The organism is Streptomyces sp. NPDC020875 (assembly GCF_040641415.1).
Classification (GTDB): Bacteria; Actinomycetota; Actinomycetes; order Streptomycetales; family Streptomycetaceae; genus Streptomyces.
This window is the reverse complement of the sequence record NZ_JBFADP010000006.1, coordinates 115,343-173,013: the sequence shown is the minus strand read 5'-3', so window position 1 is coordinate 173,013 and position 57,671 is coordinate 115,343. Positions and strand designations below refer to the sequence as shown.

39 protein-coding genes and 2 pseudogenes (2 of these 41 running past the window's edge) are annotated in these 57,671 nt (G+C 72.8%); 20 read left to right on the top strand and 21 right to left on the bottom strand.

Features of this window, described 5'->3' with window-relative positions:
* Window positions 1-868, bottom strand: the 5' portion of a protein-coding gene (locus tag AB0G74_RS05620; protein ID WP_361141049.1) for a hypothetical protein. 113 nt of this gene lie to the left of the window's left edge; the window shows 868 of its 981 coding nt (coding positions 1-868); its start codon is at window positions 866-868; the stop codon falls past the left edge of the window.
* Window positions 869-1,041: 173 nt separating this feature from the next.
* On the opposite strand from AB0G74_RS05620, the gene AB0G74_RS05615 reads away from it, so the two are divergent.
* On the top strand, window positions 1,042-1,293 hold the full coding sequence (locus tag AB0G74_RS05615) for a hypothetical protein (protein ID WP_361141048.1): 252 nt from the start codon (window positions 1,042-1,044) through the stop codon (window positions 1,291-1,293).
* Window positions 1,294-1,326: 33 nt separating this feature from the next.
* Here the strand turns inward: AB0G74_RS05615 and AB0G74_RS05610 are convergent, their stop codons facing one another.
* The 6 genes and pseudogenes from AB0G74_RS05610 to AB0G74_RS05585 all read right to left on the bottom strand — a co-directional run bounded on the left by AB0G74_RS05610 (window position 1,327) and on the right by AB0G74_RS05585 (window position 4,420).
* Window positions 1,327-2,196, bottom strand: a complete 870-nt coding sequence (locus AB0G74_RS05610; RefSeq protein WP_361141046.1) for a hypothetical protein — start codon at window positions 2,194-2,196, stop codon at window positions 1,327-1,329.
* Complete coding sequence (locus AB0G74_RS05605) at window positions 2,193-2,498, bottom strand: hypothetical protein (protein ID WP_361141045.1); 306 nt, start codon at window positions 2,496-2,498, stop codon at window positions 2,193-2,195. The genes AB0G74_RS05610 and AB0G74_RS05605 overlap by 4 nt, the downstream gene beginning before the upstream one ends.
* Window positions 2,495-2,938 carry an ATP-binding cassette domain-containing protein gene (locus tag AB0G74_RS05600; protein ID WP_361141043.1) on the bottom strand — a complete coding sequence of 148 codons (444 nt, stop codon included), beginning with the start codon at window positions 2,936-2,938 and terminating at the stop codon, window positions 2,495-2,497. The genes AB0G74_RS05605 and AB0G74_RS05600 overlap by 4 nt, the downstream gene beginning before the upstream one ends.
* A gap of 88 nt (window positions 2,939-3,026) precedes the next feature.
* A pseudogene (locus AB0G74_RS05595) lies at window positions 3,027-3,257 on the bottom strand (ATP-binding cassette domain-containing protein); the annotation flags it as partial.
* The gene (locus tag AB0G74_RS05590) at window positions 3,250-3,513 is read right to left on the bottom strand and encodes a hypothetical protein (RefSeq protein ID WP_361141041.1); all 264 of its coding nucleotides are present in this window, start codon (window positions 3,511-3,513) and stop codon (window positions 3,250-3,252) included. The pseudogene AB0G74_RS05595 and the gene AB0G74_RS05590, both read right to left, overlap by 8 nt.
* Window positions 3,514-3,799: 286 nt before the next feature.
* Window positions 3,800-4,420, bottom strand: coding sequence for a TetR/AcrR family transcriptional regulator (locus AB0G74_RS05585; RefSeq protein ID WP_361141039.1), 621 nt, complete (start codon window positions 4,418-4,420; stop codon window positions 3,800-3,802).
* 135 nt (window positions 4,421-4,555) lie between these two features.
* Between AB0G74_RS05585 and AB0G74_RS05580 the strand changes: the two genes are divergently transcribed.
* From AB0G74_RS05580 to AB0G74_RS05555, 6 genes are all read left to right on the top strand, one after another.
* A complete protein-coding gene (locus AB0G74_RS05580) occupies window positions 4,556-5,209 on the top strand; it encodes an NAD(P)H-dependent oxidoreductase (protein WP_361141037.1) in 654 nt (217 codons plus the stop codon).
* Window position 5,210: 1 nt separating this feature from the next.
* Complete coding sequence (locus AB0G74_RS05575) at window positions 5,211-5,531, top strand: SMR family transporter (RefSeq protein ID WP_361141035.1); 321 nt, start codon at window positions 5,211-5,213, stop codon at window positions 5,529-5,531.
* 239 nt (window positions 5,532-5,770) lie between these two features.
* Window positions 5,771-6,385: a hypothetical protein gene (locus AB0G74_RS05570; protein WP_361141033.1), complete on the top strand. Its 615-nt coding sequence runs from the start codon at window positions 5,771-5,773 to the stop codon at window positions 6,383-6,385.
* A gap of 117 nt (window positions 6,386-6,502) precedes the next feature.
* On the top strand, window positions 6,503-8,218 hold the full coding sequence (locus AB0G74_RS05565) for a BCCT family transporter (RefSeq protein ID WP_361141031.1): 1,716 nt from the start codon (window positions 6,503-6,505) through the stop codon (window positions 8,216-8,218).
* Between the two features lie 298 nt (window positions 8,219-8,516).
* Window positions 8,517-10,061 carry a hypothetical protein gene (locus AB0G74_RS05560; RefSeq protein ID WP_361141029.1) on the top strand — a complete coding sequence of 515 codons (1,545 nt, stop codon included), beginning with the start codon at window positions 8,517-8,519 and terminating at the stop codon, window positions 10,059-10,061.
* A complete protein-coding gene (locus AB0G74_RS05555; protein WP_361141027.1) occupies window positions 10,058-14,695 on the top strand; it encodes an FtsK/SpoIIIE domain-containing protein in 4,638 nt (1,545 codons plus the stop codon). The genes AB0G74_RS05560 and AB0G74_RS05555 overlap by 4 nt, the downstream gene beginning before the upstream one ends.
* Window positions 14,696-14,775: 80 nt before the next feature.
* On the opposite strand, the gene AB0G74_RS05550 is transcribed toward AB0G74_RS05555, so the two are convergent.
* Together AB0G74_RS05550 and AB0G74_RS05545 are read right to left on the bottom strand one after the other, a co-directional pair.
* On the bottom strand, window positions 14,776-15,081 hold the full coding sequence (locus AB0G74_RS05550; RefSeq protein WP_361141025.1) for a hypothetical protein: 306 nt from the start codon (window positions 15,079-15,081) through the stop codon (window positions 14,776-14,778).
* 109 nt (window positions 15,082-15,190) lie between these two features.
* Window positions 15,191-16,174, bottom strand: coding sequence for a hypothetical protein (locus AB0G74_RS05545; protein WP_361141023.1), 984 nt, complete (start codon window positions 16,172-16,174; stop codon window positions 15,191-15,193).
* Window positions 16,175-16,379: 205 nt separating this feature from the next.
* Here AB0G74_RS05545 and AB0G74_RS05540 point away from each other — a divergent pair, with 205 nt between their 5' ends.
* A complete protein-coding gene (locus AB0G74_RS05540) occupies window positions 16,380-23,876 on the top strand; it encodes a putative T7SS-secreted protein (protein WP_361141022.1) in 7,497 nt (2,498 codons plus the stop codon).
* A 64-nt stretch (window positions 23,877-23,940) separates the two neighbouring features.
* Window positions 23,941-26,655: a right-handed parallel beta-helix repeat-containing protein gene (locus tag AB0G74_RS05535; protein WP_361141020.1), complete on the top strand. Its 2,715-nt coding sequence runs from the start codon at window positions 23,941-23,943 to the stop codon at window positions 26,653-26,655.
* 51 nt (window positions 26,656-26,706) lie between these two features.
* Here AB0G74_RS05535 and AB0G74_RS05530 read toward each other — a convergent pair whose 3' ends face one another.
* A complete protein-coding gene (locus AB0G74_RS05530; protein WP_361141018.1) occupies window positions 26,707-27,840 on the bottom strand; it encodes an RICIN domain-containing protein in 1,134 nt (377 codons plus the stop codon).
* Between the two features lie 318 nt (window positions 27,841-28,158).
* Between AB0G74_RS05530 and AB0G74_RS05525 the strand changes: the two genes are divergently transcribed.
* Window positions 28,159-29,067 (top strand): aminoglycoside phosphotransferase family protein, encoded by a 909-nt coding sequence (locus AB0G74_RS05525; RefSeq protein ID WP_361141093.1) that lies wholly within the window; start codon window positions 28,159-28,161, stop codon window positions 29,065-29,067.
* A gap of 54 nt (window positions 29,068-29,121) precedes the next feature.
* Here the strand turns inward: AB0G74_RS05525 and AB0G74_RS05520 are convergent, their stop codons facing one another.
* The gene (locus tag AB0G74_RS05520) at window positions 29,122-30,117 is read right to left on the bottom strand and encodes an endonuclease/exonuclease/phosphatase family protein (RefSeq protein WP_361141016.1); all 996 of its coding nucleotides are present in this window, start codon (window positions 30,115-30,117) and stop codon (window positions 29,122-29,124) included.
* Window positions 30,118-30,419: 302 nt separating this feature from the next.
* Here AB0G74_RS05520 and AB0G74_RS05515 point away from each other — a divergent pair, with 302 nt between their 5' ends.
* Window positions 30,420-31,205 (top strand): HEAT repeat domain-containing protein, encoded by a 786-nt coding sequence (locus AB0G74_RS05515; protein WP_361141014.1) that lies wholly within the window; start codon window positions 30,420-30,422, stop codon window positions 31,203-31,205.
* Window positions 31,206-31,278: 73 nt separating this feature from the next.
* On the opposite strand, the gene AB0G74_RS05510 is transcribed toward AB0G74_RS05515, so the two are convergent.
* The gene (locus AB0G74_RS05510) at window positions 31,279-32,097 is read right to left on the bottom strand and encodes a hypothetical protein (RefSeq protein WP_361141012.1); all 819 of its coding nucleotides are present in this window, start codon (window positions 32,095-32,097) and stop codon (window positions 31,279-31,281) included.
* Window positions 32,098-32,300: 203 nt separating this feature from the next.
* Between AB0G74_RS05510 and AB0G74_RS05505 the strand changes: the two genes are divergently transcribed.
* The 7 genes and pseudogenes from AB0G74_RS05505 (at window position 32,301) to AB0G74_RS05475 (ending at window position 41,257) form a co-directional block, all read left to right on the top strand.
* Window positions 32,301-33,467, top strand: a complete 1,167-nt coding sequence (locus tag AB0G74_RS05505; RefSeq protein ID WP_361141091.1) for a CapA family protein — start codon at window positions 32,301-32,303, stop codon at window positions 33,465-33,467.
* 203 nt (window positions 33,468-33,670) lie between these two features.
* Window positions 33,671-36,016 carry a HAMP domain-containing protein gene (locus tag AB0G74_RS05500; RefSeq protein WP_361141089.1) on the top strand — a complete coding sequence of 782 codons (2,346 nt, stop codon included), beginning with the start codon at window positions 33,671-33,673 and terminating at the stop codon, window positions 36,014-36,016.
* 6 nt (window positions 36,017-36,022) lie between these two features.
* Window positions 36,023-37,210, top strand: a pseudogene (pgsB, locus tag AB0G74_RS05495) (poly-gamma-glutamate synthase PgsB); the annotation flags it as partial.
* 191 nt (window positions 37,211-37,401) lie between these two features.
* On the top strand, window positions 37,402-37,884 hold the full coding sequence (locus tag AB0G74_RS05490; RefSeq protein WP_361141010.1) for a poly-gamma-glutamate biosynthesis protein PgsC/CapC: 483 nt from the start codon (window positions 37,402-37,404) through the stop codon (window positions 37,882-37,884).
* Window positions 37,885-37,900: 16 nt separating this feature from the next.
* Complete coding sequence (locus AB0G74_RS05485) at window positions 37,901-38,983, top strand: NlpC/P60 family protein (protein ID WP_361141008.1); 1,083 nt, start codon at window positions 37,901-37,903, stop codon at window positions 38,981-38,983.
* Window positions 38,984-39,302: 319 nt separating this feature from the next.
* Window positions 39,303-40,544, top strand: coding sequence for a cytochrome P450 (locus tag AB0G74_RS05480; RefSeq protein ID WP_361141007.1), 1,242 nt, complete (start codon window positions 39,303-39,305; stop codon window positions 40,542-40,544).
* A gap of 236 nt (window positions 40,545-40,780) precedes the next feature.
* Entirely contained in the window at window positions 40,781-41,257 is a 477-nt protein-coding gene (locus tag AB0G74_RS05475; RefSeq protein ID WP_361141005.1) for a ricin-type beta-trefoil lectin domain protein, read from the top strand.
* Between the two features lie 170 nt (window positions 41,258-41,427).
* Here the strand turns inward: AB0G74_RS05475 and AB0G74_RS05470 are convergent, their stop codons facing one another.
* The 3 genes from AB0G74_RS05470 to AB0G74_RS05460 all read right to left on the bottom strand — a co-directional run bounded on the left by AB0G74_RS05470 (window position 41,428) and on the right by AB0G74_RS05460 (window position 45,731).
* Window positions 41,428-42,183 (bottom strand): hypothetical protein, encoded by a 756-nt coding sequence (locus tag AB0G74_RS05470; RefSeq protein WP_361141003.1) that lies wholly within the window; start codon window positions 42,181-42,183, stop codon window positions 41,428-41,430.
* A gap of 94 nt (window positions 42,184-42,277) precedes the next feature.
* Window positions 42,278-43,624, bottom strand: coding sequence for a TRAM domain-containing protein (locus AB0G74_RS05465; protein WP_361141001.1), 1,347 nt, complete (start codon window positions 43,622-43,624; stop codon window positions 42,278-42,280).
* 73 nt (window positions 43,625-43,697) lie between these two features.
* Window positions 43,698-45,731, bottom strand: a complete 2,034-nt coding sequence (locus AB0G74_RS05460; protein WP_361140999.1) for an APC family permease — start codon at window positions 45,729-45,731, stop codon at window positions 43,698-43,700.
* Between the two features lie 318 nt (window positions 45,732-46,049).
* Here AB0G74_RS05460 and AB0G74_RS05455 point away from each other — a divergent pair, with 318 nt between their 5' ends.
* Both AB0G74_RS05455 and AB0G74_RS05450 read left to right on the top strand, forming a co-directional pair.
* Window positions 46,050-46,721, top strand: a complete 672-nt coding sequence (locus AB0G74_RS05455) for a TrkA family potassium uptake protein (RefSeq protein WP_358824191.1) — start codon at window positions 46,050-46,052, stop codon at window positions 46,719-46,721.
* Window positions 46,721-47,389 (top strand): TrkA family potassium uptake protein, encoded by a 669-nt coding sequence (locus tag AB0G74_RS05450; protein WP_361140997.1) that lies wholly within the window; start codon window positions 46,721-46,723, stop codon window positions 47,387-47,389. Before AB0G74_RS05455 ends, AB0G74_RS05450 begins: the two co-directional genes overlap by 1 nt.
* Window positions 47,390-47,671: 282 nt before the next feature.
* On the opposite strand, the gene AB0G74_RS05445 is transcribed toward AB0G74_RS05450, so the two are convergent.
* From AB0G74_RS05445 to AB0G74_RS05420, 6 genes are all read right to left on the bottom strand, one after another.
* Window positions 47,672-48,694, bottom strand: coding sequence for an ABC transporter ATP-binding protein (locus tag AB0G74_RS05445; protein ID WP_361140995.1), 1,023 nt, complete (start codon window positions 48,692-48,694; stop codon window positions 47,672-47,674).
* Window positions 48,691-51,483 (bottom strand): FtsX-like permease family protein, encoded by a 2,793-nt coding sequence (locus AB0G74_RS05440; protein WP_361140993.1) that lies wholly within the window; start codon window positions 51,481-51,483, stop codon window positions 48,691-48,693. The genes AB0G74_RS05445 and AB0G74_RS05440 overlap by 4 nt, the downstream gene beginning before the upstream one ends.
* Before the next feature lie 697 nt (window positions 51,484-52,180).
* Window positions 52,181-55,591, bottom strand: coding sequence for an FtsX-like permease family protein (locus AB0G74_RS05435; RefSeq protein ID WP_361140991.1), 3,411 nt, complete (start codon window positions 55,589-55,591; stop codon window positions 52,181-52,183).
* A 301-nt stretch (window positions 55,592-55,892) separates the two neighbouring features.
* Window positions 55,893-56,756, bottom strand: coding sequence for a DUF3159 domain-containing protein (locus AB0G74_RS05430; RefSeq protein ID WP_361140989.1), 864 nt, complete (start codon window positions 56,754-56,756; stop codon window positions 55,893-55,895).
* A gap of 3 nt (window positions 56,757-56,759) precedes the next feature.
* The gene (locus tag AB0G74_RS05425) at window positions 56,760-57,110 is read right to left on the bottom strand and encodes an OB-fold nucleic acid binding domain-containing protein (protein WP_361141087.1); all 351 of its coding nucleotides are present in this window, start codon (window positions 57,108-57,110) and stop codon (window positions 56,760-56,762) included.
* A 197-nt stretch (window positions 57,111-57,307) separates the two neighbouring features.
* A protein-coding gene (locus AB0G74_RS05420) for a response regulator (protein WP_361140987.1) crosses the window boundary here: on the bottom strand, window positions 57,308-57,671 show its 3' portion. It continues 323 nt past the right edge of the window; 364 of the gene's 687 nt are visible here — the last part of the coding sequence; its start codon lies beyond the right edge, outside the window — the gene reads right to left on this strand; its stop codon occupies window positions 57,308-57,310.

The following is a 57,671-nucleotide window of genomic DNA, read 5'->3' as shown; positions in this document are numbered from 1 at the left end:
GCACGGCCCGGCCGGTGTGCGCGTCGAGCGGCACTCGACCGCCCACCGGCCGGGCCAACTCCACCGACACCTCCCGCAGCAGCAGTTGCTTCGTACAGGCACCGTCGTGCTCCGCGCCCGCGACCCCGGCCGTCAGCACCACACTGTCCGGGGTTTCCAGCACTCCGACGACCGGACCGTCGTCGCACGCCCCGTGCGGGGCGACCACGGTCAGCACCCGCCCGTCGGCCGAGATCTCCGCCAGTCCGCGGAGCGCGCGTACCGGCGCCCCGGGAGTCGGCGCGACGGGCGCCGGAGGGAGTGCCGACGGTGAGACGGCGACTCGCGGCACGGGAGCGGCATACCCCTTGAGGGTGAACAGCCACGCCGGAACCGTCGCGGGGCCCCGGCTGGTGGCGACGGCCATCCGGCCCGGCCGCGCACCGGTCACCACCAGCGGCCGATCGGCTCCCGCCCCGGCGGAGAGCGCCCGGAACGTCTCCTCCGCGCCCGCCACCGGCCGCGGCAGCGACGCGCCCCCGGCCCACTCCACCCGGCCGTCCCGGGGCACGGCGTCCGGCAGCGTGCCCCGCAGGACGAAGTTCCCGCTCCGGAAGGCGCGTTCGTCGTCCGGGCTCAGGAAGCCGCCGTCCGGCGGCCGGACCAGGACGTCCAGGAGATGGAACCCGGTACGCCACGCCTCGGCGGCGGCCGAACCGTCCCAGGCCGCCGCGGTCCGCCGGGCCCGCTCCAGCTCCTCGGCCACCGGTTCCTGATCGGAACCGGGACCGGGACCGGAACCGGAATCCGGCCCGGCCGCCGGACCGCTGACGACCAGCAGGACCAGACCCAGCAGGGCGACTACGGGCGGTGCACTTCCCCCGCGCATACGGCCTCCGATGTCGGTACGGCGATCCGGCCCGCCGGTGGGACGCGGCCGGGCCCGACAGGGTTCCCCCACCGGCCGGGCGGGCGGCGCGGGGGAGCGGACGCGACCGTACGCCGGAGATCCGCGCCGCGGCCGTCGTGCGTCGGGGGCGGATGCCCGTACGATCCACTGCCATGACGATCCGTCGCAGGACCCTCGGCTCCGGACCCGTACCGCGACAGCACCAGGAGGGCCCGGGCCGGGACCGGGAGCCCGGCCCCGGGCGGCCGCCCGCCCCCGCCGAGGCCCCGGAATCCGACGAAGGGCCGTTCTACCGGCCCGAGATCCCGCTCGACGACCTCCGGGCCCGGGGCGTACTCGGTGCCGCGCCCGCCCCCGGCGGAGAACCCCTCAGGCCGCTCCGGGCCGTCCGCCCCCGGGACTGACACCACGTCACCCCGTGGGGCGCGGGCGGGAGATCAGCCGCCGTCACGCGCCCGATACGCCCGCAGACCCGCATACGCCGTCACGGCGGTGAAGGCGAGGAGGACGGCGGCCCCCGCGGCGGGGGAGAGGTCGCTGCCGACCAGGGCGTCGGTCATGGCCCGGCCGTCCTCGGACTGGTGATGCGAGCCCGCCGCCAGGGCGGCCCGGCCCGCCGCGAAGGGGAGCCAGTCGGTGGCGCCGCCCAGGCCGGGGACCAGCCGGAGCAGCAGCCCCGCGAGCCGTTCGCCGATCAGCGGCCAGAGCACCAGCAGCAGCGCCGTCGCCACCCGGTTGCGGACCAGAACGGCGGTGGCCGTGGCGATCACCGGCCAGCAGGCCATGAAGAGGACGTAGCCGAGGACGCCCGGAACGACCCGGCCCCAGTCGGGCTGGCCGTACCCGCCGACGGCCAGAGCGACCATGCCGGTCAGCCCGGTCAGCAGCGCGCCGCCGAGTGCGGTGACGGCCCCGATCGCCGCGCCCAGCAGGAGTTTCGCCTGATAGGCGGTGCGCCGGTCGGCCAGGGTCAGCCAGGTCGTCCTGGCCGCGCCGCGGCCGAACTCGGTCGCCACCGGGCCCGTCGCCAGCGGCAGCAGAAGCAGCGCGGATAGCGGGAGCTGGAGGGCTACCGCGTCCAGCTGAATACCCGTCACCACCGCCCAGACGTCCGGCGCCTCGCCGTCCCCGACTTCCAGGGGCGTGCCCGCGCCCGCCAGCAGGCCGAAGGCGGCGACGACACCCAGCAGGATCCAGGTGGAGCGCAGGGCGGCCAGATGGCACCAGTGGTAGCGGACCGCCCGGCGCAACGCGGTGGCCCGGGAGACCGGCGTACCGGCGGCCGGGCCGAAAGCGACGGCGTTCATGGGATCGGGAACTCCTCCTCGGCCACCGACAGATAGAAGTCCTCCAGGGACGGCGGCCGTTCGTCGAGCCAGTGGACGGGGATACCCCGGTCGGCCGCCAGATCGCCGACCAGGAAGCGGGAGACGCCCCGGATCCGGACCCGCCCGTCCGTACCGGGCGTGAACGTGCCGTCGAGCCGCCGTACGGGCTCCGCCAGCTCGGCCGCCCGCGGGCTCTGGAAGACGATCTCACCGCCGAACCGGGCCAGATCCTCCACCGAGGTCCTGGCCACCACCCGCCCCCGGCTGGGCCGTGTCGTCAAAATTGCGCCTGGCCCGCGACGCCCGGCACGCGCATTCGCCGCGTTGTCGGGATTTCCCAAGTACGTCCAGTACGAGGGAAACCCTCCGCCTTGCGACTGCACGCACCGGACGCCGCGGGCCCCGCCCTACGGGCGGACGGCGCCATTCTGAAGACACGGCCCAGCACGACCACATGGTCCGCCATGTGCTGCATCTCGGCCAGGAGATGGCTGGAGACCAGGACCGCCTTCCCCTCGGCCGCCAGCCGCCGGACCGTGTCGCGCAGCCAGCGGATCGAATGCGGATCGAGCCCGTTGGCGGGCTCGTCCAGGATCAGTACCGGCGGATCGCCGAGCAGGGCCTGGGCGATCCCGGCGCGCTGCGCCATCCCGAGGGAGAGGTCGTCGAGTGCCGTGGCCGCGGTATCGGCCAGTCCGACCGACTCCAGGACCTCGGTCACCCGGCGGCCCGGCGCCCGCGGCGACCATCCGCAGATGCGCGGCGAGCGAATGCCGGGGATGTCCGGCGACCCCGCCCATGACGGCACCGACGACGCGGGCCGGATCCCGCCAGTGCTCCAGCGGCTGCCCGAAATAGGTCGTCCGGCCGCCCCCGGAGATCAGCCCCAGCATCAGCCGCAGGGTCGTCGTCTTTCCGGCGCCATTGGCCCCGAGGAATCCGGTCACCGCTCCGGCGGGCACGGTCATCCGGACATCGTCCACAATCGTCTTGCCCCGGGGTTTCCAGGTCAGTCCTTCGGCGTGAATCGCGTCAGCCATTATTCAGCCAGAACAGCAGACCGAAGGAGAGTAAGACGGTCAGGGCGAAGAGTCCGCCGATACCGGGATTCTCCTGACGGGCCGCGCACCAGACGAGCGCGATCAGCGGCGGCAGCCAGCCGGCCAGGTAGAGACCCCAGCCGAGCCGCCCGTGGTCCCGCTCGCGGTCCAGGATGAAGACGATTCCGGCCGCGTAGACGAACATCGCGGGCGAGGCCCAGAGATTGCGTACGACGGTTTGGCGTTGCGGAGCCACGGAATCACCTTCCACATCGGGCGGGGAGAAGCGCCCTCGGGGGAGGGCGAACCGGCACCTCGGTTCTCCTGCGGCCGGATCGGACCGTGCGCGGAGTCCCTTTGATTTCGGCCCCGACCGGAAGTCTCGAAGGCAATTCCGGGGCCGCTGTACCGATCGGGCGGCGCCACGGGGAAGTTATCCCGTAATTCAAGATCTGATCAATCGGCGGACCCGGTGAAGAACCTCACGGGCGGCGCGCGCCGGAAGGTTTTGCGCATTCCGCGGCCGATGCTCTATCGAAGATTCAAGTGGAAGATGAATTCCCTTTCCCGGTGGTCGGTTCGGGGGCCGGGCGCAGGCCCGTGAAGACCGCCTCCAGGACGCCGTCCACGAACCGGTCGTCGTAGGAGCCGGGTACCAGCAGGAACCGGTAGTACAACGGGCCGTAGAGCACGGCGACCACGACGTCCAGATCGGCGTCGGGGGAGAGCTGTCCCTGCTCCTGCGCCTCGCGGAGCCGGTTCTGGGTGCCCTTGGTCAGGGGCTGGAGCCAGCGTTCGTACAGGGCGGTGGCGATCGCCGGGTCGTGCTGCGCCTCGCCGACCAGGGCGGCGTACAGCGGGCCGTAGGCGTCGGGGCCGAGGAGCGTACGGGCCGCGGACATCTGGGTCCGCAGATCGGCGACGATGTCGCCGGTGTCGGGGTAGCTCAGATCGGTCCGGAGCGCCGACAGCAGCGCGTCCAGGAAGACCGCGCCCTTCGAGGGCCAGCGGCGGTAGATGGTGTGCTTGCCCACCCCCGCGCGGGCGGCGATGCGTTCGATGCTGAGCTTGGCGTAACCCTCCTCCTTGGCGAGTTCCAAGGTGGTTTCGAGGACCGTCGCGGTCCGGTCCGGCCTGCCGCGGGAGGGATCACTGGGTGACATCCGGCCATGCTAACGGCACGACACGTGCCGTTGACAGAAGAGCCGGGGCGGCGCGATCATCTCCCCGAACGGCACGGCACGTGCCGTTTCATTCTCTCGGGTCCTCGACCCGTCCGTTTCGACAGGGGGATCACCGTGCCCGCACTGCTCCATATCGACGCCAGCGCCCGCCGCCGTTCCGTGAGCCGGGAGGTGGGCGACGCCTTCGCCGCCGCCTGGCGGGAGGCGCATCCCGCCGCCGCCTACGTCCACCGCGATCTCGCCGCCGACCCGGTGCCGTTCATCGACGAGGCGTGGACCCAGCTCTGCGATCATGTACTGGAGGGCTCGGAGGACGGCGTCACCCGGATCGTCGATCTGCCGTCGGCCGCCCGTACGCCCGCACAGAGACGGGCCTGGGGGATCGTCGAACCGCTGCTGACCGAACTGGCCGCCGCCGATGTGGTGCTGATCGCCACACCGATGTACAACTACTCGATCCCCGCGCAGCTCAAGGCGTGGCTCGACCAGGTGACCTTCCCCCGGATGTCGCTGAAGGCGCGGTTCGTGGTCGCCACCGCGCGCGGCGGCGCCTACTCGCCCGGCGCGCCCAAGGAGCGGTTCGACTACCAGGAGCGCTATCTGCGGGACTTCTTCGCCGGGCACTTCGCCGTCGAGGACACCGTCTTCGTCAACGCCGAACTGGTCAACTCGCGGATCGACCCCGGGCTCGCCCATCTGCGCGAGCGGCACGAGGAGTCGTACGCGGCGGCGCTGAGCACCGCCCGCCGGCTGGGCGGGGAGTACTGAGGTGGCCTGGCTGCTGCTCGGGCTGGCCGGGCTGGTCGAGATCGTCTGGGCCCAGACGATCAAGCCCACCCAGAACTTCACCCGGCCGCTGCCGACCCTGCTCTGCCTGACGCTGATGGCCGTCGCGGTCTATCTGCTCTCCCGCTCGATGCAGACGCTGCCGGTGGGCACGGCGTACGCGGTCTTCACCGGGATCGGCGCGCTCGGCGCGATCGCCCTGGGCGTGATCGTGCACAAGGACCCGCTGACGGTGGGGCGTACGGTCGCCCTCGGGCTCATTCTGGCCGGGGTGGTGATGGCGCGCGTCACCAACCCCGAGTAGTCCGGCGGCCCCCGGGGGCGGGGTGCCGTAGGGGCGGCGGGGGCCGAGGGGCCGGGCCGGTCCGACCGGCTTCCGCCGCCCCGCCGGGCGCCCGGTCCCTCCGCCGATCGGCCGAGGCCGCGCCTGTCGGAGCCGGATCTCGTACGGAGGTCTCTCCCGATCGGCGGATGGTCCGGCCGGGCGCGCCGGACGAGGCTGGGGGCACCACCAAGACACCCCCTCCGAGCAGGAGTTACGCCATGACCGCGACCCGGACCCGCGAGATCCCCGCCCCCGCAGCCCCGGCCCTCGCCGCCGCGCCGACCGGCCGCCGGACCGTCCCCTCGGCGGGCGTCGTTCCCCCGGCGGGCCGCGCGATGCGGGCGGTCGCTGCCGCGGCGGCGCTGACGGTACTGCCCTCGGGGCTCTGGCGGATCGCCATCGCCCTCGGCTGGGACTCGGGCTTCGGCGAGGGCGCGCTGCACCCCTCGGAGTTCCCGGGAGCCACCTCGTTCTATCTGATCGCCCTGAGCGTCTTCGCGGAACTGCTCGGTCTGCTGGCGCTGGGCCTCGTCCGGCCCTGGGGCGAGGTGGTGCCGCACTGGGTGCCCCTGCTCGGCGGACGCCGGATCCCCACGGCGATGGCGGTGATCCCCGCGTCGCTCGGCGCGCTCGCCGTCACCCTCATCACCGTCCAGGGGGCCTTCAGCTGGAACGCCCCCGACAACATGGGCGCACCGGCCGCCCCCGACGGCGACAAGTACTGGATCATGACCGCCACCTATGTCCCGCTGCTCCTCTGGGGCCCGCTGCTGGCCGTCGTCACGGTCTCCTACTACCTCCGACGCAGGCGGGCCGCCACCGTGGGCCGCTGACCCCGGGAGGTGCTCCGGGCCCGTTGCCGGACGGGCGAAAGGGTGGGAAGGCTCACAAACGCAGGCGACCGGCGTGCCACACCCATATCAACCCCGAACCTCACCATAGTGACCTCGATGAGTACTGAATCGATCGAAGAGCCAGGGTCACCCGAGGGACCGGAGGTATCCGGCGACCCCGCCGGGCAGGACCCCTCACCCGACTTCGTGGTCGTGGGAGTCGGCGTCGTGGTCGTCCTCGCCGTCGTCGCGTGGGCGGCCATCGGCAAGGACTCCTTCGACCGCGCGTCGGGTTCCGCCCTGGACTGGGTGCTGGAGAACTTCGCCTGGCTCTTCGTGATCGCGGCGGACGCCTTCCTCGTCCTCTGCGTCCTGCTCGCCTTCTCCCGCTTCGGCCGGGTCAAGCTCGGCCGGGACGACAGCGAGCCGGAGTTCACCAACCTCGCCTGGATCGCCATGATGTTCAGTGCCGGTATGGGCATCGGGCTGATGTTCTACGGGGTCGGCGAACCCCTCGCGCACTATCTGTCACCGCCCCCGGACAGCGGAGTGGAGCCCCGTACCGGCGCGGCGGCGGGAACCGGTCTGGCGTACTCCTTCTTCCACTGGACCCTCACTCCCTGGGCCATTTACGGCATCGCCGGCCTCGCACTCGCCTACGCGGTCTTCCGCAAGGGCCGCGGCAACCGGCTCAGCTCCGTGTTCGTACCCCTGATCGGGGAAGACAGGGCGAACGGCCGGACCGGTCGGCTGATCGACCTGCTGGCGGTCTTCGCGACCGTGTTCGGGACCGCCACCAGCCTGGGAGTGGGCACCCTCCAGGTCGCGAAGGGGCTCGAACTCACGGCGGGCGTCGACGACTCGACGACCACCCGGATGCTCATCGTCGTCTGCCTGTCCGCGGCCTTCGTCATCTCCGCCTTCACGGGACTCCACAAGGGCGTGAAGTGGCTGAGCACCTCGAACATCGTGTTCGCGGCCGGTCTGACGCTCTTCGTGTTCGTGCTCGGGCCGACCGTCTACATCCTGGACGCGATCCCGGCGAGCGTCGGCGGCTACCTCAGCGACCTGGTCACCATGGCGACCCGGACCGGTGCCTTCACGGACAGCGCGTGGCTGGGCTCCTGGACCATCTTCTACTGGGCGTGGTGGCTGTCCTGGGCGCCCTTCGTGGGCACGTTCATCGCCCGGATCTCCCGGGGCCGTACCATCCGCGAGTTCCTGATCGGGGTACTGCTCGTGCCGAGCGGGGCCACCGTCGTCTGGTTCTGTGTGATGGGCGGTACCGGCATCCGGCTGGACGCCACCGGCCGGGTCGACATGGCGGCCGCGCTGAAGGAGGGCGAGGAGGCGTCCCTGTTCGCGATGCTCGACGCGCTGCCCCTGGGAACGCTCACCTCCTGGCTGGCGATGCTGATGGTGATGACGTACTTCATCACCAGCGCCGACTCCGCGTCCCTGGTGATGGGATCCCTGACCAGCCGGGGCGCCCTGCATCCCCGGACCTGGCTGGTCGTCGTCTGGGGCGTACTGATGGCGGCGGTGGCGGCGGTCCTGCTGGTGGCGGGCGGACTGGAATCCCTCCAGACGGCGACCATCCTGGTGGCGCTGCCGTTCGTCGTCGTCATGCTGCTGCTGTGCTGGGCGCTGCTGAAGGAACTCCGCGCCGACCCCGGGGCCGGACCCGCGCGCGGCCACGCGCTGCACGGCGTACGGGACGCGGTACGGGCGATGGTCGGCGAGGCGATCTCCGAGTCCGGCCCGGGGCGGCACCACCGGCTGCGCCGGATCGCCAAGTCCCGCGGCCAGTCGGGTTCCGAGCGGGACGACTGAGTCCCGGGCGGTGGCGGTACGGGCCGGGGCCGGCCCCGGCCCGTACCGCCGATCAGTACGAACGACGGACGAACAGGCAACCGGAAGACGGAATTTCCGCTCTACGCCAACGGCGTCGCCATCACCGGGCCGTACGGCCGAGGCCATGTGCCGCGGACGATCCGCACCCGGAATGCCCGGCGCTCTCCCCTTCCTGTTCCCGTCCGCCGCTCACCGAGGTCGCCGTGTCCGTCCCCACCCACCCGTCCGGCTATTCCGATCCCCCCGGCGGGATCGCCCGCGCGGCCCGGAGCCGCGGATGAACTCCGTGACCGCCGCCGGAGCGACCGTCGTCGCGCTGCCCCTGCCCGACCAGCGGTCCTCGTTCGTCCTCGCGGGCCTGACCATCGCCCTGGTGGCGCTGATCTGGCTGCTGATCCGGGCCATCCGCCGCCAGGGGGGCTTCCGGCCCGCCTGCCGGCGTCTCGCCTGGGAGACCCGGATGACCCGCCGGGCCTTCACCGAGCCGTTCCGCGCCCGGTCCGCGCACCGCCGCCGGATCCGCACCCTGACCTCCTTCCTCGCCGATCCCGCCGTACCCGCCCGGGTCGACCGGGTCGTCGACGGCGCGCGGGAGGCGGCGGGTGAGGGGTGTTCGGTACCGGTGGTGCTGGTCTCCGCCGACCGGGCGGAGTACACGGCCGTGATCGCCGGACGCGACCCGCGGCCCGCCCGGCTGCCGTGGCACGAGGAGTCGCGGAGTCCCGGGCCCCGTACCCGTACGGTGACCGCGTCCGAGATCCCCGCCGCCGTGCCGTACGACCCGACTCTCCCGCTGGTCCTCGGTTCCGACCGACTCTCCGGGGCGACCGTGATCGCCGACTGGGCCGACGGCCCGCCGGTGATCAGCCTGGAGGGCGACACCCGGATGGTCCGTGCCGTCGTCCAGGCCCTGGCCGCCCAGCTCGACCTGGCGGCCAGGGGACCCCGGGTCGAGATCGTCCGGGGGGTCCATCCCCGCTGGCCCGGCCGCGACCTCGACACGGTCCTCGACGAGTTGGAGAATGCCGGGCCCTCCGGGGAGGCCGGGGCCGCGACGCCACCACCGGTCCTGGTCTGCTGGGCCCCGGCCGGACGCCAGCGGGAACGGCTCGCCGCCCTGTGCGCGGAGGGCCGGACCCGTGCCCTCGTCGGAGGCCGGTTCCCCGGAGCCTGCTGGAGTCTGCACACCGAGCCCGGCGGCAGGATCATCGGCCCCGGCCTCGGTGTCGACACGGAGTCGGCCGCCCTCGGCCGGGCGGTGGCGGCCGGGGTCAAGCGATACCGCCGCCGGGGCACCGGCTGGTGGGACATCCGCCCCGAACCGGCCCCCGTCGCAGAGGAGTCCGGGGGCGGCGACGACGGCGACGGTGACGGGGTCGGTCCCGGCCCGGCCGCGGGTCCCGTGGCCCCGGCCCGTACGAGGCCGCGACCGGGCACGTCCGCCGCGCCCGCCACCCCCGTACCGCCGGTTGAGCCGACCGTGCCCGCCACCCCCGTACCGCCGGTTGAGCCGACCGTGCCCGGTGTTCCCGTACCGCGGGCCGGGTCGGCCGCGCCCGAGGCCCCGGCGCCCTCGGCCCCGCCGGTCGCCCCGGACGTGTTCCGTACCCCGGCCCACGCCGACGACTTCGCCGAGCCCGGTACCGGGCCGACCGCGCCGCCCGACCGGCCGACGCGACCCCGGCCGCCCACCCCGTACCCGGCCGAACCACCGGCAGAACCCGTAGAGCCCCCGGGAAGCGCCACCCGGCCCCGGCGCCCCGGCGTATCCGCCGCCTCCGCCTCCCGTACCCCGTCGGAACGGACACCCGAACAGCCGTGAGACTCTTCGTCAGCCTCCATGACCCCCGCTCGGGACATCCCGAGCGGGACCGCGAGATTCTGCTGGACGCCCCCGGTACCACCGAAGTCGCCGCCCTGGCCGCCGGAATCGCCGGTACGGACGACCCCGGGAACGCTCCGGCCCTCCATCTCGGAACCCGGCCGCTCGACCCGGATCTGCCGCTCTCCGCCACCGGCATCCGTGACGGCGTCCGGCTGGGGCTCGGTGCCCCGGCCACGGCCGAACCCGCCGACTACGGCGCGGAGCGCGGCGAGTTGCCGCCGCCGTCCCGCACCCCGGACGGCGAACGGCTCCCGAGGGCCCCGCACATCGAACTCCGGCTCGTCGGCGGACGCGGCGCGGGCCGCGCCTGGCGCCTGGCACCGGGCACCCACGGCATCGGCCCGCTGCCCGGCAGCTCCGTCCTCCTCGAAGGGCGCGACGTCCCCCCGTCCGGGGTGCGGATCACCGTATGCCCCGACGGTTCCGTGCTCCTCCACACCGGAGCCGGCACGGAACACGCGACGCTCTCCCTGCCCGAGGCCCCACCGGACCGGCCCCGCGCCGACGCCGTACCCCTGCCGCCCGAACCGCCGGGACCGCTGCCCGACCCCGGGGCCGACACCGCCGACCCCCTCCCGCCCGGCTGGGCCCCCTGGCCGGCCGGAGGGGAACTGGTCCTCGGTGAGTTCCTGCTGCGGATCGCGGAACCCGTCGAGGCCGACGCCGCCGTCGCCGCCTCCGCCGACGGCGCCCATCTCGACTTCAACCGGCCGCCCAGGATCATTCCGCCGCTGCTGCCCGAGCGCTTCGCCCTGCCCGCTCCGCCCGTTCCGCCCAAGCACCGGCCGATGCCGATGCTGATGATCCTGGCGCCCCTGGTGCTCGGCATCTGCATGGTGTTCTTCCTGAAGTCGTACTTCTTCCTGATCTTCGCCCTCTTCAGCCCGATCCTGGCCCTCGCCGGGCATCTGAACACCAAACGCAGCGGCTGGCTCGACTATGTCGAAGGCGCCGCCGGATACCGGGCCCGGCGCGAATCCCTCGAAGAGGACGTCCGGGCCAAGGTGCACCACGAACGTCTCCTGCGCGGCGAGGCGGGACCGGACCCCGCCACCGCCGGACTCTGGGCCGTCGGCCCCGGGTCCCGGCTCTGGGAGCGCCAGCGGAGCCATCCCGACCATCTCCATCTGCGGGTCGGCACCGTACGGCAGCCGTCCCTGCTCACCATCGACGACTCCGCCCGCGAGGAGAACCACCGCTCCGTCAACTGGGACATCCCCGACGCGCCGATGGCCGTCGACCTGACCGCAGACGGCGTGCTCGGCATCACCGGGGAACACGACGCGGCCGCCGCCCTGGCGCGCTGGACCGTCGCGCAGACCGCGATCCTGCACTCCCCGCGCGACGTCCGGATCACCGTCCTCACCGACGCCGCGGGCGCCCCCGGCTGGGAATGGGTCCGCTGGCTGCCCCACGCCCGGCCCGGCAAGGGAGGCGCGAGCGCACCCACCTCCGGCGGGCCCGCCGTCACCGTCGGCAACGACCCCGAGACCGTCGCCAACCGGGTCACCGAACTCGTCTCCACCGTCCGGTCCAGGATCCGCGCCCGGGGCTCCGCCATGAGCGGCGCCCTGCTCAGCGAACCCGACATCCTCGTCGTCCTCGACGGCGCCCGGCGCCTGCGCGACGCGCCCGGAATGATCCAGGTCCTCAAGGAGGGGCCCGCCGTCCGGGTCTTCCTGATCTGTGTGGACCGCGAGGAACGGATGCTGCCCGAGGAGTGCGTCACCGTCTGCTCCGTGGGCGCCCGGGAACTCACCCTGCGCCGCACCGGGAAGGCTGATGTCACCACCGCCCGGCCCGACCTGGTCGACACCGCGTGGTGCGAACGGATCGCCCGCGCCCTCGCGCCGGTCCGCGACGTCACCCCCGACGGCTCCGACGGACTGCCCCCGAGCGTGGGCCTGCTCCAACTGCTCGGCCTCGAACCCCCCACCGGAGCCGATCTGGTACGGCGCTGGGAACAGCGCCCCGCCTCCACCGGCATCCGGCTGGGCGCCGGCTACTCCGGACCCGTCACCTTCGACCTGGTCAAGGACGGTCCGCACGCACTCGTCGCGGGCACGACGGGAGCGGGCAAGTCGGAACTCCTCCAGGCCATGGTGGCGTCCCTCGCCGCGGCCAACCGCCCCGACGAGATGACCTTCGTCCTGGTCGACTACAAGGGCGGCAGCGCCTTCAAGGACTGCGTCCGGCTGCCCCACACCCTCGGCATGGTCACCGACCTCGACAGCCACCTCGTGGAACGCGCCCTGACCTCACTCGGCGCCGAACTCACCCGCCGCGAGCACATGCTGGCCGCCGTCTCGGCCAAGGACCACGCGGAATACCGGGCCATGCGCCGCCGTGACCCGGCACTCGCACCGCTGCCCCGACTGCTGCTGATCATCGACGAGTTCGCCACCCTCGCCCGCGACGTGGAGCAGTTCATCCCCGGACTGGTCTCCATCGCCCAGCGGGGACGCTCACTCGGTATCCATCTCGTCCTCGCCACCCAGCGCCCCGCCGGAGTCGTCACCGCCGACATCCGCGCCAACACCAATCTGCGGATCGCGCTGCGGGTCACCGACGCCGGCGACAGCCAGGACGTCCTGGAGACCAACGACGCCGTCACCATCTCCGCCGACACCCCGGGCCGGGCGCTGGCCCGGATCGGACACCGCTCCGTCCTCCCCTTCCAGACCGCCTACGCGGGCACGCTCCGCCCCGGGGACGGACCGGCGTCCGGGGAACCCGAAGCGCGCGAGACCGGCGCCGCCGAGATCTGGACGGCCGACATCGGCTGGTCCCGGCTCGGCCGCGCCGCCCCCGAACCAGGGCCCGGCCACACGGCCGACGACGACGCCGACCTGCTCGACGACCCGCACGCGCCCACCGACCTCACCGCCCTCGTGGACGCCTTGTGCGAGGCCGCCGACACCCTCGGCATCGAGCGCACCCCCAGCCCCTGGCTGCCCCCGCTGCCCGACCGGCTCACCCTGGACGACCTGCCCGAACGGCCCGACCGGCCGGACGGCCTGCTCGCCGCGGTGCCCTGGGCGCTCGCCGACCTCCCCGGCGGTCAGCGCCAGGAGCCCCTGGAACTGGACCTCGACACCTTCGGACACCTCTACGTCCTCGGCACACCGCGTTCCGGGCGCTCCCAGGTACTGCGGACCATCGCCGGAGCCCTGGCCCGCCGCCACTCCTCCGCCGACGTCCATCTGTACGGGATCGACGCGGCCGGCGGCGCCCTCACCGCCCTCACCGCCCTGCCGCACTGCGGCGCCGTCGTACCCCGTACCGACCTGGAACGACTGGGCCGACTGCTCACCCGGCTGATCACCGAGACGGCCCGGCGCCAAGAACTCCTCACCACCCGGGGCGTCTCCGACCTGGCGGAGCTGCGCTCCCTGCTCCCGCCCGCGGAGCGCCCCGCGCACATCCTGGTCCTCGTCGACGGCTGGGACTCGCTCGTCGCCCTCCTCGGCGAACAGGACGGCGGCCGGCCGGTGCACGAACTGACCGCCCTCATCCGCGAGGGCGCCCCGCTCGGCGTCCATGTCGTCGCCACCTCCGAACGAGCCCTGCTCGCCGGGAAGGCGGCCTCCCTCAACGACGAGCGCGTCCTGCTCAGAATGACCGACCGCAGCGAATACACCCTCGCCGGGATCCCCGCCAAACAGATCCCCGCCGCCGTGCCGCCGGGGCGCGCCTGGCGCGGCGGAAGCGGTACGGAGATCCAGGTCGCCCTGCTGGACGCGCCCTCCGGCGGTGACCCGGCGGGCGGCCGCGAACAGACCGAGGCCCTGTCGGCGATCGGCGCCCGGGCGGCCCGCCGCGACCGGGCCGTGCCCGACGCGCGGCGGCCCGTCAAGGTCCTCAGCCTCCCCCGGGAGATCTCCTTCACCGACGCCTACGACCGGCTGGACGACGCCAGGCGCCGCCCCCTGTGGGGCCTGCTGGGCATCGGAGGCGACGATCTCGCCCCGCTCGGCGTCGACTTCGCCGCCGACGCGCCGTCCTACCTGATCAGCGGCCCGCCCGGGACCGGCCGGTCGACCGCCCTGGCCGCGCTCGCCGTCTCCCTGCTGGCGAGCGGCACCAGGATGGTCGTCCTCACCCCGCGCGAGTCCCCGCTGCGGGCATTGGCCCGGCACCCCCTGGTGACGGTGCTGGACCACCCCGACCCCCTCGACGACGAGGTGCGGGCCGCGCTGGACGCGGGCAGCGGTCCGGCGGTGGTGATGGTCGACGACGCCGATCTCCTCGCCCAGCTCCCGGCCGCCAACCAGATCCTCCAGGAGACGGCGGCCACCGGCCGGGACCGGGGGATCGGACTGGTCGCCGCGGGCACTCCGGAGACCCTGACGGCCGCCGGAATCGGCTGGCTCGGGCAGGCCCGCAGACTCCGCAAGGGGATGCTGCTCGCCCCGCAGTCCCCCGGCGAAGGCGATCTGCTCGGCGTACGGGTGCCGTACGACCTGCTGAAGTCGCGGCCGGTCCCGGGGCGCGGCCTCACCGTGGACCCGGTGACCGGGACCCTGGTGTCGGTCCTGGTGCCCCGGACCGAACTGAACCCGGAGAGCTGACGCCGAAGAACCGAACCCGAAAGGCGGTGCCCCCGGACCGGGATCCCGGTCCGGGGGCACCGCCTTCCGCCCTCAGGGGGTCAGGAGCCGCCGACGTTCTTGGCGACCGCGGTGTCCAGCGCCTCCACCTGGGTCTTGATCTCCTCGAACTGCTTGGCGAAGACGGTGATCCCGGTCATCGCCTGGGTCAGCGAGACCGTCAGCTTCTCGTAGGACGCCTTGATCGCCGGGCTGCTCTGCTGCATGAAGAGTCCGTTGTCCATCAGCCCCTCGACCGAGGTCTTGGTGGACTGCAGCATGGGCACGATGTTCTCGACGGCCTGCTTCATCACCGCGGAGACCCGGATGATCTCGCTGTAGTTGATATTGACGTTGCCTGCGGGCACGAGGGCTCCTCGTCGTGTTCGGATGGTGCGCCCCGGCCGGGGTGACCGGGGGAAACGCCGATGGGGTCGGGTGGCGGAAGGAGGGCGGCGGTGGCCGGGAGCGGGCTGGTCAGGGCGCGAGCCGCCAGCCGGTGTTCTCGTCGGCGCTGTCGCTGACCCACTTCTCCGTCCTGCCGTCCGGGGTCTTGACGGTCCGGGTACCGCTCCCGTCCTCCTTGACCTCGGTGGTCGTGGTCGTCTCGTTGCCCCGCGCGTCGACCGTCGAGTCCACGGTGCCCTTCACCGTCCGCACATCGCCGTTCTCGTCGGGGCCGGTGGTGGTGTAACTGCTGTTGGACGTGCGCGTTCCCGTGGACGAGTCGTAGTTCGAGGTGGTCTTCCCCGTGGTGACCGTCTCCTCGCCGTCCGTGTCGGTGGTCGTGCTGCGGAAGTCGTTCGTCGTGGTCTTGACGTTCCCGGACTCCGTCGTCGTGACGTTTCCCTCGGAGACGGTGACATTGCCCGCGGCGTCCGTGGCCGTGGAGTCGTAGCTGCCGTCGGGGCGGTAGTTCGTCGTCTCGGTGGTGGTCAGCCCGGACGCGCTGGTGACCTGGGTGGTGATCGACGTCGGCTTGCCGTCGGGACCGTAGGTATAGGTCGTCGTGGTGGAGTTGCCGTTGCCGTCCTGCGAGGTGAAGGTGGTCGGGCGCTCGCCCGGGTCCTTCGGCGCGTCGGGGTCGTTCGGATCGACCTTGCCCTCGGCCACCAGCTTCTGCCACTGGTCGTACCTGGCCTTGTCGACGGCCCACAGCTCGGCCGTGATCGCGGCCGCCTGCTTGTTCGCCTCGACGGCCAGATTGAAGTCCCACTTCGCCCAGCCCTTGGCGACTCCCTCGTAGAGCTTCGCCAGGCTCTCCAGTTTCTCCTCGGAACGGCGGAACGCGCTGTGCCACGTCCAGTAGAAGGAGCGGACGGCGGAGTAGGCGTCCGTGGGACCGATCTGCTCCGCCGTCACCGGGTTCCCGGTCCGGGCCTCGTTGACCTGGTCCTTGAGTGAGCGCGCCTTGATCGCCACGTCATTGAGCAGCGTGTAGTCCATCGCGATGTCGGGCACGGTCCGCTCCTCACGGTCGCAGTGATCGGTCGTGCTGGCAGAGCGTTTTTCCCCGCGATCGGTTCACTCCCGGAGCCCGAATTCTCCGCTCCGCCGGGTGTGAGTCTTGCCACGGGGAAATGGAACGCGTTCCAGTGCTATGGATTAGAGGACCGCGCGCCGTCCGTCCGGGCGGCGCGGTGAAATTCTCGAGGGGGAGGCGCAGTTGCCAGCCCGTCCCGGTGACTGGAGCCCGCTGGGGCTCACCGCCGACCCGGCACCCGGCGACCCCGTCGCCGTACGGCAGATCGCCGAAACGATGAAGCGGCTCGCCGAGACGGCCGGTACGGTCCACGGCGGGCTGAAGGAGCTTCAGAACACCTCCGGCGAGGGGCAGCGGTTCGTCGGCAAGACCGCCGACGCCCTCCGCGAGAAGGTCGACGAGCATCTGCACCGGTTCGCGGGCTCGGTCCAGGAATCGTTCCTGATGGCGGAGAGCGCGCTGCGCGGCTACGCCGATGCCCTGGAGAAGGCGCAGACCGATACGGGCCTGGCGCTCACGGGTGCGCAGTCGCTGCCCGAGGACGACCCCCAGCGCCAGAACCACGCCCGGGAGGCCGAGGCCGCCCGGGGTGAACTGGCCGCCGCGGTCACCCGGTTGAGCGGTGAACTCACCACCGCCGGGCAGCGGATGAAGATGCCCGTCAGCGACTGTGAGATCTTCTGGGAAGTCTTCGAGATCTTCACGATCATCTTCTCCGTGCTGGCCATCTTCACCGGTGGACTCCTCGGCCTCGTCGCCTGGGCGATGAATGTGGCGAACCTGGTCAAGGTGGCGGTCGACTACAGCCAGGGCAAGGCGAGCGGGCTCCAGTTGGGCCTCGCCTTCCTCGGGGTGCTCTTCCCCTCCACCAAGGGCATCGGCGGCACCCTGAAGGCGGTCTGGAAAGGTATCAAGGCGGGCGCCGGTTCCTTCTCCGACGACGCGGCACGGCTCGCCCTGCTCACCGGTACCAGCAAGCTGGTCGTGATGCCGATCATGCTGATCATGAAGACCGGCGCCGGGTTCCGTGCCCTGCCCTTCGTGGTCTGGAACGGGGCCAAGTTCCTGGGCCGGGCCCCCGGCAAGGACTGGACGAAGATCACCGGACAGATCACCGGTGGCTCCGCCAAGTTCGCCGCGTACGGCAAGGTCACCATGCAGCGGCTCGGCCGGTTCACCACCGCGCTCTTCCTCCCGCTCAACATGGCGGAGATCGGAGTCGTCGGCTACCGGGGCGCCGCCGCCCTCGCCTTCGGCGACCGGGTCCTCGGCATCCCCCAGCACTCGCTCCGGCAGATGATGGTGCGGGCGGGCGACCTGGAGTACATCAACAAGGCGGGCCGGGCGGGTGGCGCGGGCCTCGGCGGCGCGGCCCGTACCGGCCTCTTCGGCGCCGTTCCGCCCGGCACCCCGCTCGGGACCTTCAACACCGACCTCTTCCAGCTCTCGTTCACCAGGACCCCGTCCCTCGACTTCACCACCCTCGGCTTCGCCAAGCTGGACGATCTGCTGCTCTCCCGCCCGGGCGCGGCGGCCCCCGGCTTCACCGGCGGGTTCACGCCCGCGACGGGCGGACTGGGCGGCACCGTACCGCTCGGCACCTCCGGACTGGTCACCCTGAACCCGCCCGGTGGACTGACCGCGGGCCCCGGCGGGCTGCTGCTGCCGGGATCGGTGGCCGGGGACTCCGCGCTCAACCCGCTCACCCGCCTCGACGCCTCGATGGGGCAGGTCAGGCTGGAGAGCAATCTGGTGCTGCCCGCCGACACCGCCCTCGGCATCATCGACGGGGCCCGCCATCCGGCCGGGCTCTCCCTGGTGACCGAAACGCCCGGCGCCGCGCGCGGTGTGGAGGGTACGGGCTTCGCCACGGGCACCGTCGGGGCCATGGAGGAATCCACCGCCCTGGCCCGGGGCGCCGTCGCCCACGCGGAGGACCTCTCCCAGATCAAACTCCCCGAACTGATCGCCCTCCAGCAGGGCGATATCGCGGTCCGCGGGGTGAACTCGGAGGGCATCTCCTTCCGCATCGGCGAGAGCACCGACGTCACGGTGAACGCCGAAACCCTCACATCCCTCGCCTTCACCTCGCGCGGAGCCACCCCGAACCCGCTGGGGACACCGGGCGCGGTACCGGGCGCCGTCGCCGCGCCGGGCCCGGCGCCGGTGCTCCAGACCGGCCCGCCGCCGGTGGCCCCGGCCGCCGTGACACCCCCCGCGACGGTCGTGGACGCCAAGTCCGTGCCGCTGCGCGCGACCGTGGTCGCTTCCGTACGGACCACCGCCGTATCGGCCGTGCCCACCGGCGTACCGGCCCCTGCCGCCGTGGCCCCCGACGTGGTGGCCCGGGGCGCCGGGGAGACGGTGCCGCCCCCGGCCGCGAACCACCGTGATCTCGCCCTGGCGCTCATCGGCGGCGACGGCAAGCGGACCGGCGCACCGGCGGGGCTGAGCGCCACCGCACCCGGCGGCGGTGTCTCGTCCCGTACGGCCCTGGACACCGCGGGGGTGCCCACCGCGGGCGCGGACGCGCGGCTGGCCCTGGACCTGATCACCGGCCCGGGGGCGGGGTCCGGGCGGTCCGCCACCCCGCCCGCCGTCCCGGCGGGTCAGCCCGTACTCCAGCCGGCCACCCCGGTGCCCGCCCCGGCCGCCGGGTCCGCGCGGGTTCCCGGCGCCCCCGGGGACGGGGCGGCACCGGTACCGCCCCCGGCCGCTTCCCGTACCGTCCCGGAGGGGCTGATCGGCCCGCCCGCGCCCGTACCGACCCGGATCGAGGGCCATGCCGCCGCCACGATCCACAACCAGCTCCGGCACACCGTCAACGACATCGTCACCGGGGGCACGCCGGACCCGGCCCGGGCCGCCTTGCTTACGGAACGCTATGTGCGGTACGAGACGGCCCTCGCCGAACTCAACGCGGCCCAGCGGGGCGTACGCGAGACGGCGCCGTCCACCCCGGGCGCCGGCTCCTCCAGCGGCCCCACCCGCGCCCAGACGGAGGCGGCGGACCGGATGCGGGCGGCCCTCACTCAGGTCACGGAGGCCCGCAAGGGGCTCCGCGAGGCCGGAATGGACCCCGACAAGCTCATCGGCGAGATCCGCACCCTCAACACCCGCGCGGTCGCGGCACGCGGGGGGCTGCCGGGAGGGTCGAACCCGGGGGAGGACGACCTCGCGAGGCTCCTGTTCGAGGGCGGCTACGAGGAGTACACGCGCGTACAGCAGCAGCTTCAGCAACAACAGCTCGCGCAGGCGGCCCCCGGTCCCGGGAATCTGCCCGGGGGCGGAGTCGTACCGAACCACGGAGCCGTTGGTATCAACCACGCCGCGCCGGGCCCGAGTACGGCCCCCGCCGGGCATCTCCCGCCTCCCGGGGCGGGACCGTCCGTCCCGCAGGGCGTACCCGGCCCGCCCGTGCCGCCGCCTCCGCTGCTGAGGCGCGAGACGACCTTCGGTCTCACCGGCCTCACCAACGACCTCGGGCGGCTGGACATGAACGCCGGGCCGTCTTCTTCCGCCGCCATCGGCGGGGGTTCCGGACCCGGCGCTACGGCGGGCGGATCCGGCAAGGCGCCCGTTCGCGGCGGCGGAGATGTGCCGACCGCGTCTCAGACGCCCGATACGCCGGACTTCACCAGTTCCCATATCCACGGGCAGCTCCGGTCGGCGGCGGAGACGTCGGCCGGGCGTGGCCTCTCCCCGCACGACACCGACGCGCTGGTCGGTGCCTGGAGCAGGTACGACAGCGAGTTCACGGCGCTCCAGCGAGCGCGTAGCGAGCCCGAGCCGCAGAACGGGGCGGGCTCCAGCAGCAGGCCCGACGCGGCCCGGGAGAACTGGGAGCGCACCATCGAGTGGCGCGAGCGGCGGACGGCGGACGCCGCCGACGATCTGCTCTCGGTGCTGCGCGACATCGACGCCCAGCGCCCCGCCGGGGCCACCTTGGATCAGTCCGTCACCCGGGTGACGGGCGGCGGACCGCCCGGCCGTGTCTACGGGAACCGGGCTGGGGAGTGGAACGCCTCCGGGGGTTGGCCGGGGCGCCCGGGGTCGGGCACGACGTGGGCCGACGAACGGTTCCACGGGATGGGAGCCGTCACCGGAAGCGGGTCGCTGTCCGGGGACGATTACCTCCGCTACGTACGCGAGCTGGGGCAGGGCCCCCGTCGGCAGCCCGCCTTCGTCGTCAACGCCATCGCCAGGGCCACGGACCTCGGCGATCCCGCCCGGTTCGGCGCCTTCCTGGACGGCATCGCCCACCGGCTCGACCGGGCCGCGTTCGAGAACCGGGTCGCCGTGGTCGTGGGAGTCAACGGCGCCGATGCCGCGGCCGGCGACTGGAACCAGGCGATCCGCCTGGCCCTCTCGAACGACCGCTTCCCGTATCCGCTGGCCGTCGTGGCGACCACCGCCGCCCCGCCCCTCCGGTCCGGAAGCCTTGAGCCGGGGCCGTTCCCCTACGGGACGGCCCGCAATCAGACCCTCGAAAGTCCGGCGACGCGGTATGCCGTCAGCTCGATGATGGAACGCGGATACCACCCCTATGTCTCGATCATGGACTTCGACGCCTATCCGCATGTCGTCCCCGGCGGGCAGCACGTCTTCGCGCACTTCGAGCGGGTCCTCGACGAGAACGGCGGCTATCCGCTGATGATGGGCGGCGGCTACCGGGCGCCGGGGGCGGGCGAAGCCCCGGCAGGCGCCGGGAACTACACGCCGGAGCTGATCCGGCGCGTCGGGGCGGACATGGCGGCCCGTGTGGACGCGGCCACCACGCACCCGCTGATCCCCTACGTTCCCGAGCCCAATCTCTTCGTCGACGGCGTCGCCGTCCTGACCGACGTCCCCGCCTATCGCGGCGCTCGCAACACCCGGGGAGAAGCCAGGAACAACGTCCAGCAGACCTTGACGTTCGGTGACGGAGGCGCCGAGTACACCACTTTGGGCCGACGGCTCAACCAGTTCTACGGCTGGGAGCTCGACCGGAGCCTGCCGCTGCCGGTGCTGCAAGGGGTTCGCAGCGCCCAGGTCTCCGGACTGCTCGACGGTCTCCTCGGGACGACGCCGCCCCCGCCGCGTGCGGGCGGCGCGATCCGAACGGGAACGGAACCCGTGGTGGCGCCCGCCCTCGGCGGCGATGTCGCGATCAGGACCCAGGGGCTGCTCCAGTCGCTGCGGGGAGCCTTCAGCAGTGGGAGCACCCCGGAGATCCTGAACGACCTGTCCTTCCGGCTCTGGCAGGCCAACGCCGAGAGCGCGGCCCAGTACCTGAACCAGCGGCTCGGGCAGATCGTCGGACTGCGGAGCCCGGTCGGACAGCACAGTCTCGTCGCGGCCGACCTGCTGGACGACATGGCCGGCGGATTGGTGGACACGGCCCGGCTGACCAGGGTCCTGGACCGGATGGCGGTCGACGTCGGGGCGTTGAGTCCCGAGCAGGCGGGGCGGCTCCTGCCGACCGACAACGCGAGACGGCTGATCGCGGACCTCCGGGACATCGCCGGTAATCTGCGGACCAGTCAAGCTCCCGACACGCTGCGGAACGTGGCCCGTGGGCTCGCGGAGGGCTCCCTGTCGCCCGATGTCGCCCGGACACGGCTGGCCGATCTGGCGGACGGCCTCACCAGGGCCCTGCCCAAGCTCAAGGACCCCGATCTGCTCAAGAATCTGGCCCAGCCGGGCGGGGCTTCCGTCTCCGAACGGCTGCGGACCCTGGCCGACCAGGTGACCATGCCGAACTCGGGGCAGGTCGCGTCCCGGATCCAGTCGCTGGCCGAGGAACTCGGCGCCGCCATCAGGTCACAGGGGGACGCGGGGAACGCGCTGGGGCGGCTTGGACAGTCGGCCGCCGCGAGGATGGCGGAGACGGACGCATCGGTCAGGCGGCTCCTGGGCGAACTGCCGCAATGGGCGCGGCGGCAGACGGATCTCCTGCGCCGGATGGCGGCCGGAACGCCCGGGTCCGTCACCCTGCTGGCGTCCGAACGCCGGGTGCTGGAAGCCATCCGCGAGCTGTTCCAGGAGCGCCTGGCCGCGCGCGAGATGCACGCCGGCAACCTGACCCTGCCGAACCGGGGACCGGCGTTCACCGTCGACTTCGAGAACGCCGCGATCCCCACCGACCTCGACCGGTTGCAGAGGAAGCTCGACAGTTCCGGGCAACTGCCGCAGGACCACTCGACGCCCGACGCGCAGATGTCCCGCTTCCTCGGTATCAGCGATACCCAGACCAGCCAGAAGACGGCGAAGAGTGGAGTCAAGGTCGATCCGTACGTCAACGACTGGCTCACCCGGACCTTCCCCGAGGAGGTACGCGCCCTCGACAACCGGATCGGTGCCCCCAGGAACCTCGGTCACAACGTCTCGGCGAGGGTGCCGGGCGGCGGGCAGGAAGGAGCCCTCACGGCCGGACTCGACCCGAGGCACTACCGGGAGCACGCCGAGCGGCTCGTCCTCTCGGGGGAGGCGAATCGTCTGCTCGCCCAACTGCGGGACTTCCGCGACCGGTGGCTGTTCCGCCCCGACGGACTGGGCCACCGCGACGGCGGGCTCCTCCTGGAGCTCAACCGGGCTCTGGGACCCCGGAACTTCGAAGTCCAGCAGATGCTCCAGCGCATCGCGAACCGCTTCGACCCGGCGGTGAACGGCACCACCAGGGACACTCTCACCTCGGCGATCGCGCAGGTGACCGCGCACGGCATGACCCCGCGGGAGTACTTCGTCCGGATGGCCTCCGGGGGCGTACGTCCGCCGTCCCCGGCGGGGGCGCTCGATCCGGGAAGCCGGCTGATTCTGGAGCAGTACTCGCAGGAACTGAACCGGCCCATCAGGTTCATCACCTCCGAGACGAACTTTCTCCCCGTGGGAAACGGCACGCTGCCGCCTCTGGACATCGCCCGGATCTCCTTCAACGACACTCAGGGGTACCGCTGGGCCGCCCGGCCGACGCCGGTCAACGACCAGGCCGAACCTGTCGCGCAATGGCTGATCGACAGGCAAACGGAGTTCACCAGGCGTCATACCGGGCCGTGGCCGGATCTCGACGGCCTCGGGCGCTCGGCCGCGCCGGACCCGATCCCCCGGGAGGTCGCCGACCTGAACCAGGCCCGGGCCGCGTGGACCGTCTACGGACAGGAGACGGGCAACCCCCAGCTGGCGGCACGTGCCCAGCGGGAACTCCACGACGCCGATGTCGCCTGCCAACGGTGGGAGGCCGACCGAGTCCGCCGGGCGAGTCGTCAGGTCCAGTCGCCCGCCGGTCCGGCCCCCTTCGTACCCGTGCAGTCGCACACCATGCCGTCAGTGCCCCCGGTGGTGGCGTCGTCGAGCACCGGTCCGGTCCAGCCGCTGCCACCGGCCCCGACGCTCCCCGGCCACGGACAGGCACTCGGCCACGGACAGGCACCCGGGTCGCAACCGCAGTTCGGTACGGCTCCGCACGGCGGACAGGGCACCTGGCAGGACGTACGCCACCAGCAGTTGCAGCAGGCCAGGGCCGGGCAGACAGCCGCCCTGGGGGAGGCGTCCCATCTCGGCGGACTGCTGAACCAGGCGCTGACCACCGGGGCCGACCCGCAGGTGGTCGCCCAACTCCAGCAGGACATAGCGGTGTGGAACCAGCGGGCGAACCAGCTGCGGCTTCAGATCGCCACCCTGCAGAATCAGTTGCGCCAATGAGCGGGGTGACGTCTACCGCGGCCCCGGCCGCTCGCCCCGTACCCCCGGTCCGATGGAGAACCCCGTGACACCGCCCCACGCCCCCGCCGTCCCCGCCGTTCACCGGGTGGGCGGCGGGGACGGCCAGCACCCCACCCTTACCGCCGCGCTGGACGCCGCCGCCGACGGGGACGAGATCCGGATCGCCGCCGGGACGTACCGGGAGGCGTTGCTGATCTCCCGTACGGTCACCCTGCGCGCGGATGCCGGGGCGGTCCTCGCCGCGCCCGGCGACGGGCGGCCCGCGTTGGAGACCGCCCCGGGGGCGCGCATCGTCGTCGACGGGCTGGTGGTGGCGGGCGGGTCCGCCGACGTGCCCGCCGTGGTGCTGGGCGGCGGCCACACCGCGTGGACCGGCGGCGGCATCGGCACCGGGAGGCTGGAGGTCCACGGCGACGCCGGGCTCGCCATGACCGGGACCGAGCTGCGGGGCGCCGCGCTCGCCGGGGTGCTGCTGCGGACCGCCGGGCCCGTCACCCTCACGGACTGCCGGATACGGGAAGTCGACGGCACGGGGCTCGTCGTGGGCGGCGGAACCCGGGCCGTACTGCTCCGTACCGAGATCCGGGACACGACCGGATCGGCCGTACGCGTCAGGGAGAGCGCCGGGGTCACCCTCCGGGACTGTCTCGTCGGCGGCGCCGGACGAAGCGGTGTACTGGTGGAGGACGACGGGTCGGCGCTGCTCGACGACTGCCGGGTCAGGGAGTGCGCCGGGGACGCCGTGAGCGTCCTCGGCAGCTCGGCCGCGCCGGAACCGGGGGCGGAGGCGGCGGAGCCGCGGGAGGCCGACGGCGGCGTCCGGCTGCACGGCTGCGACGTCTTCGGGAGCGGAGCCGACGCGGTACGCGCAGAGGGTCCGGCCGAGGTCGTCCTCAGCCACTGCGACCTGCGGGACTCGGGGGGTTCGGGGATCAGCGCCACCGGCGGCGCCCGGGTCCGGGTCACCGGCACCCGGATCATCCGGACCGCCGGGGTCGCCGTCGCCGTGCACGATACGGCCACCCTGACCGCCCGGGATCTCGTGGTCCGCGACTCCGCCGCCAACGGACTGGTCGCCACCGGCGATTCCGAGGTCCGGATCGAGGACGGCACGTTCGACACCTGCGCCTTCAGCCCGGTCCACGCGGGCGACGGCGCCCGAGTACGGCTCGACGGGCCGCGGATCGGACGGACCCCCGAACACGGTGTCCATCTGGTCGCCGACGCCCGGCTGGTGCTGGAGGGCGGCTGGATCACCGACTGCGGGATGTCCGGCGTCGACCTCGCCGACGGCTCCGCCGCCGAGCTGACCGCGGTGACCGTGCGCCGGGCCCGTAACGGGGTCACCGTCGCGACCCGGGGGGCCGTCCGGCTCACCGACTGCGAGATCGCCGACAGCGAGCGGGCCGCCCTCGTCCTCGGCGGCGACGATACGGAGGTCACCGGAGGCCGGGTACTGCGTGCGGGCACCGCCGGACTCGTGATCGGCTCGGGCGCCGCGCCCGGAGTCTCCGGAACCGAGATCCGGGACGCCGCCGGTTCCGGTGTGGTGGTCGCCGACGGGGCCCGGCCCGTACTGACCGGGGTACGGGTGATCCGCCCCGCGAAGAACGGGCTGATCGTGGACTCCGGCGGCGGGGGGACCTTCGAGGAGTGCGAGTTCACCGAACCCGGGTTCCCCGCCGTACATCTCGCCGCCTCCGCCGTCCCGGTGCTGCGGCGGCTGCGGGTCCAGGACGCGGCCGAGGACCTCACCACCGAGGACGGGGCCGAGCCGGTCGTGGAGGAGTGCGTCTCGCGGCGGGTGGAATCGGCCCGATGGCCCGAGGCCGGAGCGCCGGAGCGCCGCCCCCGGGCCGCCACCGGCGGCGGTGGCGCCGGTACGGCGGTCACGTCACCGGAACCGGAGGTGACCGCCGAGGACCTGGACGAGCTGCTGGCCGAGCTGCACGAGCTGATCGGTCTGGCCCGGGTGAAGCAGGACGTCGCCTCACTGGTGAAGCTGATGCGGATGGTGCAGCGCCGGGAGGCCGCCGGTCTGGCCGCGCCGCCGCTCAGCCGTCATCTCGTCTTCGCCGGGAACCCGGGGACCGGCAAGACCACGGTGGCCCGGCTCTACGGGCGCATCCTCGCGGCGGTCGGGCTGCTGGAGCGCGGCCATCTGGTCGAGGCGGACCGCTCGTCCCTGGTGGGTGAGTACGTCGGGCACACCGGGCCCAAGACCCAGCGGGTCTTCCAGGAGGCCATGGGCGGAGTCCTCTTCATCGACGAGGCGTACTCGCTCGCCCCGGCCCACGGCGGCGGTGGAAACGACTTCGCCCAGGAGGCGGTGGCCACCCTGGTGAAGCTGATGGAGGACCACCGGGACGAAGTGGTGGTGATCGTCGCGGGCTACCCCGGGGAGATGGAACACTTCGTCGACTCCAACCCCGGACTGGCCTCCCGGTTCAACCGCACCCTGCTCTTCGAGGACTACGACGACGCCGAACTCGTCCGGATCGTGGCCCAGCACGCCTCGTCCCATCAGTACGAACTGACCGACGACGCACTCCGGGACCTCGGTGGCTTCTTCGCCCGGATCCCCCGCGACAACAGGTTCGGCAACGGCCGCACCGCGCGCCAGACGTTCCAGACGATGACCGAGCGCCAGGCATACCGGGTGGCCGAGCTGGAGTCGCCGTCGGAGGAGGATCTGGTCACCCTCCGGGCGGGAGACGTGCCGGAGGCGGCCCCGGCACTGACCACCGGAGCGGGCTGAACGAGCGGCCGGGAGCGGGACTCGTCCCTCTCCCGGCCGGTGCGGTACGGCTCAGCCGATCTGCCACTTCTGGTTCTTGGAGCCGTCGCAGGGATGCAGCTGGAGCTGGTATCCCCTCGACCCCTGACTGATCGGCTCCACACACTTGTTGGTCCGGGGGTTCACCAGCGACCCGTCCTTCTGGATCCGGAAGACCTGGGCCTGGTTGCCCTTGCAGTCGGCGATCCGGACGGGGGTGCCGTCCGCCGTGCCGCCGCCCTTGCCCTCCATGCACGTCTTCCGCTGATAGAGCGTCCACACCTGGCCGTCCGGGCGGAACTCGAACCGCTGGCGCTGCTCCTGGGAGCAGGCGGCGAGCTTCAGCGACGGACCGTGGGTGACCTTGCCGCCGAGGATGTCGACACAGAGACCCAGGGCGAAGGACATCACCGGGCCCTTGATCTTCCCGTCGTCCAGCTTCGGTGGGCGCGGGGTCGCCACGGGAGCGGGGCCGGGAGTGTTCTGCTGCTTCTTCGGGCCCGTGGCGGGCTTCGTCGCTCCGCCGGTGGGAGCGGAGGTCGGCCGGCCCGCGGAGCCGCCGCCCCCGGTCCCGCTGCCGCCGCCGGTCGCGGAACCCGGCCCGGGGCCCGTATCGCCGGTGCCGCGCGGGGGCGCCGGGGGCGTATCGGATCCGGCACCGCCGCCGCTCGCGGAGCCACCACCGCCACCGCCGGAGGAGGAACCGCCTGCCGCGCCCCAGGGGTTGTATTCGCCGGACGAGTCGTACCGCTGCTGACCGGCACCGGCACCGGCACCGGGTCCCGTTCCGGCGGGCCGGGCGGCCGAACCGCCGGACGTCTTCCCGTCGGACTGCTGCTGACCGGCTCCCGTCCCCGCGCCCGGTAGCTGCCCGGGTGCCGGGGAACGGCTCTCGGACGCGGCCGACTCGGCGGCCGCGGTGTTCTTGCTGTCGGAGCCGAACTCCAGGGAACCGACCAGCGGAATGGTCACCAGGACCAGCCCGGTCACGGCCGCGGCCGCTCCGACGGCGGTCCAGACCCGCTTCCCCGGGAGCAGCCCCCGCCGGGCACCGGCGGGGCTCTTGGCGAAGGTGGCCGAGAATCCGGTGTCCCGGAGGCCGGAATCCTCGGCGGGTTCGGCGGGTTCGGCGGATTCGGCCGGAGCAGGATTGGGCTCGGGTGGCACATCGTCTCCCTGGAAAGGGGAAGGGGGGCGGTGCCCGGTGATGATGTGGCCCGGATCCGGACCCGCGTTCTCCCGCGGCACAACGCTGGACGTCCACTCAGATTCATTTTTGCGCATGGAGGTTCGCCCGCCGGGCACTCATTTTCCGGCCGCCCGGATCGTTCCCGTGGTCCGGCCGCGGGCGCCGGGGGGGCGGCACCCGGTCAGCGGCCCGCCCCGGGCGGGGAAAACCGGTCGACGCGCGATACCGGTACGTACTGTGATGGCGTCGTACGCCCGCCGCCGGTGGCGGGCCGACCACGGGAGCCGCATGTGCATGTGGCGAAGGGGAACACCGCGGACGTCCGGCCCGCCATCGACGCGGCCCTGGTCGGGCGGCTCGTCGGCAGCCAGTTCCCGCGGTGGGCGGGGCTGGCGCTGGAACCGCTCCTCCCGGGCGGCTCGGACCATGTGATCTACCGGCTCGGTACGGAGCTGACCGTACGGATACCCCGTCACGCCGGGGCGATCGGCCAGGCCGCGAAGGAGTCCGTATGGCTGCCGCGGCTCGCCCCGCACCTGCCCCTGGCCGTCCCGGTGCCGGTGGCCGTGGGCGAGCCCGCGTTCGGATACCCCTGGCCGTGGGCGGTCTCCCGCTGGCTGGACGGCGAGGTCGCGACCGTCGACGCGCTGGGCGACTCGTCCGCCGCCGCCGTCGAGCTGGCGGAGTTCCTGACCGCCTTGTGGGGGTACGACCCGGGAGCCGTACCCGCCGATCCCGCCGGGGCCGGTCTCTCCGCCGGATCGCTCGCCGACCGGGACCGGGACACCCGGGCCGCCGTCGCGCGTATCGCGCGGGAGGGCGGCCCGTTCGACCCGGCGGCGATGACGGAGCTGTGGGACGCGGCCCTGGCCGCTCCCGCGTGGCCCGGTCCGCCGGTCTGGTTCCACGGCGACTTCCACACCGGCAATGTGCTGATGTCCCGGGGCCGCCCCGGCGCCGTCATCGACTTCGGGGACCTGGGCGTCGGCGACCCGGCGCGTGACCTGATCATCGCCTTCACCCTGATGTCGGCCGGGAGCCGGGCGGCCTTCCGTACGGCCCTCGGGGTGGACGACGCGACCTGGACGCGGGGGAGGGGCTGGGCGCTGGCCACGGGCCTGAACGCCTACAGCGCCTACGCCGCCGGTAATCCGCGGGTCGCGGCGCAGACCACCCGTCAGATCACCCGGGCCCTGACCGGCTGAGGGGCTCCCGCGCCTCGCGGACGAGGGCACGGGGGCACGGGAGCCGGGAGGGTGCTACGGAACGGGGATGGTGAGGGTGCCGTCCACGATGCGGTGGTTGGAGCAGGGGCCGCCGCAGGCGGTCTGGCTGATGGGGTGCGAGTCCGCGTCGTAGGAGATCAGCCTGGACTCGGCGGCGTAGATGCTGTCCACCTTGGCGGGCTTGCCGCAGGTGTTCCCGAGGGAGCCCTCGGTGGTCTGCTCGCCGTAGCCGGGGCAGCTCGGGTCCTGGTCGTCCAGTTCGCGGAAGATCCCCGTATTGGGGGCGGGGTTGTTGGCGCTCGTCACCGAGGGCGCGTACCAACTGTCCAGCAGCGGGTCGTTGGGCTGGGTGTTGTAGTCACCGGCGGCTATCACCGTATCGGCGGGATTGCCTGGTTTATCCGTCGACCAGTCGACCAGCTGGGTCCGTACGGCCGCGAGCTGGGCCCCTTTGGTGTTGTTGGTGGCGATATGCGTCGTACAGAACCGGGGGTCTCCGGGCTTGGGGACGGAGACGCAGAGCAGCTTGCGGGCTCTCACCCCGTCGTAGGGGAGGGTGATCCGGTCGGTGCCGTTCGGTGCGAACCGGCTGAAGACGGCGACGCCGTACGGGTCGGTGTCCGCGCCCCCGCCCTGGCTGGTACACAGGTCGTTGGTGGCGTGGGGCATCGGTTCGAACCGGGCGAAGTTGGTCTGGCTCTCCGGCCAGCCCGCCGCCTTGAGGCCGTCGAGGATGGCCTTGTACTGCTGCGGACAGACCTCGTTCACCGAGATGAAGTCCGGGTTCCGGAAGCTCAGGGAGCCCAGGACCGTATGGGTGATCTGGCCCGCGGTCCCGCCGTGCTCATGGCCGGAGATGTTCCAGTGCCACACCTTGTAGGTGGCCGTCGCGGCCGCCGGGGCCGGGCCGTCCGGGGCCGGTGCGGCGCTCGCGGGCACGGCCGTGGCCAGGAGGCCGAAGAACGCCGCGAGCATGGTCATGAAGATCCGAAGTCTGCGCATGATCTCCCTCTGAGTCGGGATTGTCATGGTTCAGCGGTGATTCTGAGCAGCCGGAATCACAGGGTCAACGAGAACGGACCCATCACGTACGACGGCGGGCCGGACGTACGCGGCGGCCAAGGCGGGGCCAACACCCCTGAAAGCCCGGCCCTGCCTGGCCTCCGGGCCCCGGGCCCGTCCCGCCGGATCCACCCGGCGACGACCGGAATCACCGCGACGACGGCCGCCGGATCACGTGATCCGGACCGGCGGGGCACCCGGATCGGGCCCGGCCGCCGGGGGCGAAACTCCGGGGACGAACGGGAGTCGGGGAAGTAGCATCCCCGCTCATGGCGATGTTCGTGCACTTGACGTCCGCGGCCGGCGCGCCGCGCGTCCGGCGGTCCGGGATCCGGGCGGCGAGCCACGGGCAGGACGGCGCCCGCGGTGTCTACTGCTTCCCGGTGCTGCGGTCTTACACCCTCACCCACCAGTGGCTCCGGGAACTCGCCCGGTTCGGCGGCCGAGGCCCCTTCGTGGCCGTCCATATCCGGCTGGACGACGACCAGCCCGTGCTGGCCGGGCCCTACTGGGACCGCGCGCAGGCCACCGTTCCCGCGGCCGAGGCGGTGCGGCGGATCGCGGCGCTGGACGATCCGCGCGGCTGGGAGGTCTTCGTACCCCGGGCGGTGCGGCCCGGCGAAGTACACCGGATCCGGGCCGTACCGCAGGTCGCGGGCTGGCGGTACCGGCCCGACGCGCACGGCACCCGGCCCTGTACCTGCTTCGGCTGCCGGGTGCGCGGAGGGTACGGATCACGGCGCCTGCGGGAGCGGTTGCCGCACCCCCTCGACGGGCCGTCGCCGCCCGCCGAGACGCTGCTCGCCCGGATCGCGGCGGCCGGTGACCCCGGCGACCCGGCCGAGCTGAAGGACGCCCTCTACTGGTTCGCCACGCGCCGCCGGGGCCCGTTCGACCGGCTCGCCCATCTCGCCGACCACCCCGATCCCGGCGTACGGGACAGCCTGGCTTGGGCCGTCGGCCGCTGGTCCACGCCGGGGGCGGCAGCATTGCTGGACCGGCTCGCCGACGATCCGGACCCGGGTGTCCGGGAGACGGTCGCGGACCTCCGCTGATCCGGTCGCGGGCCTCCGCCGAGCCCGCCGCGCGGAGCGCCGTACCCCCGCCCCGCACCGTTGCCGGTACGGGTCACCGGCCCGTCGCCGACCAGGCTTCGAGGAGCCGGGAGAGATCCGACCGGGTCTCGGCGGCGGCCCGTGTGCCGTCCCGCCGCAGACCGGGGGCGAGTTCGACATGGAGGAAGGTCACCCCGCGCCGTTCCGCCGATTCGCCCTGCACATTGGTGATTCCCTCCAGGGGGCACCGGTCGGCCCAGCCCCGGCAGACCCGGAGTCCCCGGTTCTCCATCCGGTCGGCCAGCGCCGTCACCTCTCCGGGCGCGATCCGGGCCGCTCCGGTCGACAGGACGGCGTCGTAGGGGCGATCCGGCTTGGCCGCGAAGCCGTGCAACTGCGCCCCGGGGATCCCGCGTTTCTGCAACGCGGCGACGATCGCGTGGAAGGCACTGTCCTCGCGGTGCGCGACATCCGCCGAGTCACCGCGCCCCGCGTCGCGGTGGGCTCCGGCGACGACCAGCGCGCCACCGGGGGTGCCCTCCAGGAGCTTCGCCCCCAGCGATTCCGTATGGCGGTCGGCCACCGGATGGGGTACCTGCACACTCCAGCGGATACCGGTGTCCGCGTGGAGATAGAGCCGCCCCCAGCGGTCCTTGGTCCCGGGCTCGCGGGCGGCGACCTCGTCGTAACGCTTGCCGGTGGCGGCGTCCGTGAGCCTGGTCACGCGGAGGCCGATATCGCCGAGAACCCGTTCCGCTTTTCCGAAGTCGCCGTCCAGGAGGTGTCCGACACCTTGGGCGAGCTGTTGGCGCTGGGTCTTGCCGGGGGACCGGTAGGGCTTCTGGGCGGCGGATTCCCGGGCGTAAGCGGTGATTCGGTCGTGGAGGTCCACCAGCTCACGGGAGGACGGGCGATCGCGTTCCGCTTCCCCGCCCGGGGGCCGGACGCAGCCGGACAGCACCAGTATCAATCCGAGAGCCGCAAGGCTTCGGTGGAAAAGTGATGTTCTCGTGACATCGGATGAAAAGTTGATCTTTTCGGTCATGCGAAAATCAATCAGTGACATTCCGTGATCTTTTCTCCCCGAGGCGCGCACTGACGGTGACGGCGGCCTGTGCCGTTCTCACCGCCGGCTGTGCGTCCACCTCGTCGGAGCCGCGGAGTGGGGCGGGCGGGCGTACGTTCACCGTCGCCGCCGCCGGTGACGTACTCGTCCATCCCGAGCTGGTGGATCAGGCGGCCGAGGACGCCAAGAGGTCCGGCGGGGGCGAGGCGGGGCTGGACTTCGACCCGCTGCTCGCCGGCGTGAAGCCGGTGATCAGCAAGGCCGACCTGGCCATCTGCCATATGGAGACTCCTGTCGGCGAGCCGGAGGGCCCCTTCGAGGGCTATCCGGAATTCTTGGTTCCGCCACAGATCCTGACATCTCTCAAGGGCGTCGGCTACGACACCTGCTCGACCGCCTCGAACCACACCTTCGACCACGGCCTCAAGTCCGTCCGCCGCACCCTGGACACCATGGACCGGATCGGCCTCGGTCACAGCGGCTCGGCGCGTACCCGGGCGGAAGCGGACGACATCACCATCCGCACCGTCAAGGGTGTGAAGGTGGCGCATCTCTCCTACTCGTGGGAGTCCTTCCTCAATCCGACGCCCGAGAAGCAGAGCTGGGCGTTCAACCGGATCAGCACGAAGCAGATCAGGACGGCCGAGGAGCAGGCCCGCCGACAGGGCGCCGAAGTGGTGATCCTCTCCGTCCACTGGGGCCTGGAGCACTACAACGAGCCGAGCCTGCCCCAGCTCAAGCTGGCCGAACGGATCACCACCGAGACCGGCATCGACCTGGTGATCGGCCACCACGCCCATGTGGTGCAGCCGATCCAGAAGCTCAACGGGACCTGGGTCGCGTTCAGCCTCGGCAACCAGGTCGCCCGGCACTCGTCGCCCACCGGGCTCACCGAGGAGGGCGTGATCGGCTGGTTCGAGTTCCGCGAGACGGACTCCGGATGGGACGTCTCCGCCCGTCACCGGACCACTTTGGTCGACATCCCGCCCGAGACCGAGGTGGGGGAGAAGGCGCCGGAAGGCGCCGTCGAGGACCTCCGGCTGGTCGACGTCCGGCAGATCCTCGACGACCCGGGCGACCTCCCCGAGTACCGGCTGGCCCGCTACCGGCTCGCCCTGGACCGGACGCACGGCTACCTCTACAACCGGGGCGCGCCCGCGGACGACGGCCTGGCCGAACTCTCCCTGCCCGACTAGGTACGGCGGTTCGTCCGCCGGGCCGCCCCGGCAGGTCCCCCTCCACGATCTCTCCCCCCACACGATCTTCCCCGCCGTGCCGGGCCGTCGACGACGGCCCTCGCGCGTGGGTCGCGGCAATCAGGAAAGAAACAGCGGTGAAATCGAGCATGGCCGGATACTTCGCGGGCGGAGGGCGGCGACGCAGCCGAAGACGTGCGGATATGCCGCTGCTCGGCGGCATCCGGCCCCCGATCGCGGTGCTGTGCGTGCTGGTCGTCGCCCTGGCCGGACTGACCGCCAAGATCCTCGCCCCCGCCGGGAAGGCGGTGGCGCCCGAGGCGGTACTGACCTCCCAGCGGCACTTCACCGAGGACGGCGCCATCGCCCTGCGCGCCGCGATCGACGAACGCGTCACGGACCTCGGCCGGACCGCCGGGGCGCTGAGCGCCGGACCCCCGGTTGAGCCCGAACGCGTCCTCGCGGACCTGGGACGGGCCTACCAGAAGTGGACCGGGACCACCGTGGTGGACCTGGAGAGCGGTGAGGTGCTCGCCGCGCGCGGCGAGCATCTGCCCCTCGGCTGGCTGGACCGGGACGTCCTCACCGGCGACCGGGGACCGGCCCCCCGGATGGTACGGCTGGAGACCGGCGACGTCCGGCTGATGACCATGGCGGTGCTGGACTGGAAGGACCGCCCCCAGCAGCTGCTGATCGCCTCCAGCGGACTGACCGTGCCCGCCGTCAGCCTCGGCCCGTTCCGCAGTATGGCGGTCGTGGCCGAGGACGGCGAGATCCTCTCCACCGCCGGATTCGAGCGGGCCGAGGCGCTCAACTCCGACCAGGAGCGCAAGGAACTCTTCTTCCTCCAGAAACAGCTCGGAGAGTTGTCCGACCGGGCCGCCGAGCGGACCCGGCAGCATCCCGTCACCGCCAAGGAACCGGGCTCCCGGGGCTATCCCGGGGTCAGCGGCACCCTCGTCGGCGGCGAGTACAACGGCCGTACGGCCCTCGCCGGTTACGCCTCGCTCGCCTCGTCCGACCCGCAGGAGAAGGAGAGCTCCGCCGCCGGTCTCGGACTGACGGTGGTCTCCCTGCTCCCCGTGGTCCAGCAGCAGACCGACGACGAGGACCACGGGCTCTACGGCTGGGCGGTCGCCGGAGCCCTCGTACTGCTCGGGCTGCTGGCGGCGGCCGTACTCCTGCTCCGGGTGCAGCGGCCGCTGCTCCGGCTGTTCCTGGAGTCACGGCGGCTCGCCAAGGGTGATCTGGACCGGCCCGTCCCGGTGCCGCGCGGCGGCGAGGCCGCCCGGATCGGCGCGGCCCTGGAACGTCTGCGCCGACAGCTCGGCGGCGAGGGCTCGGGCCCCGTCACCGCGCGCGGGACCCGGTTCGGGGGCCGCGGCTGGCTGGTGCTGACCGGGCTGCTGCTGATGGTGTGGTGTCTGCCCGTCGGCCTGCTGCTGAACCGTACCGACGGCTCCGTCAGTGTGCCGATGACCCTCGTCAACGACCAGCGGGAACGTACGGACCTGGTCGCCGACCGGGTGCGCAGGGCGCTCAACGAGGCCCACGCGGACCTCGTCTCCACCTCCCGGCTGATCGGCGGCGGAACCGGATCGGGCGCCGCCGGTACGACGGTCGCCGCCGCCCCCCGTACTGCCGCCGACTCCGGTACCCGTACCAACTCCGGCTCCGGCTCCGGCACCGGCGGGAAGATCGACACCGCCGCCGCCGGACGGCTGCTCGACGAGACCCTGAAGAAGCACACCCGCTACCGCTCCCTCTACCTGGTCGGCGCGGACGGCGCGGCCGTCGCCCGGTCGGGCGGCTCCCCGCACGCCTGGCCCCGCGGCGGTGACCAGCCGCCGGTACGGGTCTCCGGGAAGGGCGCCCGGAAGCCGGTGATCCAGGTCGGAGTCCCCGTACCGGGACACCGGGACGTCATTCTGGTCGGCGAGATCCGGGTGGAGTTCCTCAACTCGCTGCTGGCCCGGCCCGGTCTGGGCGATATCCGGGTGGTCGACCCCGACGGTCTGACCATCGCCGCCAACGACGGCTACCTGGCCTTCGAGAAGCTGCCCCGCGCGTCCCTGACCGACCTCGTCCGCGCCACGGGCGTCCGGATCGGCGCGGGCCCGGTCGAGAACGGTCTGCTGCTCCGGGAGGCCGACGGTGTCACCGTCGCCGCGGCGGCCCCGTTCTCCGGCGGCGGAGTCACCGCCGACCTCGGCTGGACCGTGGTGAGCTGGCAGGACACCGACAACCTCCGGATCACCCCGTACGAGCGGGAGGACCGCAGCGTCCTCGCCGGAATGCTCGGAGTGGCCGCGATCGTCCTCTGTCTCGGCTGGCTGCATCTGATCGTCGTACGGCCGCTGAGGGCGCTGGCCGACAGCGCCGAGAAGCTCGCCGACGGCGATCTCAAGACCGTGCTGTACCCCCGCTACCACGACGAGGTGGGCGCCGTAGTCCGCAGCCTCGACCTCCTGCGGCGGCGGATGCAGTCCCATCGACACCAACAGACGCGCCGGGCCGCCGAGCCCCGTACCGGCGTCGGGGAAGGGTGACGGACCGTGCTCTATCTCTATCTCGTCCTGCTGACCGGATCGGTGTTCCTGCTGATCGCGGGCATCGTGGAACAGCGCAGGCACTACGCCGCCCTGCACTCGGTACCCGCCCGGGTGCTGGTCAACGGCATTCGCGGCAAGTCGTCCATCACCCGGCTCTGCGCGGGCGCCCTGCGCGGCGGTGACCTCGTCACCGTGGCGAAGACGACTGGTACGGCCGCCCGCTTCATCCACCCCGACGCGACCGAGGAGCCGGTCTACCGCAAGTTCGGCATCGCCAATGTGGTCGAGCAGATCGGCATCGTCCGCCGGGCCGCCGCCTACCGGCCCGACGCCCTGGTGATCGAGTGCATGGCGGTGATGCCCGCCCTCCAGGAGGTCAACCAGAGCAAGCTGATCCGCTCCACCATCGGCGTCCTGTGCAATGTCCGCGAGGACCATCTCGCCGAGATGGGCCCCACCCTGGACGACGTGGCCCGCTCGCTCTGCCGCTCGATGCCGGAGAACGGAATCTGCGTCACCGCCGAGCAGGAACGTTTCGCCATCCTTCAGGAAGAGGCCGACGCCCGTAACTGCCGACTCGTCTACGCCGACCCCGAGACCGTCACCGACGAGGAACTGCGCGGCTTCAGCTGGTTCACCTTCAAGGAGAACGTGGCGATCGCGCTCACCGTGGCGGAGCTCCTCGGCATCGAACGCCGGGTCGCCCTCCAGGGCATGTACGACGCCCCGCCGGACCCGGGCGTGCTCTCCGTCGAACGCCTGGTGACCCCCGAGGGCAAGGCCCTGGCCTTCGCCAACGTCTTCGCGGCCAACGACCCCGAGTCGACACTGATGAACGTCAACCAGCTGCTCGACCTGGGCGCGATCAACCGCCCGCTGAACGTCGTGATCAACTGCCGCCCCGACCGCGTCGAACGCAACGGCCAGATGGGCGAGATCGTCCCCGAGCTGAAGCCGGACCATGTCTTCGTCATCGGCCACCCCGCCCGGAGCGCCATCGACGCCATCCCCGCCGAATGGCGGGACCGGGCCGTCGACCTGGGCGGCGACCGGCGCGCCGCCGAGGAGTTCATGCCCGCCCTGCTCGGCCGGATGGCCGACGGCTCCTCCCTCGTCGCCATCGGCAACATCCACGGCCAGGGCGAGGAACTGCTGGAGTACCTCGCCGGACTCCCGGCCGACGAGTCCGACACCGGGACGAGGGCCGCCGCCCCCGACCGGCCCGCCCCCGACCGGCCCGCCCCGGACACCTGGACCCCCCGGCCGGTGTACGAGCCGACCCACCAGGCACCCCACGACCCCCGCCCCTGACGGCCCGCCGCCGACCGGCCGTCGCCGCCGAACGCACCGCTCACACCCGCACCACCCGCCCGGAGCCCCCGTTGACCACCGCCACGCTGACCCCCGAGATGGCCGCCCTGGGTATCGCCATAGGTCTGTTCTTCTCCCTGCTGTGCTACCTCACCACCAATCTCTCCCCCGGCGGAATGATCACACCGGGCTGGCTGGCCCTCACCCTCATCGAGGACCTCCAGCGCGCGGCCATGGTCGTCGGTGTCACCGCCCTCACCTACGCGGGCACCAAGCTGATGCAGCGGCTGATGATCCTCTACGGCAAGCGCCTCTTCGCCGCCGTCGTTCTGCTGGGCGTACTGCTCCAGGCCACCGTGATGATCGTGCTCTCCATCGAACTGCCCCTGCTGTACGGCAACGAGACGCTCGGGTTCATCGTCCCGGGCCTGATCGCCTACCAGCTGGTACGCCAGCCCAAGGGCCCCACCCTGCTGGCGACGGCCTCCGTCTCCCTCCTGGCCTACACCGTCGTCGCCGCCGGCCTGCTGCTCGGCGTCATGCCCACCATCTGAGAATCGAGGCAGAGCCTTGGCACCGAAGAAGAAGTCCCGCACCGTCCTCCACGGCCTGGTACTCGTGGGGCTGATCGCCACCTCCGGCTATCTGACCGTCGAACTGCGGCAGGACCACCGTCCCGACGCGCCCGAGATCCGTACCGTCGGCGTACTCACCGGGGAGGGGGCGAAGACCGCCCCGTCCCGGGCGGCGACCGGCGAGGAGAAGTGGACCCGGATGGCTTCCCCGGCCCGCAGCGTCCTCCGGGGTGCCGACGGCACGGTCAAGGCGGTCCTGACGGACGGCGCGCGCACCGCGAAGCTGACCGGCCCGGCCCGTACCTTCCGGGAACCCGCGTCGACCGCCTCCCAGGTCTCCACGACGGACTGGGTACGCATCATGCCCGAGCCCTGGTCCGAGGGCGCCGAGCAGGAGCGGTGGTTCAAGGACTGGTACACCGAGCACGCGGGCAGCACGAAGGACGACCTCTTCGCCTTCGCCTTCCAGTACGTGGCCGACGCCCCCCGGCGCACCGACGCCAAGGGCCTCGCCGTCGCGGGTGACGCCAACTTCGGCCCCCTGAACACCACCGGGAAGGAGAACGGCGACCTCCGGCTCGAACAGTCCGACTTCTACGACTACCTCGGCACCCCCTACACCTTCCGCGACGGCCGGATCGGCTCGCCCGAGTCCATGCGCGCCCGCTCCCTGGACTGCTCCGGATACATCCGGATGGTCCTGGGCTACCGGGCGCGCTACCCCCTGATGTCCTCCGACACCACCGGCGACGGCCTGCCGCGCACCGCCAACGGCATGGCCCGCTCGTCCCAGGGCACCGACGTCCTGCCCCTGGCCGGTGTCGCGGCCCAGCACCGCCCCACCGCCATCGACGAACTGCAGCCGGGGGACCTGGTGTTCTTCAAGCTCGACCAGCGCACCGGCGAGCGTCTCGACCATGTGGGCATCGTGCTCGGCCATGACACCGAGGGCCACCTGATCTTCATCTCCAGCCGCGAGGAGATCAACGGCCCCACCATCGGCGACGTCGGCGGCGTCTCCCGGCTCGACGGCAACGGCTACTACGCCAAGACCCTGCGCAGCGCCAAGCGCCTGTGAGACCGGCGGGTTCCCGCGCGCGACGCGGGAACCCGCGGCCGGCCGGGCGGTCCCCCACCTCCACCGTGATCCGGACAAAAGGCTGATTCCCCTCTGTACGGTCCCGGGCGGGCGCAGCACAATCCCGGTACCGCCTCCCCGCAGCCGCCGCGAGGTCCATCCACCCACGCACCGGTGCGACCCCGGGCACTCGGGGGCCAGGCCGTGTCGTCAAAGTGGCGCCGTCCGCCCGTAGGGCGTCGCGGGCCAGGCGCGATTTTGACGACACGGCCCAGACGCCTCCGTCCCCGGGCCGCGCCCGCGTGACCGGAGGTGTCCGATGACCACCAGCCACGAACTCTCCCTCCCGGTCCTCGACAGCGACGGAGGTGACCGGCTGTACGAGCAGATCGAGGAACTCCGCGCCACCGGGCCCGCCACTCGGGTCCGGCTGCCCCAGGACGTCATCGCCTGGTCCGTCACGCGCGGCGACGTCGTCAGACGGCTGGTCACCCACCCCGACATCACCAGGGACGCCCGCGGCACCTGGACCGGCTACCAGCCGGGCGCCGTCCCCTGGCTCTCGCCCTGGGTCGACGTCCGCTCCATGGCCACCTCCGAGGGATCCGAGCACACCCGGTTACGGCGGCTGATCGGCCCCGCTTTCGCCCCCCGGCGTATGGCGGCGCTGCGGCCCGCCATCGAGTCCGTCGTCACCGAACTCCTCGACGGCCTGGAGGCCCTGGACGACGGCACGGCGGTGGATCTGCGGGCGCACTTCGCGAACCGTGTGCCGACCCGGGTGATCTGCGATCTCTTCGGCGTCCCCGAGGACCAGCGCCCCGACATGCTCTCCGTCGTCGAGGCCATTCTGGCCACGGACGTCCCCCAAGGGGAGTCGGAGCGGATCAGGAACGGGCTGTTCGCCGCCATGCGCCGACTCGTGGAGTCGAAGCGGCGGGAGCCCGGCGACGACATGACCAGTCTGCTGCTCACCGCCCACGAGGGGGACCGGCTCACCGAGACGGAGCTGATCTCCACCCTGATCCTGATGATCGGCGCCGGGAGCCAGACCACGATCGCGCTGATCGGAAACGCCGTACGGGCGCTGCTCACCCACCGCCCGCAACTGAACGCGATCCTGGCCGAGCCCGCTCGCTGGGCCGACGCCGTCGAGGAGACCCTGCGGCTCCATCCGCCGGTCGTCCATCTTCCGCTGCGGTTCGCGATCCGGGACGTCGACCTCGGCGAGGGCGTCACCATCGCTGCCGGGGAGGCCGTGCTCATCGGCTTCGGCGCGCACGGCCGCGACCCGTCGTCCCACGACGCGGCACACGGCTTCGAGATCGACCGTACGGACCGGGAGCACATGGCCTTCGGGTACGGCATCCACTACTGTCTCGGCGCCCCGCTCGCCCGGCTGGAGGCGGTGATCGCGCTGCCCGCCCTCTTCGCCCGCTTCCCGGACATCACCCTCGCGGACGAGACGAAGGCGCCGGACCCGCAGCCCTCGTTCATCGGCAACGACGTCCTCGCCCTGCCCGTCCTGCTGCGCCCGTCGGCCCGGGCGGCCACCGCGTGACCATGAGGGTCCGGAAGGCATGAGCGGGCCCCGGCCGCCCCGGCCCTCGAAGGGAGACAGTTATCGGTTCATCACATAAATAACGCGTTGGGGCGAATATGTGGCGCATGGTGATCTGCTGCCTCGGAATCGCTGGTAGCAATCTCCCTGCGCTCGACCTCGAATCCGAGCCGAGCACCCCCTCACGGGCCGCGCGCGTGAGAACGCCGGGCCCGTGTCGAGAATGGAGTCCGCGCATGGGATTCACCCTCCGCAAGCCCCTCGCCCTCATCGCCTCGGCCGCGATGGTCTCCCTGCTTCCGGCCGCCGACTCCGTGGCGGCGACCCCCGCCCCGCGAGCCAAGGCCCCCGCCCTGTACTGCCTCGCCAACGCGTGGGGCACCCCGGACATCTCCAGCGCCGCGTGCGATACCGATGAACCCGGCCAGCGCTGGACCGTGTCGGGCAACCAGATCGCCCTCACCGACGCCCCCGGCTACTGTCTGGCCAACACCTGGGGCACCCCCGACATCTCCACCAAGCCGTGCGACCCCGCCGACCAGGGCCAGTACTGGGACGTGTCGGGCCAGCAGATCTCCCTCAACTTCGCCCCCGGCTACTGCCTCGCCAACGCGTGGGGCACCCCGGACATCTCCACCGCCCCGTGCGACACCAACGACCCGGGCCAGCACTGGGTGGTGTTCAAGAACCAGATCAGCCTGGCACTGGTCTGACCCTCACCACCGTGCCCGGGGCAGGAGCGGCCCTCCCCGGGCACCACCAGGCGTCGGCGCCGTCACCGGGCCCCACGCCGAGATGGCGCTATGCCTCCACGGCACGGCAGCCTGCCGCGATACGACGGGCCGAGGCCATGCCGATCCGCGGGCCCCGGTAGGGCTGGGCCTCACCCGCTTCCGTAGTCCTCCATATAGGTAGCGATCAGGTCGAGGAGGACATCCGCCCGGTGACGGTCCTCGCGTTGGGCGCGCAATGCCGCGTCGGCCGCCAGGAGACGGGCCACCGCGGTCGGCTCGCCGTCCACCAGGTCGTCGACCACCGGTCCGGTGAGCAGGTCAAGGCACTCGGTGAGGAGCCGACGAGTGGCGGAAGATGGCGGGCTCGGGTCCGGGGCGGTGTAGGCGGTACTGAGGTATCGCGCGGGGTCGGTGAGGTCCCAGCCGACGACGCTGCCGTCCTGGACGAGGAGTGCCACGCCGGGAGCGATCCCGATACGGACTTCCAGCGGCTTGCCGAGAACATCGAGGTCGCGCAGGTTGACCAGTACGGAGTCCTCGGGGCCGCGGCACACCACGGCGCACATCTCCTGCCGGAAGTCCCGGACTTCGTCCGCGCGCAGCCCGCCGGGGCGCACGGGAGGCAGGGAGGGGAGTCGATCGGAGGTCTCGCCGTAAGCCGAGGCGTACGGCAACTGGAGCTCGGCGCCGACCAACATCCGGGCGGTCCGGTCGAACCTGAAGACGTCGGGTGTGTCCCACAACTGGTGTTGGCTGCCGAACGTGTCCAGGGCAGAGCCTTCCCGATCCTTCACGTTCGCGTAATCCACGAGGAGTACGGAATCGCCCGTGAAGCGGGGGGTGAAGGTCAGAGGCCGACCCGTCACCGTGGCACGCCAGCCGTTGTCGAACAATACGTCGGTCACGGCCATGCCTCATCCGATCTGCACACCGGGGCCGGGTTGCCATGTGTGCGGGGATTCTTCCCCGCACGCTGTTTGGTGGGCGACTGTCCGCGGGTCAGCCGTCCTTCTTCACCGGCTCCAGGATCGCCACGCACTCCACGTGGTGCGTCATCGGGAAGAGGTCGAAGGCGCGCAGCGTGCGGACCCGGTAGCCAGCGTCGCGGAAGTACGCGATGTCGCGGGCCAGGGCCGCCGGGTCGCAGGCGACGTAGGCGAGGCGGCGGGGGGAGAGCGATGCCAGGTGCTGGACCGTCTGCTTGCCCGCGCCCGCGCGCGGCGGGTCGAGGACGACGAGGTCCGTCTCGGTGATGCCGGTGCGGGGGAGTACCCGGTCGACGCGGCCGTGTTCGATCCGGACCCGGGGGAGGTCGCCCAGGTTGTGGCGGGCGTCCTCGGCCGCGCGCTTGGAGGATTCGATGCCGAGGACCGCGCCCTGCTCGCCGACGCGTTCGGCGATGGCGCCGGCGAAGAGGCCGACGCCGCAGTAGAGGTCGAGGGCCGTCTCGCCCTTACGGGGCATCAGGCCCTGCATGACCGCCTTGACCAGGGTGTCGGCGGCCTGGGGGTGGACCTGCCAGAAGCCGCCGTTGCCGACGCGGTAGGTGCGGCCGTCGGCGCGTTCGCGGACGAAGCCGCGGCCGTGGACGCGGTGGACCGCGCCGTCGCGCTCGTCGACCCGGAGGACGGAGACCGGGCGGTCCAACTCGACCAGCGGCAGCCGGGCGCCCGGGCGGGGGGTGAGGACGACCTGGCGGTCGTGGGAGCCGGTGGCCGCGATCGCCTCGACGGAGGCCATGCCCGGCCACTCGCGCTTCTCGACGCCCAGTTCGGTCACCGCGGGCGCGGCGATCATGCAGTGGTCGATCCGCTCCACCTCGTGGGAGCGGTGGCGGCGCAGGCCGGGGTGGCCTTCGGCGTCGATCGCGTACTGGACCCTGGTCCGCCAGGCGGGTACCTCGCCCGCGGGCAGTTTGTCGCCATCGGCGGGCATCACGGTGCCGTCCCAGCCCGCTTCCTCCGGGGTCAGCCCGGCCAGCCGCTGGAGCTGTTCGGCGATCACCTCGCCCTTGAAGCGGCGCTGCGCGCCCGGCTTGGCGTGCTGCCAGTCGCAGCCGCCGCACTTGCCGGGGCCGGAGAACGGGCAGGGCGCCTCGATCCGGTCCTTGGCGGGGGTGAGGATCCGTACGGCGTCCGCCCGCAGGAACCGCGACTCCTCGTCACCCTCCGTGATCCGGGCGATCACCGTCTCGCCGGGCAGGGTGTGCCGGACGAAGAGGACCCGGCCCTCGTCGGTGCGGGCGATGCAGTGCCCGCCGTGGGCGACGGGCCCGACCTCGACCTCGTACTCCGCGCCCACCAGGGAGGCGGGGGAGGCGGACGGCGCGTCGGTCGCGTGCGGCATGGCGGGTGGCTCCAAAGCTGTTCCGAGGGCTGCGGTACGGGCAGCCCACCAGTCTACGCCGCCGGGGGCGGCCCTACTTCCGGGAGCTGTCCTCCACCGGTCCGCGCCGTACGGAGCCCGGGGCGTTCCAGTCCTGCCGCTTACGGGCCCGCTCGCGCGCCGCCTCCGACGACACCAGCTGGTAGGGCACCGAGGTCACCATCACCCCGGGGGTGAAGAGGAGCCGTCCCTTCAGCCGCAGGGCGCTCTGGTTGTGCAGCAGATGCTCGTACCAGTGCCCCACGACGTACTCGGGGATGAAGACGCTGACGACGTCCCGCGGGCTCTCCCGGCGCAGCCCCTTCACATACTCGATCACCGGCCGGGTGATCTCCCGGTACGGGGAGTCGAGGATTTTCAGCGGCACGTTGATACCTCGCCGCTCCCAGTCCTCCCGCAGCGCCCGGGTCTCCTGCGGGTCGACGTTGATGCTCACCGCCTCCAGCTTGTCCACCCGCATCAGCTTGGCGTAGGCCAGCGCCCGCAGGGTCGGCCGGTGCACCTTGGAGACCAGCACCACGGCATGGACCCGGGACGGCCGGACGCTGTCGTCGCTGGGCTCCTCGGCCGCCGCGATCTCCGCCGCGACCCGGTCGTAGTGGCGCCGGATCGCGCTCATCACCGCGTAGAAGAAGACCATGCCCAGCAGCGCCACCCACGCCCCGTGGGTGAACTTGGTCGCCAGCACCACCACCAGCACCAGGCCGGTGAAGAACGCCCCGAAGGCGTTGATCGCCCGGGAGCGGATCATCCGGCGGCGCCGCGCCGGGTTCCTCTCGGTCCGCAGATGGCGGTTCCAGTGCCGGACCATGCCGGTCTGGCTGAGGGTGAAGGAGACGAAGACCCCGACGATGTAGAGCTGGATCAGCTTGGTCGAGTCCGCCCCGTACACCCAGACCAGCAGAATCGCCGCGCCCGCCAGCGCCACGATGCCGTTGGAGAACGCCAGCCGGTCGCCCCGGGTGTGCAGCTGGCGGGGCAGGTAGCGGTCCTGCGCCAGTATCGAGCCGAGCAGCGGAAAGCCGTTGTACGCGGTGTTGGCGGCGAGGAAGAGGACCAGGGCGGTCGCCGCCGCCAGCAGCACGAAGAAGAAGGTGCCGTCGCCGAAGACCGCCGCCGCGACCTGGGAGATCACCGGATCCTGGACGTAGTCGCCGCCGACCGGAACCCCGTTCTCCAGGAGTTCGTCGGCCGGTTTCTCCGCCATCCGGACATCCGACGCCATGGCGAGTCCGATGATGCCGCAGAACATCGTCACGGCCAGGACGCCCATCAGCGCCAGGGTCGTCGCCGCGTTCCTCGACTTCGGCCGCCGGAACGCGGGAACGCCGTTACTGATCGCCTCGACCCCGGTCAGCGCCGCACAACCGGAGGAGAACGCCCGCAGCAGCAGAAAGACCAGCGCGAATCCGGCGAGGCCGGCTTCCTCGGCCTTCAGCTCGAAGTCCGCGGTCGGCGCCTTCATCGTCTCGTCGAGTACGAGTCCCCGGTACGCGCCCCAGGCGATCATCGCGAAGACCCCGGCGACGAAGACATACGTCGGGATCGCGAACAGCTTCCCCGATTCCCGGACCCCGCGCAGATTCATCAGGGTCAGCAGCACGATGATCAGAACCGCGAAGAGGACCTTGTTCTCGATCACGAACGGGATCGCCGAGCCCAGGTTCTCCACCCCGGAGGAGATCGACACCGCGACCGTGAGGACGTAGTCCACCAGCAGCGCGCTGGCGACGGTCAGTCCGGCCCTGGGACCGAGATTGGTGTTGGCGACCTCGTAGTCGCCGCCTCCGCTGGGGTAGGCGTGCACGTTCTGCCGGTACGAGGCGACCACCGTGAACATCAGCACCACGACCGCCAGCGCGATCCACGGGCTGTAGCTGTACGCCGACACGCCCGCGATCGAGAGGACCAGCAGCACCTCGCCCGGGGCGTACGCCACCGACGACAACGGGTCGGAGGCGAAGACGGGGAGTGCGATGCGCTTGGGGAGAAGCGTCTCGCCCAGCCGGTCGCTGCGGAGGGCCCTGCCGATGAGGATGCGTTTGGGCAGGTCGGTCAGTTTGGACACGGAGAGGATCGTAAGCGTTCGATTCGGCACAGCCCACCCGCCGCCCGGGGACCGGGACGGAACGCGGGCGTAATCGCCGCTATCGGGGTCGGTATCACCGCCGTTCGGCGCCCTGACCGGGCGGAATCGCCCCCTCCAGTAGTACCGGTGACCCCGGCGGGGCGGCGACTGTGTAGCTTTGGCCGCGGTCTGAGACCCTTTAATCCCGGAGACCTTTAAGTCTCGGTAAAAAATCGAAGGACGCTCCGGGTGAATGTGCGGGAAAGCACATAAAGTCCAAAAAACCAGTAAAGAATAGGGACGGGTGGAAGGACGGTCGTGCACATCGTCATCATGGGTTGCGGGCGAGTGGGAGCCGCTCTCGCGCAGACCCTGGAGCAGCAGGGGCACACGGTCGCGGTGATCGACCGTGATCCCACGGCCTTCCGCCGCCTGGGCTCCGGTTTCGGCGGGCGGCGGGTCACCGGCGTCGGGTTCGACCAGGACACCCTGCGCGAGGCGGGGATCGAGGAAGCCGGTGCCTTCGCCGCGGTCAGCAGCGGCGACAACTCCAACATCATCGCGGCCCGGGTCGCCCGCGAGATGTTCGGCATCGAGAACGTCGCGGCCCGGATCTACGACCCCCGGCGCGCCGAGGTCTACCAGCGGCTCGGCATCCCCACCGTGGCCACCGTCCGCTGGACCGCGGACCAGATGCTGCGGCGGCTGCTGCCGTCCGGCGCCGAGCCGCTGTGGCGCGACCCCAGCGGCGGCGTCCAGCTCGCCGAGGTCCACACCTCGCCCGCCTGGATCGGCCACAAGATCAGCCGGCTCCAGGAGGAGACCGGGGTACGGGTCGCCTTCCTCACCCGGCTGGGAGAGGCGGTGCTGCCCACCTCGCAGACCGTGCTGCAGGAGGGCGACCTCGTCCACGTGATGATGCGTACGGACGAGATCGAGAAGGTCGAGGCGGCCTTCGCGGAAGGCCCCGACGAGGAGGTCGGTCACTGATGCGGGTAGCTATCGCCGGGGCCGGCGCGGTGGGCCGCTCCATCGCGGGCGAACTGCTGGAGAACGGGCACGAGGTGCTCCTCGTCGACAAGGCGCCCACCGCGATCTCGGTGGAGCGGGTACCGCAGGCGGAGTGGCTGCTCGCCGACGCCTGCGAGATCACGTCCCTGGACGAGGCCGCGCTCCAGCGCTGCAATGTGGTCATCGCCGCCACCGGCGACGACAAGGTCAATCTGGTGGTCTCCCTGCTGGCGAAGACGGAGTACGCGGTTCCGCGGGTCGTCGCCCGGGTGAACAACCCCAAGAACGAATGGCTCTTCAACGAGTCCTGGGGCGTCGACGTCGCCGTCTCCACCCCCCGGCTGATGTCCGCCCTGGTGGAGGAGGCGGTGAGCGTCGGCGACCTGGTCCGGCTGCTGCGCTTCAGCCACGGCGACGCCAACCTGGTCGAACTGACCCTGCCGCCGGAGTCCCCGATCGCGGGCACCCAGGTCGGCGATGTCGCCTGGCCGGTCGACACGACCCTGGTCACGATCATCCGGGGCACGCGAGTCCTGACCCCGAGCCCCGAGGAGACGCTGGAGGCGGGCGACGAACTCCTCTTCGTCGCGGCGCCCGCGCGCGAGGAGCAGCTGGAGGACCTGCTGTCGCCGCGGCCCGACCACTGAGCCGACGGCACCCGTAGAGGGTCCGGGCCGGGGCCGGGAGCCCCGGCCCGTACCCCTTTGCGCGCGGTACCGGCACGCCGCCCGGGCCGGGCCGTGTCACCCCGGCGCGAGGGCCGTACGCCTCCGGCCGGAGCCGGGCCGGGGGCCGGTGGCCGCTTCGTACGAGCCGGTCTTACGGGCCGCTTCGTACGGGCCGTTCGTGCAGGCCGTTCGTACGGGCCCGGCGACCGCTCGGGCCCGGGCCCGTACCGCCGTCGTCCTCCGCCCGCCCCCGGGACGGGGTCACGCGTCGTCCGGCCAGACCCCGATGTGGTCATGCTCCAGCTCCAGCATCACCCGGTCCCGCATCCCCAGCGCCGCCGTGTACTCCGCCGGGAGCTGGAGCCGCCCCGCCCGGTCGAGCATCGCGTACTCCCGCGCCACCAGCGACTCCTGACCCGTCGCCGAGTCGACCTCGGTCCGGCGCAGGATCTCCGTCGAGGTGCGGCCGTCCCGGATCGCCACCGTACGGCGGACCTCGGACGCCACCGTCTGGTCATGGGTGACGATCACGATCGTCGTCCCCAGCTCCTCGTTGGCCCGCCGGAACGCCGCGAAGATCTGCTCCGCCGTATGCGAGTCCAGCTCGCCCGTCGGCTCGTCCGCGAGCAGTACGGACGGCTCGTTCGCCAGCGCCACGGCGATCGCCACCCGCTGCTGCTGACCGCCCGACATCTGGTGCGGACGGCGGTCCCGGCACTCCTCGACCCCCATCAGCCCCAGCAGCAGCTCCACCCGCGCCGTCTTCGCGGCCCGGCTCCGGGGCCGGGCCGCGTCGCCCCTGCCGCGTCCCCGCAACTGGAGCGGCAGCGACACGTTCTGGGCGGCCGTCAGATAGGGGAGCAGGTTCCGGGCCGTCTGCTGCCAGACGAAGCCGACCACGTCCCGGCGGTAGCGCAGCCGCTCCTTCGGGCCCATGGAGAGCAGGTCGAAGCCCGCCACCGCCGCCGCGCCCGCCGTCGGGACGTCCAGTCCGGCGAGTACGTTCATCAGCGTCGACTTACCGCTGCCCGACGCGCCCACCAGCGCCATCAGCTCGCCCTCCCGGACGAGCAGATCGAGCCCCTGGAGGGCCTGGACCTCGACGCCGTCCGTGGAGAAGATCCGGACCAGCCGGTCGCAGGTGATCAGCGCGTCGTGCCCGTACCGGGGCCCGTCGCGGCGGGCCGCGACCCGCTCCTCCAGCTCCGCCAGCGTCGCCCCCGACGGCGCGGCCGGGGCCGCTCCCGGGCCCGGGGCCCGTTCCGTGGTCGTCGGATCCGTCATCGTGTGTCTCCCACCCTCAGTTCGGTCGTCGAGGAGCGCCGGGTGACCGCCCATGCCTGGACCGCCGCCACACCCGCCGCGAGCAGGACCACGCCCGCCCCCGGCAGCAGCAGGCTCCACGGGTCCGTGGTCAGCTCCGCCGGTACCCGGGCGGCCGCCATCCCGCCGGACGCCTGGGCCAGCCGGGCCAGATCGATCCCGGGGGCGAGGACGAGGACCACCACCCACCCCACCAGGACGCCCCCGGCGCCCGCCAGCAGCGATCCCGGCAGATTCTCCAGTACCAGCAGCCGCCGCCCCTGGCGCCGGGTCAGACCCATCGTGCGCAGCCGGGCCAGCAGCGCCACCCGCTCGGGGGCGGCCCGGATCAGCGCCAGCAGCAGGGCGAGCGCCGCGTATCCGGCCGCCGCGAGCGCCGCGACCGCGTAGACCCGCTCCGCCCCCGTCTGGACCGGCGACTCGGCGAAGGCGTTCCGCTCGTCCGCCCGCAGCGCCACCCGGATCCCGTCGGCCGCGCCGGTCGCCCGGACCGCGGCCCGCAGCCCCTCCCCGCTGACCGAACCACCGGCCACCAGCAGGGTCGTCGCGGCCCTGGGGCCGGTCAGCGCCGCCGTGTCGACCAGGACGAACTCCCCGTCGGAGAGCGCGGGCGTGGCGGTCCGTACGGCCGACACCTCGACGTTCAGCGGCGCGCTGAGCGGACCGATGACGCGGGCTCCGTCGCCGAGCCGCTCCGCGACGCCCGGCGACACGATCGCGGGCACCGGGCCCTTGCCCCCGGCGCGCAGCGCGTCCGCCGGGAACCCGCCGAGACCGGTGTCACGGGCCAGCCGGGCGTAGGCCGCCGGGTCGGCGCCGAGCAGGGTCACCCCGTCGGCGTCGTCGCCGTCCCGCAGACCGACATCCGTCTCCCGGTACACCTCCACCACACCCGTCACACCCGGCAGTTTCCGTACCGAGTCCGCCAGCCCTCCGGGCAGCGCGCCCGCCGCCTCGATCCGGGCGTCGGAGCCGACCGAGACCACGGCTGCCCGGTCCCGCGCGGCCTCGACCCCGGCCAGGACCGAGCCGCCGAAAGCGGCCGTGGTCAGCGCCAGCACCAGGGCGAGCAGCGGCAGTACGGTCGTGGCCGGGGCGCGCCCGGCCCGGGCCAGCGCCAGAAAGCCGATCGCGCCCCGCCGTCGCGCCACGGACAGCGCCGCCAGCCGCAACGGCAGCGGATAGAGCCGTACGAGGACGAGCGCGGCGGCCACTCCGAGCAGTACCGGGGCGGCGCTGACCAGCTGGTCCACGCCCTGGTCGGCGCCGTCGCCGGTGCCCCGGCGGCGTACCGCGACGACGGCGGCCGCGGCCAGCGCGAGCAGGGTCAGTTCGGCGACCGTACGGCGCCGGGACGGGCGGCCCGGGGCATCGGCCCGGCCGCCCGGACGCGGTCTGCGGTGCTCCAGGGCGGCCCGGGCCGGCAGCGCCCCACAGGCCACCACCGTCACCAGGATCACGGCCAGTACCGCGGGCCAGAGCCGTCCCTCGGGTACCAGGACGATCGCCAGGGCGCCACCGGCGACGGCCGCCGGGACCGCCGGGACCGCGGTCTCCGCGGCGAGCCGGGCGACGATCCCGGGGAGCGATCCGCCCCGGGCCCGCAGCAGCGCCAGCTCGGTCGAGCGCCGCGACGCCGCGAGACCACCGGCCGTCAGCAGCACCACCGCGATCACCCCGCCGACCCCGAACGCGGCGACTGACACGACCGGGGCGATCGCGCCCCGCAACTTCCCGTAATCCGCCAGAATCCCGGCCAGACCGGTCGTCACCTGGAGCTCGGGGGAGATCGCCGACCGCAGCTCCGACAGCACCGGGCCGCTCTCGACCGTCGCCACCGCCCGCTCGGCCGCCTCGATGTCACCGGCGCCGAGGCCGCGCGGATCGACGGCGACGTTCCAGTACGGCTCCGCCTCCTTCGGCAGGGAGAGCAGCGCCGGGCCCGCCTCCGGCGGCAGCAGCAGCGCGCCGTGCCAGTACGGCTGCGGAGGCGGCCCCTCTGTATAGAGGTAGCCCGGGGTGCGCAGCACCGGCAGCACCGACCAGTACGCGCTCCGCGGCCGGACCGGGTCCACGATGCCGGTGATGGTGACGACCAGCGGCCCCGCGGTCTCACGGCTGATGGTGACGACCGTGCCGATCCTGACGTTCAGCGCCTTCGCGGTGGCCGAGGTCACCACGCCCTCGACGGAGTCCGGTCGCGGCTCGGTCGGTTCGGTCGGCTCGTTGGGCGAATCCGCAGGTTCCGCCGGTTCCGCCGAGTCCGGCGGGGGCTTCGGCAGCCGGCCGGACCGTACCGTCGCGTGCTCCGCGAGAGCCGACTGCGCGGCGAGGGTGAAGACCGGGGAGCCGCCGTCCAGTTCGGTCAGTCCCGGCGCCTCGCCGTCGGCGGGGCGCTGGCTCCGTACCCCGTACGCCGAATCGCGCGGATCGGTCCGCAGCGCGTCCGGCAGGATGCCCACGATCCGGCGGTGCCGCTCGGCCAGCTTCGCCGGGGTCACCGAGGCCCGGAGACCGGGGTCGTCGGCCTCGTACGGAGCCACCGGCGCCGCGCTGAACCGGAAGCCGCTCTGGTCGGGTTCGGCGACCGTCAGCTCATGGCGTATCCCCTCGCCCTCATAGGCGTCGACGGCGCGCGGGAACGCCGCGCAGAGGAAGGCGGTGATGCCGACCAGGACGAATACGGAGACCGCGGCGAGCGGCGCGGTCCGCAGCCGGGTCCTGACCCAGGGGGCGACGATCCTCACCATCCCGACCGCCCCCCGTCCGGACGGGGGGTGCCGGTCGCGCCGGTGGTACCTGTGGTGCCTGTGGTGCCTGTGGTGTTCGTCGTGCCGTCCGGGACGTACGAAGGGCCCGGACCGCCGTACCGCCCTGGGACCGGCCGCGTACCGTACCCGACGCCGTCGTGGTTCGGGTACGAGTACCCCGGCTCCCCGGCACCGCCGCGAGAACTTGCTTTGGAGGGGCCGTACGGCACCCCGGAGGCCGAGGACGCCCCGGCCGCCCCCGGCGCGTGAACGCCCCGACCGGCGCACGGGCTCGTACAGGCGGTCGCGCCCACGCGCCCGCACCCGCGGGCGTACGCCGTCCCGGCGCTAGGGCGTGATTCGAAAGTAGCGCCGTCCGCCCGAAGGGCGGGCCCGGCGGCGTCCGGTGCGTGCGATCGCGATGGCGGTGGGGGTCCCCCCGGCGAAGCCAGGGGGCGGTCGTCTCGTATGGGATGGGCCCGGGCGTACTCGGACGATCCCGACAACGCGGCCTGGGGGTACCGCCCGGGCCGCCAGGCCCAGGGGGAGGGCGCGCCAGACGCCGCGGGGCAGGCGGGACTTTCGCAACACGCCCTACGCGCCCTACGCGCCCCCGCGCCCCGGCACTCCGGCGCTGCGAGGACCCGGGCCCCCGCACGCGCACGCCACCCGACCACCGACGTCCTCTCCCTCACCGTCACTCGCCTCCTCGCCCGCGCAGCGCCGCCACCGGGTCGGTCCGCCGCAGCATCAGCGCGGCCACGATCAGTACCGGCGCCGCGGCCACACCCACCAGCAGCAGCACCACTCGTCCCACCGGGAGCTGGACCAGCACCTCCGGCACCGGCTGGGCGGCCCGGCCGGTCAGCACGATCAGCGGAACGACCGCCCGGGTCAGCACCGCCCCCAACGCGGCCCCGATCAGCAGACCGAGACCGATCAGCAGCGACTGCTCCACCGCCAGCAGCCGGGCGGGCAGCCGCCGGGGCGCGCCCAGCGCCCGCAGCACCGCGAACTCCGCCGACCGCTCCCGCAGCGCCCCCACCGTGCCGACCCCGAAACCGACGGCCGCCAGCAGCGCCGCCACCGCCGCCGTCGCCAGTAGCGCCGACTGCGGCCCGGCGCCCAGCGGATCCTCGTGCAGCTCCCGGGCGATCTCGTCCCGTACCTGGATCTGCGACGGGTCGATCTCGGCCCGGTCGCGCAGGGCCGAGGCGACCGCGCCCGTCCGGCCCGGCTCGGTGAAGAGCCACCACTCGCCGGGCGCGAACGAGGAGTCGGGGCGCTCGGCCAGGACCCGGTTCACGGACCGCAGATCGAGCAGCAGGACGCCGCCGTCCAGCTCGGGCTTTGCCGCCGCGGCCGGGTCCCCGGTGCCGGGACCGGTCGTCGGTACGGCCGCCAGCACGCCGGTGATCCGTACCGTGATGTCGCCGCCCCGCATCGGGACCTGGATCCGCGAACCCACCTTCGCGGCGCTCGCCTCCAGGAACGCCGGGGTCGCCAGCGCGCCCGGCTCCCGCGCCGGGCCGCGCCCCGCCGCCACCCGGACCGTCACCGAACGGTCGGGTCCCCACTGGCTCGGAAACGCCGAAGTACCCGTGTGATAGCGCAGATCGAGCAGAGCGCCCGGGGCCGCGGTGACCGAGGTGACGGCGGGCGGCCGGTCACCCGGGGCCGCGGTCTCCGACTCGATCGCCAGTACGGCCTTACCCCGCCAGGCCAGCCCCTTCGAGGCGGCGACGGGCCGGGCGACACCATCGGCGCCGACCGCCCGGACCGCCCCGACCGTCAGCCGCTTGGCCGCGATCCGGTCCGGATTGCCCGGCTCGTCGAACTCGATCGCGGTCAGCGCCAGCGGCCCGGCGGGCCTGCCGACCGGGGCGTCCGCGGCCTTCGCCAGATCGAGCGTCACCCGCTGCCGCTTGCCGTCCGGCCGCAGACCGCCCAGGTCGAGCCGGTACGGGACCCCGAACCGGTCCTCCACGGTGACCGTGGCGGAGAGCCCCGGATCGCCCGGGTACTGGGACTTCAACGCCGCCGTACCGGAAGGACCGTCGTACGCCGCCCGCAGGGTGATGTCCAGCTCGACCCGTTCGGTCCCGTCGGGCAGGACGATCCCGGCCCGCTCCTCGGCGGGCGGCGCGAGGCCCGCGATCAGCCGTACGGGATCCCCGTCCGCGGCGAGATCGCCGCGGAGCCGCAACGGCCCGGTCCGGCCACTGCCGTCGTCGCCGGAGCCCGCCGCCCGGGCCGTGTCCAGGGCCAGCACCGTCGCCTGACGGCCACCGGTCAGCCCCATCGACTGCCGGGCCGCCGGAACGGCCGCCCGCACCCCGGGCATCCCGTCGAAGACCCCGCCCTGCCCGAACTGGACCGCGCCGCCACCCGTCATCCGGATCGGCGCGCCCGCCCGGAAATCCGCCTGATCGTCCTGGGAACGGTCCCACGAGGCGCTCTGACCGATCGCCAGCATGCCCAGCGCCACCGCCAGAACCAGCAGCAACACCGGCCCCGCGCCCCGGGCCGGACGCCGGCTGAGCTGCCAGCCCGCGAGGGCCGCCGTCAGCTTCCGGCCGCGCGCGGCCCGCCGCTCCGCCAGCCGGGCGGCCGGCGGCAGCAGCCGCAACGTCACCACGGTCCCCGCGAGCAGCGCCAGCGCCGGAGCCACCACCAGCAGCGGATCGATCCCCAGCTCGCCCTCGCGGTCACCGCTGAGCGCCCCGCTGCCCGAGGTCCGGCGCTCCAACTGCCAGTACGCCACCCCCGCGACGGCCAGCAGCGCGATATCGGCGCCCGCCCGCAGCGGCGCGGGCAGCGCCCGGGCCCGGCCGCGGTCCCGGCGGGCCGCGCCGATCGCCGGGGCGACCACCGCCATCGCGCAGGCCACCGCCACGGCCGCCGCGACCAGCCAGACCGTCGCCGTCGGCGCCGTGTCCACCCGCAGCCCGATCCGGGCCAGCAGCCCCTGCCCCGCCAGCAGTCCGGTCAGCGGACCGGCGAGCAGGGGTGCGCAGACCGCCGCGGGCAGCGCCAGGAACAGCGCCTCCAGGGCGGAGAGCCCGGCGATCCGGCCCCGGGAAGCACCCCGGGCCAGCAGTACCCGGGTCTCGCCCGCCCGCTCCGTACTCAGCAGCCTGGCCACCAGCAGCAGCGTGTACCCGGCCAGCAGCACCAGCTGGAGGGAGACGATCAGCAGGGTCGCCCGGGCCACCAGCAGCGCCCGTTCCAACTGGTCGAGCACATCCGGCAGCGACGTCTTGGCGACGACGCCGCCCTTCAGTCCCGGCTGGGCGCTCAGCAGCTTCTGGCTGTCGCGCGCGGCCGAGCGCAGGGCATCGATCCGGTCGGCGGTGAGGGCGCCGAAGTCGGCGGTCGCCAGCCAGGCGAGACCGCCCGCGGCGACCGACTCCGAGGCCAGGGACCGGGGATCGGTGAGCAGGGGGCCGTAGGTGGTGAAGACCTCGGTCCGCACCCCGCGGCCACCGAGTTCGTCCAGCCGCCAGTACGGATCGTCCCGGTCGGCCACCCGGTAGACCCCGGTCACCCGGATCTTCACCGCCGGACCGCCGAGCCTGCTGGCGAGGGTCAGCACCCGGGGGCCCGGCGTCAGCCGCAGGGCGCGGGCCGCCGTCTCGGGCAGGGCGACCCCGATCACCGGGGGACCACCCGCCGGGGTACCACCGCCTGCCGAGGGCCAGTCGCCCGACACCAGCCGCACCTTCGACCGGTCGGCCACCGCCAGCATGGTCAGATCCGGCTCACCGGCCCGGGCGGCGGGCGGCTGGAGCGAGCGGGGGAGCGAGTACGGCGCGGAGCGCTCGAACGGGCGCAGCGTGACGGGCAGGCCGTCGAAGGCGCGCTCCGCCCCGCGCCGGGCGCCCTCGGCGGCGGCCGTCCGGTCTGCGGACGAGTCTTCCGACGTCACGATCAGAGACGCCGACGCGGCGTCCCGGGTCTTGAGCGCGTGTCTCAGCCCGGCGTCCCCGACTGACCCGGCGAAGGCCGCGAGCGCGGCCAGCACCGAGGTGGTCAGCAATACGGCGAGCAGGGCCGCCGAGAGCAGCAGCCGATGACCACGCGCACGGTGGAACAGAAAGACCGGCACCCGACATCCCCCATGAGCCCCTGAAGGGCCACCCCCGAAAACGCTTTCGAGCAGGGATCGTTGCAGAGTGCACAGGGCCTGAGCACGTGTTCGTCCCGGACTTGATGAGATCGTGACCGTGGCCGAACGCCCCGCGCGGGACGGTACGAACGCCTCCGAAAGCCGGGCGGAGCGGCCCGTCGGTGTCCGGCGACCGGTCCCCGCCGTCCGCCCAGCGGCCGGAATTCACCGTTCCGGAGCTGGGCCGGGCCGGGGCCGGGGCCCGCGGGCCGGACGATTTCGGAGGGCCGGGCCCTCCGGGTCAGTCTTCGTTCTGTCTGACGGTGTTCTGGTCGGCCGCGTTCTGCCCGGCGGCCGACGCCTTCCGCTCGCGCTCGGCCCGCTCCTCCGCCTCCATCTCCGCGAAGACATCGATCGGCGGCGGCGCCTTCGCCAGGAAGACCCAGGTCAGATAGACGGCCAGCAGGAACGGCGGAATCTTCAGCGCTACCAGGACCCAGCCGAGCTGGGTGGTGTCCGCCCACCAGTACAACGGGAAGAGGATCGCCGACTTCGCCAGCAGGATCGCGCCCCAGGCATAGCTCGCCTTGGTGTACGCCTTCTTCCGGCCGGGGTTACGGGTCCGCCAGGAGAGGTTCTCCTTGAAGACCGGGCCCAGCATCAGCCCGATCAGCGGCACCCCGGCCGCCGCGGTCGCGATGTACGCCACCGCGAGCCCCGTGGTGTACAGCATGCCCGGCAGATAGAAGTCCTTGGCATTGCCGGTCATCATCGCGAAGACCACGCCGAACGCGACGCCGAAGACCCCGCTGAACGCGTGCTTGACCGTGCCCTTGAGGACCAGCCGGGCCGCGACCAGCACCAGCGAGACCGCCAGGGCGGCGATCGCCGAGGAGTGCAGATCCTGGTTGATCGTGTAGATGGTGACGAACAGCAGCCCCGGGACCACCGTCTCGACCATGCCCCGCACGCCGCCGAACGCGTCGAACAGCGCGGCCTCGGTGACCGCCTTGACGTCGGCCGGGTCCTGGGCGACCGGGCCCGGGGCCGAGGTGTCCCGCCCGTCGCCCGGCTCCGGCGGCGCGGAATCCCCGGCGGGGGCCGCGCCCGGAGCGGACGAGGGGGACGGTGTGGTGGTCGGGGTCGGCTTGTCGAAAGACGTCACCGGCTACTCCTGTCCGAGCGGTCGGAGTTCGTATTTGGGGTTGAACAGCACACGACGGCCATGGGCCGTGGATATCCGCCCCGAGGCGATCAGCCTGCGGCCCGGCTCGATGCCGACGATCGAGCGGCGGCCCAGCCAGACGATGTCCAGCGGGGCGGTGCCGTCGAACAGCTCCGCCTCCAGGGCGGGCACCCCGGCCCTCGGGCGCAGGGTCACCGTGCGCAACGTACCAGTCACCCGGACGATCTGGCGATCGCCGCATTCGGCGATCCGGGTGCACCCGGACAGCTGTGCGTCCTCCCGCAGCTCCGCGGACTCCTGGTCCTGACGGGAGCTGGACAGCCGGTCGAACATACGGCGGAGACGGCCGACCGGTTTCGCCGCCGGATCGCCCGGTCCGGAGCCGGTGCCGGAGGGCCCGGACCCGGTAGGAGGTGCACTCATGCAGCAAGCGTACCGGCCGCGGCCGACCCCCGGCCCGGCCCGTCCGCGGCCTGTGGACAACCCCGCCGACGGGCCGCGACCCGAGGTCACCGGGGGCGCCCGGAGCGCTACCGCTCGAAGCGGTAGCCCATCCCCGGCTCGGTCACGAAATGCTTGGGGTGCGACGGATCGGCCTCCAGCTTCCGCCGCAGCTGTGCCATGTAGACCCGGAGGTAGTTGGTCTCCGTCCCGTACGAGGGACCCCACACCTCCTGCAGCAACTGCTTCTGGCTGACCAGCCGGCCCGTATTGCGGACCAATACCTCCAGCAGATGCCACTCGGTCGGCGTCAGCCGGACGTCGCGCCCGTCGCGGTTGACCTTCTTCGCGGCCAGATCGACCGTGAACCCCTCGGTCTCCACCACGACCACGTCGTCGTCGCCACCGCCCACCGGCTCGGCCCGGCGGACCGCCGCCCGCAGCCGGGCCAGC

What these genes read in the sequence shown, in the direction of transcription:
- AB0G74_RS05450 (WP_361140997.1), top strand. Translation starts at nt 46,721, where the DNA reads ATGCGGGTAGCTATCGCCGGGGCCGGCGCGGTGGGCCGCTCCATCGCG.
- AB0G74_RS05475 (WP_361141005.1), top strand. Translation starts at nt 40,781, where the DNA reads ATGGGATTCACCCTCCGCAAGCCCCTCGCCCTCATCGCCTCGGCCGCG.
- AB0G74_RS05565 (WP_361141031.1), top strand. Translation starts at nt 6,503, where the DNA reads ATGAGTACTGAATCGATCGAAGAGCCAGGGTCACCCGAGGGACCGGAG.
- AB0G74_RS05500 (WP_361141089.1), top strand. Translation starts at nt 33,671, where the DNA reads ATGCCGCTGCTCGGCGGCATCCGGCCCCCGATCGCGGTGCTGTGCGTG.
- AB0G74_RS05445 (WP_361140995.1), bottom strand. Translation starts at nt 48,694, where the DNA reads ATGACGGATCCGACGACCACGGAACGGGCCCCGGGCCCGGGAGCGGCC.
- AB0G74_RS05585 (WP_361141039.1), bottom strand. Translation starts at nt 4,420, where the DNA reads ATGTCACCCAGTGATCCCTCCCGCGGCAGGCCGGACCGGACCGCGACG.
- AB0G74_RS05610 (WP_361141046.1), bottom strand. Translation starts at nt 2,196, where the DNA reads ATGAACGCCGTCGCTTTCGGCCCGGCCGCCGGTACGCCGGTCTCCCGG.
- AB0G74_RS05425 (WP_361141087.1), bottom strand. Translation starts at nt 57,110, where the DNA reads ATGTTCGACCGGCTGTCCAGCTCCCGTCAGGACCAGGAGTCCGCGGAG.
- AB0G74_RS05515 (WP_361141014.1), top strand. Translation starts at nt 30,420, where the DNA reads ATGGCGATGTTCGTGCACTTGACGTCCGCGGCCGGCGCGCCGCGCGTC.
- AB0G74_RS05440 (WP_361140993.1), bottom strand. Translation starts at nt 51,483, where the DNA reads ATGGTGAGGATCGTCGCCCCCTGGGTCAGGACCCGGCTGCGGACCGCG.
- AB0G74_RS05570 (WP_361141033.1), top strand. Translation starts at nt 5,771, where the DNA reads ATGACCGCGACCCGGACCCGCGAGATCCCCGCCCCCGCAGCCCCGGCC.
- AB0G74_RS05480 (WP_361141007.1), top strand. Translation starts at nt 39,303, where the DNA reads ATGACCACCAGCCACGAACTCTCCCTCCCGGTCCTCGACAGCGACGGA.
- AB0G74_RS05615 (WP_361141048.1), top strand. Translation starts at nt 1,042, where the DNA reads ATGACGATCCGTCGCAGGACCCTCGGCTCCGGACCCGTACCGCGACAG.
- AB0G74_RS05520 (WP_361141016.1), bottom strand. Translation starts at nt 30,117, where the DNA reads ATGACAATCCCGACTCAGAGGGAGATCATGCGCAGACTTCGGATCTTC.
- AB0G74_RS05560 (WP_361141029.1), top strand. Translation starts at nt 8,517, where the DNA reads ATGAACTCCGTGACCGCCGCCGGAGCGACCGTCGTCGCGCTGCCCCTG.
- AB0G74_RS05465 (WP_361141001.1), bottom strand. Translation starts at nt 43,624, where the DNA reads ATGCCGCACGCGACCGACGCGCCGTCCGCCTCCCCCGCCTCCCTGGTG.